The organism is Mycobacterium sp. UM_CSW, assembly GCF_000455205.1.
In the GTDB taxonomy this organism is placed as follows: Bacteria; Actinomycetota; Actinomycetes; order Mycobacteriales; family Mycobacteriaceae; genus Mycobacterium.
In genome coordinates, this window is the sequence record NZ_AUWQ01000005.1 from 1 (window position 1) to 56,741 (window position 56,741).

At 67.7% G+C, this 56,741-nt stretch carries 54 protein-coding genes (1 of these 54 running past the window's edge); 18 read left to right on the plus strand and 36 right to left on the minus strand.

All coding sequences use genetic code 11. From position 1 onward, the window contains the following. Positions 1–17: 17 nt before the first annotated feature. From N415_RS02460 to N415_RS02485, 6 genes are read right to left on the minus strand one after another with little or no spacing between them, the layout of a single operon-like run. Positions 18–671, minus strand: coding sequence for a MarR family transcriptional regulator (locus tag N415_RS02460; RefSeq protein ID WP_068129428.1), 654 nt, complete (start codon positions 669–671; stop codon positions 18–20). Continuing rightward, entirely contained in the window at positions 668–1,090 is a 423-nt protein-coding gene (locus N415_RS02465) for an OB-fold domain-containing protein (protein WP_068176875.1), read from the minus strand. The genes N415_RS02460 and N415_RS02465 overlap by 4 nt, the downstream gene beginning before the upstream one ends. After that, positions 1,087–2,262, minus strand: coding sequence for a thiolase family protein (locus N415_RS02470; RefSeq protein WP_068176879.1), 1,176 nt, complete (start codon positions 2,260–2,262; stop codon positions 1,087–1,089). Before N415_RS02470 ends, N415_RS02465 begins: the two co-directional genes overlap by 4 nt. Further along, complete coding sequence (locus N415_RS02475; RefSeq protein WP_068176882.1) at positions 2,252–2,581, minus strand: hypothetical protein; 330 nt, start codon at positions 2,579–2,581, stop codon at positions 2,252–2,254. The genes N415_RS02470 and N415_RS02475 overlap by 11 nt, the downstream gene beginning before the upstream one ends. 1 nt (position 2,582) lies before the next feature. Then, entirely contained in the window at positions 2,583–4,916 is a 2,334-nt protein-coding gene (locus N415_RS02480) for a CoA transferase (protein ID WP_068176883.1), read from the minus strand. Continuing rightward, entirely contained in the window at positions 4,917–6,272 is a 1,356-nt protein-coding gene (locus tag N415_RS02485) for an amidohydrolase family protein (RefSeq protein ID WP_068176885.1), read from the minus strand. Between the two features lie 281 nt (positions 6,273–6,553). Between N415_RS02485 and N415_RS02490 the strand changes: the two genes are divergently transcribed. Both N415_RS02490 and N415_RS02495 read left to right on the plus strand, forming a co-directional pair. Further along, the gene (locus N415_RS02490) at positions 6,554–7,633 is read left to right on the plus strand and encodes a DUF1214 domain-containing protein (RefSeq protein ID WP_068176887.1); all 1,080 of its coding nucleotides are present in this window, start codon (positions 6,554–6,556) and stop codon (positions 7,631–7,633) included. Continuing rightward, positions 7,630–8,802 carry a sulfotransferase gene (locus N415_RS02495; protein ID WP_068176889.1) on the plus strand — a complete coding sequence of 391 codons (1,173 nt, stop codon included), beginning with the start codon at positions 7,630–7,632 and terminating at the stop codon, positions 8,800–8,802. Before N415_RS02490 ends, N415_RS02495 begins: the two co-directional genes overlap by 4 nt. Positions 8,803–8,887: 85 nt before the next feature. Here the strand turns inward: N415_RS02495 and N415_RS02500 are convergent, their stop codons facing one another. From N415_RS02500 to N415_RS02510, 3 genes are read right to left on the minus strand one after another with little or no spacing between them, the layout of a single operon-like run. Continuing rightward, complete coding sequence (locus tag N415_RS02500; RefSeq protein WP_068176892.1) at positions 8,888–9,295, minus strand: OB-fold domain-containing protein; 408 nt, start codon at positions 9,293–9,295, stop codon at positions 8,888–8,890. Between the two features lie 2 nt (positions 9,296–9,297). Beyond that, positions 9,298–10,506: a thiolase family protein gene (locus tag N415_RS02505; RefSeq protein WP_068176895.1), complete on the minus strand. Its 1,209-nt coding sequence runs from the start codon at positions 10,504–10,506 to the stop codon at positions 9,298–9,300. Between the two features lie 9 nt (positions 10,507–10,515). Further along, positions 10,516–12,741 (minus strand): acyl-CoA dehydrogenase, encoded by a 2,226-nt coding sequence (locus N415_RS02510; protein WP_068176897.1) that lies wholly within the window; start codon positions 12,739–12,741, stop codon positions 10,516–10,518. 168 nt (positions 12,742–12,909) lie between these two features. Here N415_RS02510 and N415_RS02515 point away from each other — a divergent pair, with 168 nt between their 5' ends. Further along, positions 12,910–13,494, plus strand: coding sequence for a TetR/AcrR family transcriptional regulator (locus tag N415_RS02515; RefSeq protein ID WP_068176899.1), 585 nt, complete (start codon positions 12,910–12,912; stop codon positions 13,492–13,494). Here N415_RS02515 and N415_RS02520 read toward each other — a convergent pair. Then, positions 13,432–15,324 carry a pyruvate kinase gene (locus N415_RS02520; protein WP_239645425.1) on the minus strand — a complete coding sequence of 631 codons (1,893 nt, stop codon included), beginning with the start codon at positions 15,322–15,324 and terminating at the stop codon, positions 13,432–13,434. The two genes, N415_RS02515 and N415_RS02520, sit on opposite strands and share 63 nt — an antisense overlap. Before the next feature lie 180 nt (positions 15,325–15,504). Between N415_RS02520 and N415_RS02525 the strand changes: the two genes are divergently transcribed. Then, positions 15,505–16,584, plus strand: coding sequence for a DUF190 domain-containing protein (locus tag N415_RS02525; protein ID WP_068176903.1), 1,080 nt, complete (start codon positions 15,505–15,507; stop codon positions 16,582–16,584). A gap of 9 nt (positions 16,585–16,593) precedes the next feature. On the opposite strand, the gene N415_RS02530 is transcribed toward N415_RS02525, so the two are convergent. From N415_RS02530 to N415_RS02555, 6 genes are all read right to left on the minus strand, one after another. Beyond that, entirely contained in the window at positions 16,594–17,487 is an 894-nt protein-coding gene (locus N415_RS02530) for a fructose bisphosphate aldolase (protein ID WP_068176905.1), read from the minus strand. Between the two features lie 73 nt (positions 17,488–17,560). Next, positions 17,561–18,559: an ATP-binding cassette domain-containing protein gene (locus tag N415_RS02535; RefSeq protein ID WP_068176907.1), complete on the minus strand. Its 999-nt coding sequence runs from the start codon at positions 18,557–18,559 to the stop codon at positions 17,561–17,563. 3 nt (positions 18,560–18,562) lie between these two features. Further along, positions 18,563–19,612 carry an ABC transporter permease gene (locus N415_RS02540; RefSeq protein WP_068176910.1) on the minus strand — a complete coding sequence of 350 codons (1,050 nt, stop codon included), beginning with the start codon at positions 19,610–19,612 and terminating at the stop codon, positions 18,563–18,565. Between the two features lie 18 nt (positions 19,613–19,630). Then, positions 19,631–19,921: an isochorismatase family protein gene (locus tag N415_RS30415; RefSeq protein WP_343203447.1), complete on the minus strand. Its 291-nt coding sequence runs from the start codon at positions 19,919–19,921 to the stop codon at positions 19,631–19,633. Beyond that, complete coding sequence (locus tag N415_RS32160) at positions 19,873–20,466, minus strand: cytochrome b/b6 domain-containing protein (protein WP_068176914.1); 594 nt, start codon at positions 20,464–20,466, stop codon at positions 19,873–19,875. The genes N415_RS30415 and N415_RS32160 overlap by 49 nt, the downstream gene beginning before the upstream one ends. After that, the gene (locus tag N415_RS02555; RefSeq protein WP_343203448.1) at positions 20,463–21,593 is read right to left on the minus strand and encodes a catalase family peroxidase; all 1,131 of its coding nucleotides are present in this window, start codon (positions 21,591–21,593) and stop codon (positions 20,463–20,465) included. The genes N415_RS32160 and N415_RS02555 overlap by 4 nt, the downstream gene beginning before the upstream one ends. A 391-nt stretch (positions 21,594–21,984) precedes the next feature. Here N415_RS02555 and N415_RS02560 point away from each other — a divergent pair, with 391 nt between their 5' ends. Next, entirely contained in the window at positions 21,985–22,383 is a 399-nt protein-coding gene (locus N415_RS02560) for an STAS domain-containing protein (RefSeq protein WP_068176916.1), read from the plus strand. Between the two features lie 4 nt (positions 22,384–22,387). Here the strand turns inward: N415_RS02560 and N415_RS02565 are convergent, their stop codons facing one another. Both N415_RS02565 and N415_RS02570 read right to left on the minus strand, forming a co-directional pair. Continuing rightward, positions 22,388–23,473 (minus strand): phosphotransferase family protein, encoded by a 1,086-nt coding sequence (locus N415_RS02565; protein ID WP_068176918.1) that lies wholly within the window; start codon positions 23,471–23,473, stop codon positions 22,388–22,390. Continuing rightward, a complete protein-coding gene (locus N415_RS02570) occupies positions 23,470–24,606 on the minus strand; it encodes a hypothetical protein (RefSeq protein ID WP_193376390.1) in 1,137 nt (378 codons plus the stop codon). The genes N415_RS02565 and N415_RS02570 overlap by 4 nt, the downstream gene beginning before the upstream one ends. Positions 24,607–24,730: 124 nt before the next feature. Between N415_RS02570 and N415_RS02575 the strand changes: the two genes are divergently transcribed. From N415_RS02575 to N415_RS02595, 5 genes are all read left to right on the plus strand, one after another. Continuing rightward, entirely contained in the window at positions 24,731–25,351 is a 621-nt protein-coding gene (locus N415_RS02575; RefSeq protein WP_068176922.1) for a TetR/AcrR family transcriptional regulator, read from the plus strand. A gap of 111 nt (positions 25,352–25,462) precedes the next feature. Beyond that, positions 25,463–26,599: a phosphotransferase gene (locus tag N415_RS02580; RefSeq protein ID WP_193376386.1), complete on the plus strand. Its 1,137-nt coding sequence runs from the start codon at positions 25,463–25,465 to the stop codon at positions 26,597–26,599. A 97-nt stretch (positions 26,600–26,696) separates the two neighbouring features. After that, complete coding sequence (locus tag N415_RS02585; protein WP_068176925.1) at positions 26,697–28,457, plus strand: amidohydrolase family protein; 1,761 nt, start codon at positions 26,697–26,699, stop codon at positions 28,455–28,457. Positions 28,458–28,467: 10 nt separating this feature from the next. Next, positions 28,468–29,826: an aromatic ring-hydroxylating dioxygenase subunit alpha gene (locus N415_RS02590; protein WP_068177026.1), complete on the plus strand. Its 1,359-nt coding sequence runs from the start codon at positions 28,468–28,470 to the stop codon at positions 29,824–29,826. Between the two features lie 41 nt (positions 29,827–29,867). Next, positions 29,868–30,248, plus strand: a complete 381-nt coding sequence (locus N415_RS02595) for a hypothetical protein (protein WP_239645426.1) — start codon at positions 29,868–29,870, stop codon at positions 30,246–30,248. An 84-nt stretch (positions 30,249–30,332) separates the two neighbouring features. On the opposite strand, the gene N415_RS02600 is transcribed toward N415_RS02595, so the two are convergent. Both N415_RS02600 and N415_RS02605 read right to left on the minus strand, forming a co-directional pair. Then, positions 30,333–30,998, minus strand: coding sequence for a response regulator transcription factor (locus N415_RS02600; protein WP_068177032.1), 666 nt, complete (start codon positions 30,996–30,998; stop codon positions 30,333–30,335). Continuing rightward, positions 30,995–32,203 (minus strand): histidine kinase, encoded by a 1,209-nt coding sequence (locus N415_RS02605; RefSeq protein WP_068176928.1) that lies wholly within the window; start codon positions 32,201–32,203, stop codon positions 30,995–30,997. Before N415_RS02605 ends, N415_RS02600 begins: the two co-directional genes overlap by 4 nt. A 133-nt stretch (positions 32,204–32,336) precedes the next feature. Here N415_RS02605 and N415_RS02610 point away from each other — a divergent pair, with 133 nt between their 5' ends. Next, entirely contained in the window at positions 32,337–32,714 is a 378-nt protein-coding gene (locus tag N415_RS02610) for a hypothetical protein (protein ID WP_068176930.1), read from the plus strand. Beyond that, positions 32,707–35,559 (plus strand): RND family transporter, encoded by a 2,853-nt coding sequence (locus tag N415_RS02615; protein WP_068176932.1) that lies wholly within the window; start codon positions 32,707–32,709, stop codon positions 35,557–35,559. The genes N415_RS02610 and N415_RS02615 overlap by 8 nt, the downstream gene beginning before the upstream one ends. A gap of 3 nt (positions 35,560–35,562) precedes the next feature. Here the strand turns inward: N415_RS02615 and N415_RS02620 are convergent, their stop codons facing one another. The 4 genes from N415_RS02620 to N415_RS02635 form a co-directional block, all read right to left on the minus strand. Next, positions 35,563–36,009, minus strand: a complete 447-nt coding sequence (locus N415_RS02620) for a nitroreductase/quinone reductase family protein (protein ID WP_068176934.1) — start codon at positions 36,007–36,009, stop codon at positions 35,563–35,565. Between the two features lie 93 nt (positions 36,010–36,102). Beyond that, the gene (locus tag N415_RS02625) at positions 36,103–36,501 is read right to left on the minus strand and encodes a VOC family protein (protein WP_068177034.1); all 399 of its coding nucleotides are present in this window, start codon (positions 36,499–36,501) and stop codon (positions 36,103–36,105) included. 4 nt (positions 36,502–36,505) lie between these two features. Further along, on the minus strand, positions 36,506–37,837 hold the full coding sequence (locus N415_RS02630; protein WP_068176936.1) for a HAMP domain-containing sensor histidine kinase: 1,332 nt from the start codon (positions 37,835–37,837) through the stop codon (positions 36,506–36,508). Between the two features lie 190 nt (positions 37,838–38,027). Continuing rightward, on the minus strand, positions 38,028–39,623 hold the full coding sequence (locus N415_RS02635) for a SulP family inorganic anion transporter (protein ID WP_081665033.1): 1,596 nt from the start codon (positions 39,621–39,623) through the stop codon (positions 38,028–38,030). A gap of 304 nt (positions 39,624–39,927) precedes the next feature. Here N415_RS02635 and N415_RS02640 point away from each other — a divergent pair, with 304 nt between their 5' ends. Both N415_RS02640 and N415_RS02645 read left to right on the plus strand, forming a co-directional pair. Further along, positions 39,928–40,545: a TetR/AcrR family transcriptional regulator gene (locus N415_RS02640; protein ID WP_068176938.1), complete on the plus strand. Its 618-nt coding sequence runs from the start codon at positions 39,928–39,930 to the stop codon at positions 40,543–40,545. 30 nt (positions 40,546–40,575) lie between these two features. After that, complete coding sequence (locus N415_RS02645) at positions 40,576–41,787, plus strand: acyl-CoA dehydrogenase family protein (RefSeq protein ID WP_068111755.1); 1,212 nt, start codon at positions 40,576–40,578, stop codon at positions 41,785–41,787. Between the two features lie 10 nt (positions 41,788–41,797). Here N415_RS02645 and N415_RS02650 read toward each other — a convergent pair whose 3' ends face one another. From N415_RS02650 to N415_RS02665, 4 genes are all read right to left on the minus strand, one after another. After that, the gene (locus N415_RS02650) at positions 41,798–42,919 is read right to left on the minus strand and encodes an LLM class flavin-dependent oxidoreductase (protein WP_068176941.1); all 1,122 of its coding nucleotides are present in this window, start codon (positions 42,917–42,919) and stop codon (positions 41,798–41,800) included. A gap of 5 nt (positions 42,920–42,924) precedes the next feature. Then, complete coding sequence (locus tag N415_RS02655) at positions 42,925–44,319, minus strand: NtaA/DmoA family FMN-dependent monooxygenase (RefSeq protein WP_068176944.1); 1,395 nt, start codon at positions 44,317–44,319, stop codon at positions 42,925–42,927. A 27-nt stretch (positions 44,320–44,346) separates the two neighbouring features. After that, the gene (locus N415_RS02660) at positions 44,347–45,552 is read right to left on the minus strand and encodes an LLM class flavin-dependent oxidoreductase (protein ID WP_193376387.1); all 1,206 of its coding nucleotides are present in this window, start codon (positions 45,550–45,552) and stop codon (positions 44,347–44,349) included. 451 nt (positions 45,553–46,003) lie between these two features. Continuing rightward, complete coding sequence (locus N415_RS02665; RefSeq protein ID WP_068176947.1) at positions 46,004–47,083, minus strand: LLM class flavin-dependent oxidoreductase; 1,080 nt, start codon at positions 47,081–47,083, stop codon at positions 46,004–46,006. Between the two features lie 117 nt (positions 47,084–47,200). Here N415_RS02665 and N415_RS02670 point away from each other — a divergent pair, with 117 nt between their 5' ends. Further along, a complete protein-coding gene (locus N415_RS02670; RefSeq protein ID WP_068176949.1) occupies positions 47,201–48,418 on the plus strand; it encodes a GNAT family N-acetyltransferase in 1,218 nt (405 codons plus the stop codon). Positions 48,419–48,420: 2 nt separating this feature from the next. Continuing rightward, positions 48,421–49,368, plus strand: coding sequence for an FAD-binding oxidoreductase (locus N415_RS02675; RefSeq protein WP_068176952.1), 948 nt, complete (start codon positions 48,421–48,423; stop codon positions 49,366–49,368). Here the strand turns inward: N415_RS02675 and N415_RS02680 are convergent. From N415_RS02680 to N415_RS02695, 4 genes are all read right to left on the minus strand, one after another. Then, a complete protein-coding gene (locus tag N415_RS02680) occupies positions 49,365–50,096 on the minus strand; it encodes an ABC transporter permease (RefSeq protein WP_068177039.1) in 732 nt (243 codons plus the stop codon). The genes N415_RS02675 and N415_RS02680 overlap by 4 nt on opposite strands. Positions 50,097–50,113: 17 nt before the next feature. Further along, positions 50,114–51,079 carry an aliphatic sulfonate ABC transporter substrate-binding protein gene (locus N415_RS02685; protein WP_068176954.1) on the minus strand — a complete coding sequence of 322 codons (966 nt, stop codon included), beginning with the start codon at positions 51,077–51,079 and terminating at the stop codon, positions 50,114–50,116. After that, positions 51,076–51,858 carry an ABC transporter ATP-binding protein gene (locus tag N415_RS02690; RefSeq protein ID WP_193376391.1) on the minus strand — a complete coding sequence of 261 codons (783 nt, stop codon included), beginning with the start codon at positions 51,856–51,858 and terminating at the stop codon, positions 51,076–51,078. Before N415_RS02690 ends, N415_RS02685 begins: the two co-directional genes overlap by 4 nt. A gap of 109 nt (positions 51,859–51,967) precedes the next feature. Then, positions 51,968–52,249 (minus strand): hypothetical protein, encoded by a 282-nt coding sequence (locus N415_RS02695; RefSeq protein ID WP_068176958.1) that lies wholly within the window; start codon positions 52,247–52,249, stop codon positions 51,968–51,970. Positions 52,250–52,416: 167 nt separating this feature from the next. Between N415_RS02695 and N415_RS02700 the strand changes: the two genes are divergently transcribed. Further along, the gene (locus N415_RS02700) at positions 52,417–53,634 is read left to right on the plus strand and encodes an MFS transporter (protein WP_081665034.1); all 1,218 of its coding nucleotides are present in this window, start codon (positions 52,417–52,419) and stop codon (positions 53,632–53,634) included. 17 nt (positions 53,635–53,651) lie between these two features. Here N415_RS02700 and N415_RS02705 read toward each other — a convergent pair whose 3' ends face one another. The 3 genes from N415_RS02705 to N415_RS02715 form a co-directional block, all read right to left on the minus strand. After that, positions 53,652–54,281, minus strand: a complete 630-nt coding sequence (locus tag N415_RS02705; protein WP_204366807.1) for a hypothetical protein — start codon at positions 54,279–54,281, stop codon at positions 53,652–53,654. A gap of 159 nt (positions 54,282–54,440) precedes the next feature. Then, a complete protein-coding gene (locus tag N415_RS02710) occupies positions 54,441–55,478 on the minus strand; it encodes an LLM class F420-dependent oxidoreductase (protein WP_068176964.1) in 1,038 nt (345 codons plus the stop codon). 11 nt (positions 55,479–55,489) lie between these two features. Next, positions 55,490–55,921 carry a nuclear transport factor 2 family protein gene (locus tag N415_RS02715; RefSeq protein ID WP_068176966.1) on the minus strand — a complete coding sequence of 144 codons (432 nt, stop codon included), beginning with the start codon at positions 55,919–55,921 and terminating at the stop codon, positions 55,490–55,492. 119 nt (positions 55,922–56,040) lie between these two features. Between N415_RS02715 and N415_RS02720 the strand changes: the two genes are divergently transcribed. Beyond that, a complete protein-coding gene (locus tag N415_RS02720; protein ID WP_068176967.1) occupies positions 56,041–56,607 on the plus strand; it encodes a PadR family transcriptional regulator in 567 nt (188 codons plus the stop codon). Here the strand turns inward: N415_RS02720 and N415_RS02725 are convergent. Then, positions 56,604–56,741, minus strand: the end of a protein-coding gene (locus tag N415_RS02725; protein ID WP_239645427.1) for an ornithine decarboxylase. It continues 2,874 nt past the right edge of the window; 138 of the gene's 3,012 nt are visible here — the last part of the coding sequence; its start codon lies beyond the right edge, outside the window; it ends in the stop codon at positions 56,604–56,606. The genes N415_RS02720 and N415_RS02725 overlap by 4 nt on opposite strands.

Genomic DNA, 56,741 nt, shown 5'->3' on the forward strand with positions numbered 1-56,741 from the left:
GGGTCGCCACCATCGGTCTAGCGCGGGTCCCTGGGTGCCCGACGGCGGATCTGCCCCTTCGCCCGTCGCACCCGTTTCACCGGATCTCGGCTTGTGCCGCCGGCGATCTCGTCGCGCAGCTGCGCGATGTTGGAGATCTCCGCATACAAACCGCGAATCGCATAGTCGAGCACCGCGAACGAGCAACGCTGGTCCGGGTCATCGGCCAGACCGAGGTCGCGAGAGCGCTGCCGCGACCACAGCGCCTCGTCCAGCCGGGCGCGGGTCGCCTCGAGATGGCGGTCCAGCGTGTCGACCAGGTGTTCCGGATTTTCGCCGCGCGCAAGCCAGGTCTTGAGGATGACGGGGTGTTTGATGACCACCCGATCCTCGGCCGGAAAGTGCTGGACCCACCGGCGCAGCGCGTCCAGGCCCGAATCGGTGGTCTCGTACAACGTGATCGCGCGCTTGCCGGATTGGGCGCCGATCTCGCTGACCATGCCCCGCTCCAGCAAGCGGTTCAGCTCGCGCCGCACGTGGCTCACCGACGGCGACCAGTAGAAGTGGCCGACCGAAAGTTCGGCACGCATCTTGATCTCGCCGGCGGTGAGTTGCTCGTCGTTGGCGGCCAACACGCCCAGCACCAGGTAGGCCGTCACCGGAAGGCCGTTGCTGGTGCGGGCGGGACTCATTGCAATCCAGTGAAATACGGCAGGGTGACGTCGGCGCCGACGGCGTGGAATTGCACCCGGACGCGCATGCCGATCGCCAGGTCGCCCGGGTCCACCCCGACGACGTTGGTCAGCATCTGGTAGCCCTCGTCCAGCGTGACGATCGCCGGCGCATAGGGCGGCTCGAATTCCGCGGTGACCGGGCGATGCACCACCGTCCAGCTGTAGATCTCGCCGAGCCCGCCGCTGCACTCCCACCGCAGTTCGGCCGAAAGGCACTGGCGGCAATGCTCGGTCGGCGGAAAGTTCGACAGGCCGCACGCTTCGCAGCGTTGGTAACGCAACTCCCCCGCCCCGCAGCCCTGCCAGAAGGGGACGCTGAGTTCGCTGCCGGCGTGGGGCACCGGCCCGGTCTGTGGCCGCAACGGTTCGGATGTCATAACGCTTCGTCTCCCAAGATCAGCACTGTGGTGAACAGCGCTCCCGCACCCCCGTTGCTGCAGAACGCGATGTGCGCGTCGGGCACCTGGAGGTCACCGGCCTGGCCGCGCAGCTGCTGAACGGCCCGGACGGCCCGCTGCATCATCTGCGGATTGGAGCCGGCGTGGCTGAAGGACATGGTCCCCCCGTCGGTGGTGACCGGATGGCTGCCGTCGATCGCGATGTGGCCATCTGCGACGAACGGTCCGCCCTCGCCGTCGCCGCAGAAGCCGAAAGCCTCTAGCTGGCGGATGATTTCGAAGGAGAACGGATCGTAGAGCTCCAGCACATCGACGTCGTCGGGACGCAGGCCGGCGTGGGCGAAGGCCCGCTCGGCCGCGCGCCTGCCCACGACGCCATTGACGTAGTGGCCGTGATCGCCGCGCCGGCCGGCGAGGTCCCACGCGGGCGGGTGCTGATACGACGGGCCATGAAAGTCCGCGCCGCTGCCCAACGCGTAGATCGGTTGGCCGGCGACGTCCACCTGGTCGATGTTGGCCACGACGAGTGCGCAGCCGCCCTCGGAGGTGGTGGCGCAATCGAGGAGATGAAACGGGTCGGCGATCGGCCGCGACGCGGTGATGTCTTCCGGCGCGAACGGACCCCGTTGGTAGTAAACGGCTTCGGGGTTTCGCGACCCGTTGTTGCGAATGGTCGCCGCGACCATCGACAGTTGTTCGCGGGTGGTGCCGTAGACGTGCATGTGGCGCCGGGCGATCAGCGCGAACTCGGCGGTGGTGAACATCCCCCAGGGCGCGACGAATTCGTTCTCGGGCCGGGTCCACGGAGCAGTGGCCTGATGGTCGCGGTATTCACCGGCTTGCGCGGCGACCAAGACGACGACGTCGGCCATGCCGTGCTCGATCGCGGCCGCCGCCTCGGTGATCATGCCTACCCCGAACGCCAGTCCCTGCCAGGCCGGCCCGAGGCGCAGGTCGTAGATCAACGCGGTGGACAGCGGGCCCGCGCTGATCCCGTCGACGTCCTCGAGGCTCAGGCCGGCGTCGGCGAGCGCTCCGTGAATGGCCTTGAGCGCCAGGCTTCGTGACGTTTCGCCGTCCAGTCGGCGGCCCTGCCGGGTGTTGTGCACTCCGGCGATCGCCGCGGTCCGCTTCGACGGGCTAGTTTTCATCCGCGACAACTCCCAGGTAGGTTCCGACGACGTCGTATTGTTGCCCGTCGCGTTCGATGGTGCCGATCGTCGTGGTCCGCGCGCCGCGGGGTGCGGCACCGGTTTCGACCACGTCGATCCGCACGTCGATCGGCCGTGCCGATTGCGGATCGGTGATCTCGACGACCATCCCCACCGCCCGTTCGCTCTCGTCCCACTCGACACCGGTGATCCGATGGCGGGCGGTCAACTCCATCACCACGGAGTCCTGGCGCACCAGGAACCGGACGGGGGCGCAGGGCTCGCCGGCGCGCGGCGGGACGCACAGCGTGACCGCCACGTCAGAGGCCCGCCGGGCGTGCGCTGGTGGCCCCCAAGGCGCGCAGCTCTACCAGATCCCGTTGGCTGCGGCCGAGAATTCCCGTCAGCACCTCGTCGGTGTGCTGGCCATACAGCGGGGGCACCCGCCGAAGCCAGCGTCGTGGCTTCCCGACGAAGGCGAAGGGCATGCCGGTGCACAGGAACGAACCCGCGACGGGGTGGTCGATCTCTTCCCAGAAGCCTCGGGCGAGCAGTTGCGGGTCGCTCAGCAGCTCCGCGGCCGGCGTGACGCGCGCCGCCGCCAGCCCGCCGGCGCGCAGCGCCGTCACCGCGTCGGTCGCCGAACGCCGGGCGGTCCAGCCGGAAATGAGCTTGTCGATTTCGTCGGCCCCTTCGCGCCAGGCGGCGCTGTCGGGGCCGAGGTCGGGTCGCTCGATGAGCGCCGCCAACGACGCGCGAGCGGCGTCTCCCAGGGCGGCGAGCGCGACCCATTCGTCGTCGCCACGGCACGGGTACACGCCCTGGGGTGTCGCGCCCGGGCCCCTGTTTCCGTTGCGGCGCAACTCGATCCCGTTGCGCGAGTACTCGACCACCACCTCGGCCGCCACGTTCAGCGCAGCCTCGACCATCGTCGACTCGACATGCATCCCGGTCCCGTCCCGGTCGCGAACCACGAGCGCCGCAATCGCCGCGAACGCGGCATGCAGCCCCGCCATCGGGTCGCATACCCCACGCGGGATCACCGGCGGGCCGTCGGCGTGTCCGGTCACCCACGCCATTCCGGTCGCCTGCTCCATCGTCTGGGCGAAGCCCACGCGATCGCGCCACGGGCCGTCGAGGCCAAACGCGGGCATCCGCACCATGATCGCGCGCGGATTGGCCGCGGTCACCGCATCCCAGTCCAGGCCGAAATTCTCCATCACCCGCGGTGAGAAGTTCTCGATCACCAGATCGCTCGCGGCGATGAGCTCCAAGGCGATGGCGCGCCCTGCGTCGACGCTGAGTTCGGCGCTGATGCCGCGCTTGTTGTTGTTGCTGCACAAGAACACCGGGCCCCACTCCCACCACTGGTCCCAGTCGGGTGGGCGGCCGGCGGAGAGCCTCATGCCGTCGGGCCGGCGGACGCCCTCGAGCTTGATCACGTCGGCGCCGAGGCAGCCCAGGAATTGGGTGGCGACCGGTCCCGCCCAGAACGCGGTGAAGTCGGTTATCCGTATGTCGGACAACGGGAGTGCGTCCGCGTCAGCGGCTGGCGGCCGGTGGGGCCGCGGCGGCCAGTGGACGCCGCCGTTGTCCGCGCCCAGCAGCGGGGGCCGTCCGGGCGGCGTGGTCGCCATCGCGTCGCTCCGATACGGCACCCGTGGCTGCACGCCGCCGGGTCCCGATTCGACGAAGACGCCGCGTTCGACGAAGTGGTCGACCTTCGGGAGTGTGGCCGGGGTGCCGATGGGAGCCACCGGGATGCGGAAGGCCACTGCGAGGTCGATGATCTCTTGCGTGGTACGGGTTTCCGTCCACTGCGTGACCATGCTGAGGAATTCGTCGCGGCGCTCGACCCGTCCGACGAACGACGCGAGCTCGGCGTCGTCGAGCAGGTCGGCACGATCGATCATCACCAGAAAGTCCTGGAACTGTTGCGCGGTGATGGTGCAGAAGCCGACCATGCCGTCGGCCGTGGGAACGATCGACGGTAGTTCCAGGCTGCGTTGCTGCTGAAGGGAATCCGCGCCCAGCACGCTGGCCGACATGGCGGACAGCCCGCCCATCGCGATCGCCATCGCCTCGTAGGTCGAGACGTCGATGACCTCTCCGCCTCCGCCCCGGGCGGCGCGGCGGGCCGTCGCGGCGGCGACGGGCGCGGCGAACGAGCCGGCCAGCCACTCACCGAGCCGCCCACCCGCCTGTACTGGTTCGTCGCCCGGCCAGCCGCGGCCGTCGATCGAGCCGCACAGGGCCTGCAGGATGAACTCGTTGGCCACCACCTGTTCTTCGACGTAGGGCCCGGTGGTGCCGAACGGCGTCACCGCCACGATCACCGCCGACGGTCCGGTGTGCGCGGTGATGTCGTCGAGGGTCCAGCCGTCGGTCAGGTCGGTGAGCACGATGTCGGCGCCGGCCAGCAGCGCCGCCGCCCGCCCACGGTCGTTCACCGACTTCTTGCCGGCGGCCAGGTAGCCGAACAGTGCGCCGGCGGGTCCGCCGGCCGACCAGCTCCGCATCGAATCGCCCTGCGGTGATTCAATTTTCACGACGTCGGCGCCGGCATCGACGAACATCTTGCCGCAGTAGGACACCGCGATGCCGTTGGATAACTCCAGCACCCGCCAGTCGGCGAACGGTGCCCGGGCGGCCACTCAGTTGCCCAGGGTGGTGGCGCGCCCGGCGATGCCCGTTATCTCGACCGTCGGCGGCGGCTGCCCCTGCGCCAGGGCCTGCAGACCAGCCTGCGTCATCCGGGTCCACGCGTCGCGGTCGCGCTGGCCGGCCGGGCGGCCGACGTGTGTGACGACGTCGACGTCGCTGGCCTGCGAGCGCAGGTAGCCGGCGCGGGCGTGCTCCTTGGGGATGTACCGGAAGGGGTCGAACGAGTATGCGGCCATGGCATTTTGGTGCGTGATCTTGTCGATGACCGAGTCGTCCAGGTGCCCCATGGTCTCGATGACGTCCTCCGGTGCGAACGGCCAGTTGCTGTCGGAATGCGGGAAGTCGGACTCCCAGCACAGCATGTCCTCGTTGAACCAATCCATGTTGCGCACGCCGACCTTGTCGCTGATGAAGCAGGTGTAGAAGTGGCGCTTGAACACATCGCTGGGTCCGGCATAGCCGGGTGGAAATTTCGCCAGCGTCCAGCCCGAGTGGCGGTTGTAGACGTGCTCGGCGCGCCAGAGGAAGTAGGGAATCCAGCCGACATCACCCTCGGTCAGCGAGAACTTCAGCTGCGGGAAGTCGGCCCAGAATTCGGCCCAGATCAGCTCGGTGAAGGTGAACATGCTCATCATCGACGACGCCGTCATCTGCACGCTGGGCGGCGCGTCCGTCGACACCTGCGGAGAGCGAGACGCCGAGCCCACATGGGTGCACAGCACCGTCTTGTTCTCGCAGACGGCCTCGAACAGCGGATACCAGTATTTGGTGTGAATGCTGGGCATTTGCAAGGCTTCCGGGTTCTCCGAGAATGTCACCGCGTGGCAGCCCTTGTCGGCCAGCCGCTTGACCTCCTTGGCGGCCTCGGCGACGTCGAAGAGTGGCAGGATGCCGCAGGGGATGAACCGGCCCGGGTAGGCCGCACACCACTCGTCGACGTGCCAGTCGTTGTACGCCTTGATCATCACCAGGTTCACGTCACGGTCGGGACCCTGGTTGAGCACCTGGCCCGAGAAGCCGGTGAAATTGGGGAAGTTCAGGCCCGCCAGCTGCCCGCCGGCGTTCATGTCGCGGACCCGCTCGTCGACGTTGAAGCAGCCCGGCCGCATCTCGTCGTAGCGCGAGGCGTCGATGTTGTACATCTCGCGGGGCTTTCCGGCGACGGCGTTCAGGCCCATGTTGCGTCCGCGAACCTCGCCGTAGTACCACTGCTGGACGCCGTCGGGTTCGAGGACCACCCGGGGGGCCAGGTCCCTATATTTCGCGGGGACGTGCGCGTCGAACATGTCGGCCGGCTCGGCGATGTGGTCGTCCACGCTGATCAGGATCAGGTCGTCCTTGTTCATGCCGCACTCCTCTGCCGATATAGCGACTAGTAGACAATGATTCCTGTCACAGAGTCAACGGCGCCGTGTGTCATGGCCGAGCGGCAAATACGTGCTGGCACCGCCATTATTCAACCGCTTCAATCGCCCGCCCACCATGGAGTCCCAGTCAATAGTGAGGGACTATTAGTCCAGCACTGCGGGTGAGCCCGGACGGGGGCCGCGCGTCCCACGTGGGTCGCCCTCCCGATATTCGGGCGAATCGGCGCCCGGAGGCTGACGCATCGTCTATGCATGTGGCTATGGCTGAAACCCAGGCTCCGAAGGCGCGCGCCGCGTGGCAGTTCTTCCAGCAGATGCTGGCCGACGTCACCAAGATCGTGACCGAGGACGCCGAATCTGAACGGGAGCTCCTCGAGGGGCTGCGCGTCATCGCCCGCGTCTCGTCGCTGTGTTCGCAACTGTCCGTCGAGGCCGACCCCGACCGGCCCGCGTTCTTCGATATGTGTTCTCCGACAAGGATGGTCGGCGGCCCCAACCCCGACGGCAACTACTACCTGGCGATGATCCGCGGTGATCGGAGCTACCGGATCACCGGCACCCGAGGCACCAGCGCCTATCTCGGGTTTCAGATCCTGGCCGGCACTGGCCTGACCCCCCGCCGGATGGCGAACTACGTCAGCGACACCGGCTTGACGCTAAGCGGCGACGAGTTCGCGCTGGTGCTGTCTTCGGAAGAACCCGCCGATCTCGCCGGCGCGCAATGGGTGAAGATTCCCGAGGACGCGTCCTCGGTTGTCGTCCGCGAGTACATCGGCGATCCCGCCTCCGAGACGTTGGCCACCATGCGCATCGACGCCCTGGACCCCGACCCCGTCGCGCCGTTGACCGACGACGAACTCGCCGACCAGTTCACGGCGATGGCGTGGTCGCTGATGAAGCTGGTCACGCTGCACCGCACCATCAAGCCCGAGCTCCTGGAGACGCCCAACACCCTGCTGACCGCCGAGGCCGCCGATCTGGGTGCCGCCGACACCACGCCGGACAACCTGTACATGATGGGGACATTCCGGCTCGATCCCGGGCAGGCGCTGGTTCTCGACATCGAGCCGCCCGACACGCGCTACTGGAACGTGACGCTGGAAAGCCTCTGGCACGAGTGCCTGGAGCCGCGCCGCCGGCACAGCTCGGTGACAAGTCGCGCGGTGCGGCCCGACGCGGACGGGCGGGTGCGGATCGCCATCTCGGCGGAGGACTTCGGCATCGGCCACTGGCTCGACACCGGCGGCCGGCACCGCGGGTTCGTGGTGGTGCGCTGGCTGGACAACCCCAGCCCGCCGGACGTCTCGGTGTCGGTCCACGAGGGAAAGGTCCGGGCATGACGCTGCAGGAGCGATTCGCCCCGGAGCGGCTGATCGCCGCCGCCTGCGAGGAGGCCGGGAGTGACGACTTCGGCGACGACGGGTGGCAGGCCGGGCTGCAGCGGCTGACCGATGGGCTGGTCAACGAGGCGCGTTTGTCGGCGATCGGGGTAGAGATCGCCTACCTCGACGTCATGCGTGCCCTGAAGAACCGGCTCGGCGTAATCGACTGGCGCAAGCAACATCCGGAGGTCGCCGACAAGCCGATCACGGCGCCGATCTTCATCGTGGGCCAGCCGCGCAGCGGCACCACGATCCTCTATGACCTGCTCGCCCAGGACCCCGACCTGCGGGCGCCGCTGACGTGGGAGGTGGATGCGCCCTGTCCGGTCCCGCAGCCCGAGACCTATCACGACGATCCGCGGATCGCGCAGACGCAGGCCAGCATCGAACTCTCCGAGCAGATCATCCCGGGGTTCTTGGCATTTCACCCGATGGGCGCGCTCGTCGGGCAGGAGTGCGTCCGCATCACGGCCAGCGAGTTCACCAGCATGATCTTCTCGGTGCAATACCGGCTGCCGAGCTACTACCGCTGGCTGCTGTACGAGGCCGACCACACCGGCGCCTACCGCTTCCACCGAATCTTCCTGCAGCACCTGCAGTCCGGCGTTCCCGGTCAGTGGCTCCTGAAATCGCCGGCGCACCTGTGGCACCTCGACACCCTGCTCGCCGAATATCCGGACGCGCTGATCGTGCAGACCCACCGCGATCCGCTCAACGTCATCTCGTCGATCGCCGCGCTGACCCACCACCTGCGGCGGATGGGCAGCGACGAATCCGACATCGCCGAGTGCGCGGCCCAGTCCTACGAAGAAGTGGTCGTCGGCCTCGAGCGCGGGATGGCTTTGCGCGACAGCGGCGCGGTGCCGCCCGGCCGCGTGGTGGACGTCCTGTTCACCGATTTCATGAACGACCCGTGGACCACGATCAAGGACATCTACCAAAAGCTGGGCCGCGAGCTGAAACCCGAGGCCGCACAGCGGATGCGCGACTTCCTGGCTGCCCACCCCGGCGACGGCGGGGGCAGCCGATACACGTGGTCGGACACCGCCCTGGACGCCGCCGAGGTCCGCGACCGGGTGAGCGCCTATCAGGACCGCTACGGGGTACCGACCGAGCGGCTGAAGTAATTGGCGCCTAACGTGCCGGCCGAGGTCCCGGCTGGCCGGGCGTTCGAATCCTTTCGCCCGGCTGGGCGGGCGCTCGAAGCGAGGCTTACGCGGGTTCGTACCGCAGCATGGTGACGTCGTGCTCGGGATAGTCACAGAACACCGGGCGCACCCGCATCCCGACCCTCAGCTCCGCCGGGTCGACGTGCACCATCTCGGTGGAAAACCTTGGCCCCTCGTCCCATTCGACAATGGCCAGCAGCTGGGGAACCGCGTCGGCGAAGTGCGGACCGACGGGGCGGCGCGCCACCGTGAACGAGTACAGCGTTCCCATCCCGGATATCTCGCGCCATTCCAGGTCGTCGGCCAGGGTATGCGGGGCACGCACCCGCGGATAGAACACGTAGCTTTGCGACGACGGCGAATACTGGACGACGATGCGGTGCTCGGCCAGCGCATCCCAAAATGGCGCGGTGGTCGGCGTTTTGACGGGCATCGGCCGCTCGAGGGTCATCGTCAGTCTCCCTGCAGGATGAGCGCCGTCTGCTCGGACAGGATTCCACCGTTGCCGGAGACGAAGGCGCGGTTGCAGTCGGCGACCTGAGCCGCGCCGGCGCGCCCCATGATCTGGCGGGTGGCGTCACATACGTGGTGCATGCCGCCCGCCAATCCGGCCTGGCCGAAACCGAGTTGGCCGCCGGCGGTGTTGAGCGGGAAGTCGCCGCGGAAGGTCAGGTCGTGGTTGGCGACGAACTCCATGCCCTTGCCCTTCTCGCAGAACCCCGCGTCCTCCAACGACAGCAGCACGGTGATGGTGTAGCAGTCGTAGATCGACACCATGTCCATGTCATGGCGGGTCAGATCGGTCATCGCGAAGGCGGTGTCCGCGGCCTCCGCGATCGGGGTGTGCAGCAGATCCTTTGCGTAGGTCGGGGTTTTGAACGGCACGTGCTCGCCGAATCCCTTGATCCACACCGGACGATTGCGAGACCGCCGCGCCAGGTCGGCGTTCGCAACGACGACGGCGGCGCCGCCGACGCAGGGCATCACGATCTCGAGCATGTGCAACGGGTCGGCGATCACCGGGCTGGCGATGACGTCCTCCACGGTGAGCGGCTTGTCCTTCCAGATCGCGCCCTCGGTGTAGTTGGCGTTGACCCGCTGGTCGACGACGATCTTGGCCATCGCCCGCTCGTCGTAGCCGTAGACGGCCGCGTAGCGCTGGGCGACCTGGCCGTACGGGCCGTTCTGGCCGAGGTTGCCGTATGGGATCTCGAATTCCGCCTGCGGGGAGCCATATTGGTTGCTCGATGAGCCGAAGTACAGGGCGTCGCCGTAGGTTTTGGGCTTCTTCTTGGACATGGGAGTGATGTAGCGGGCGGGCAGCGCGCACAGGACCGCCTCGCAGATGCCGAGTTCGACGGCGGCGGCCGCCCGCCACACCATCGCCGCGGCGCTGGCCCCGCCGAGGTCAACGTGCTCGGCGAATCTCGCCCCGACACCGAGGTATTCGGCGATCGTCGAGGGTACGAAGATCTCCGACTCGGCCAGGTGCGAGGCCACGATGCCGTCGACGACCTCGAACGGCAGTCCGGCGTCGCCCAGCGCGGCGGCACCGAGCTCGGCCCATTGCTCGATGGCGAAAGGCGCGGGTGACGCCTTGCTCATGCGCTCAGGCGGCAGCTCGACGTACCCGGCGATCGCGGCTTCTCCACGTAATCCCATGCGGTGTCCTTATTTCCGGGGCAAACCGAGAATCATCTGCGCGATGATGTTCAGCTGGATCTCCCTCGTCCCGCCGCCGATCAGCTCGGCCGGCAGGTGCAGATAGGGTTCCACGACCGCGGCGTCGGGGTCATCGACCATCGCCACCTGCCCGGTCAGCTGCAGCGTGGCCTCGAAGGTGCGGCGCAGCAACACGTTCATCGCCACCTTGGCGATGCTCGAAGCCGGACCGGACGCCTGCCCGTCGAGTAGCCGGATGGTTTCCCGCACGCCGAGCGCCCGGATGGCGTTGGTGTAGGCGTCGAGTTCGCCAAGCTCACGCAGGGCATCGTCACGATCCGGCCCGGGTTGTACGGCGAGGCGGCGGAGCGCGACGGCCCGATCGAACTTGACGTATCCGCTGATGGCCGAACGCTCTTCGGCCATCGTGGCGATCGCCAGGCTCCAGCCTTCGGTGGGGCCGCCCAGCAACATCTCGTCGGGAACGAAGACGTCGTTGAAGAACACCTCGTTGAAGTGCGCCTGCCCGGTCGCCGTCTTGATGGGCTGGATTTCGATTCCGGGCGACCGCATGTCGATGATGAAGTAGCCGATGCCGCGATGCTTGCTGGCTTCGGGGTCGGTGCGCGCCAGCAGCGCGCCCAGGTCGGCGTACTGCGCCAACGAGGTCCAGATCTTGTGGCCGTTGATCCGCCAGCCGCCGTCGACCTTGGTGGCCCGGGTGGCCAGCGACGCCAGGTCGGAGCCCGCACCCGGCTCGCTGAACAGCTGGCACCAATGGATCTCGCCGCGCTGGGTCGCCGGGATCAGCTTCTCCTGCAGCTCTTTTGGTGCGGCGGTCAGCACCGAGGGCAGGATCCACTCGGCGATGTTCAGCGATGGCCGGACCAAGGCGGGCCGCTTGGCGAACTCCTCGTCGATGATGAGCTGTTTGAGCGGGCCCGCGTCGACGCCCCATGGCGCGGGCCAGTGCGGCGCCATCAGCCCGGCGTCCGCGAGCAGCGTGCGCTGCGGCCCGGAGGCCTGGTCCGGGTAGTCGCCGTGCGGCGCGGGCGTGTCATTGCGCAACTGCATTGCCGCGTCGAGGGTTTCGGCGACCCAGGCACGAAACTCGGATTCGGCGTCGCCGAGGTTGACGGACATGTCGCGGGTCCCGGTGCAGGTGAGCTCGCCCAGCCGCCGCGCCCAGCGGTTCGCCGGTCCGATCGATCCCGCCAGGCTGATGGCCCGGCGCCAGTACAGGTGCATGTCATGTTCCCAGGTGAAGCCGATGGCGCCGAGCATGGTCAGCGCGTCGAGCACCAGGTCCGGAATCGGCGAGACGGCGATCGTCGCCGCCCCGCCCGCGGCGAGGCGGTGCTGGTCGAGTGGTTCGTCCACGGCGCGGACCGCGTCCCAGGCCGCGGCGGTCGCCAACTCCGTGTTGACGAGCAGCATCGCCGCGCTGTGCTGCAGGGCCTGAAAGGTACCGATCACCTTGCCGAACTGCTCGCGGATTCGCAGGTGCGAGGTGACCGCGTCGACACACCACTGCGCGATGCCGGCCATCACGCTGGCTACCAATCCGACGGCGACGCACTCGGCGCGGTCGGCGTCGAGCCCCCCGAGCACGGCGGACTCGGCGGCGACGTATTCGCTCAACCGCAAGATCCCCACATCGGTCACCAGGTCGGTGCCGCGCACGGATTCGGCTGCCGCCGTGGGCTGTGTGGTGTCAACCGCCACCCAGATGTCGTCGTCTTCCCCGGTCCGAGCGCACACCAGGACGACCCGCGCCGAACAGACGCCCGCCGTCACGTCCGACGCGCCGTTGACCACCCAGCCTTGGCCGTCGCGACGCGCGTGGAAGTCACCGCCACCGGGAAGGACGACCGCCGCAGGCAAGCCGGACGCGAGGTCGCGCACCAGTGACTCCGCGGTCAGGTTCGGATCGGCAAGCAGCGCAACGGCTCCCGCGGTCACGGTTGGCAGGAGCGGGCCGGGCAGCAACGCCTTGCCGGCCGATTCCAGCACACACGCCGCGTCGATGAGCCGTCCGCCCTGGCCCCCGAGGCGCTCGGGCAGGTGCACCGCGTGAAAGCCGTTGGCAACCAACGCGTCCCACCACTCCGGAAGGCATCCTGCGGCCAAGTCGTCGAAGCTCTCGCGGGTCGCGGCGATCGGGGCGTGCCGGCCGGCGAACTGGGCGACGGCGTCGCTGAGGTCCTGTTGTTCCGGGGTCAGTCCCAGCGTCATGACCGCGACCCCGCGCGGCTGAGGCGACACGCCATCGAAGACCGCTGCCCCTTCCTTACAAGACGAACCGTCTCGTCTTGTGGCAGACTACGGGGCGGGTCAAGATATGTAAAGCGGACCAGATCCGGCGGACGACCGGCGACACCTGGGGAGATGAGGATCACTTAGATGCCAACCGATCTCACCCAGAGCTACCCGAGGCGCCGCAGCGAGAAATCGCGCACGGCCATCGTGACGGCGACCCGAGAACTGCTTCTCGAGCGCGGATTCGACGGCCTGACCATCGAGGCGGTGGCCGCCCGGGCCGGTGTGGGAAAGCAGACCATCTATCGCTGGTGGCCCAGCCGTCCGGTGCTGGTCGCCGACGTCATGCTCGAGGACGCGGACAAGATCCTGGCGTCGGTGGACCACACCGACGACCTGGCGGCCGACCTCGTCGGGTGGGTTCGCAAACTTGCCGCAACGCTGACCGCACCGCGGGGCTCGGCGATGCTGCGCATCCTGACCGTCGCCTGCATGGAGCACCCGGAAACCGCCGCCAAACTGCGGGCCGGGTTCAGTTTGCCGCTGCATGAAAGCGTCCGCAGCCGGCTTCTCGCGGACGGTATCGACGAGGCAACGGCCGAGTCAGCGGCCGACGCCATCGTCGGCGGCGTGGTGTACCCGATTCTCTCTGACGCACAGTCATATTCACGACGCCGAGCCGAGCGCACCACCCGGATCATCGTCGAGGCGCTCGGGGCCCGCCGCTGACCAAGAGTGCAGCGGACGCAGCAACGAGTTCTTCTTGTAGTAGTGCTCCGCCATTCTGCGCATGATGTTGTCGAGCACGGTCACCGCCTCGGGCAGGTAGGGACCCTTGTTAAGCATCACGCATTCGGCCCGTTCGCTCATCGCCGCATCGCTGATCTCGGCGCGCGACGGCAGGCCCGTCTTGGCGAGCTGCTCGAGCACCTGCGTCGCCCAGATCACCGGCAGGTGCGCCGCCTCGCACAACCACAGAATCTCCTCCTGCAGCTCGGCCATCCGCTCGTAACCGCATTCGACCGCCAGATCGCCGCGGGCGATCATCACCCCGACCCGCGGCCGGCGCATCGCGGTGAGCAGCAGCTGCGGCAGGTGTTCGAAGGCGCGCCGGGTTTCGACCTTGAGCACGATGCCCAGCTCGTCGGCGCCGAGCCGATCGAGCTCGTCCAGCAGCCGCTCGACATCCGCCGGGCTCCGAACGAACGACATGTCCACCAAGTCCGCCAGTTCGACGGCGACGGCGAGGTCGGCGACGTCGCGGTCGGTGATCGCCGAAATCGGCAGCTCGGTGTCCGGCATGTTGATGCCCTTTGCGGCCTTCAGGCGAGCCTCACCCTCTTCGGGATGGTCGATGCGCACGGTGATGACGTCGGAATCGACGGACACCACCCGCCCGCCGATCCTGCCGTCGTCGAAATGGATCGCATCCCCGGAGCGGGCATGATCGAACGCCTCGGGCAGCGTGCAACCGATCCGCGCAACGGGTTGATCGCCGTCCACCGGGGCCGGCGAACAGTCGCGGGTCAGCCGCAGCAGGTCTCCGGCGCGCAGCACCAGGCTCTGCTCCTTCGCCGGGAGCGGACCCACTTCGGCCGGCTTTCTGCCGTCTCCGGCGTGCAGGGCCGTGCCGGTCACCAGGTAGGTGGTCTGCTGGGCGGTCAGCACGAATCCACCTGAAGCGTCGACGGTCTCGAGTCCCAGCCGCCGCCTGGACCCCCGTGCGTCCCGCAATACCAGTACGTCGCCGCCGTTGCGGTTGGTCAGCCACCGTCGCGGGACGGTGATGACCGCCTTGCCGGGCTGGGGCGGGTCCGTCGGCTCCTCGATCGACGTCAGCCAGGCGCGTGCCGGCGCGACGACCTCACCGAGGGCGTTTCGGGGTGGGCGCAGTTTGATGACGCGGGGACCCGGCTCCAGCGGCCCGGTCCGCAGCTTCGGCCCCGCGAGATCCATTGCCACCAGGCAGGTTTCGCCGGCGCGGGCGGCCGCATCCCGGACGTGGTGCGCCATCGCGCGCCACGCCGGCGCGTCGTCGTGCGCGCAGTTGATCCGGGCGATGTTCATGCCACGTCGCACCAGCCCGCGAACCAGGTCGGCGTCGGTGGCGGCCTCCGACGGCAGCGTGACCATGATCCGGGTCGCGCGATGCGGCGGGCGCGGGCCCAGCAGGTCCACCGTATGTTGGCGCAGTATCTCGGCTCCCCGCTCGATGGGTACCACCGAGGGCGGCGGCGGCTCCCACGTGCCTCCCACGATGGCGGCGATGGCCGCGCGAACCGCCGCAAGGGTGGCGTGAACATGTGATTCGCTGCGGCCCAGCGACGAAAGCCCGAATTCCGCCAGGTCCGTCTGCAGCTCCCGCAAGTCATATTGCCGAATGGCCCAGTAGTGGACCAGGTTTCGCGCGCTCGACCGATGCTCGGGCGCCACGGTGGTCAGCCAGTCCGCCCACGCGCGCTCGGCCTCGGACAGCCTGGTCAACAAGCCGTCGATCCGGTCGAGCAAACCTGCCAGTCTCCGCAGGTCACCTCCCCCGGCGATGCGCTCAGGAAGCACGACGACTCCTTCGTGGTTTTGCGGCCACATGGTGTTAACGTCCGCGTAACGGTAACGATCCGAAACATCAAGGCACACACCAAATTAGCGGCCGCTGCGGCGCCACAGCAGAGGAATTGGTCCCAAATCCGGGTGGCGCGGATCCAATGGGTAAGATCCCGCACGGCGACAGGAGCGGGCATGGACGAGGACTGTCTGAAGCTCAGTGCCTATCTGGCGGAGCGCCGGCGGACCGGCGAGGGCTTCGTCTCCGACGTGCTGCTCAACCTCTACCAACAGCATCGGATCGCCAGCAGCGTCGTGCTGCGCGGCATCGGCGGATTCGGGACGGGTCGGCACCTGCGAACCGACGAGTCGCTGACGCTATCCGAGGACCCGCCCGTGGTGATCGTCGCCGTGGACACCCGTAAATCGATCGAGGCCCTGATCGATCCGGTGCTCGCGATCAAACAGCGCGGCCTGGTCACGCTGGAGCGCGCGCGGCTGCTGCGCCAGGACGTCAGGTTGCCGGAGCTACCCGACGACTTGCGCGAGGCCGTCAAGCTGACGATCTACCTCGGCCGCAAGGAGCGCGCCCAGGGAGTACCGGCCTACGTCGCGGTCTGCGATCTCATGCACCGGCGCCACATCGCCGGCGCCTCAGTCTTCCTGGGTGTCGACGGCCTCATCCACGGACAACGGCACCGCGCCCACTTTTTCGGTCGCAACGCCGATGTACCGATGATGGTCGTCGCGGTCGGGTCCGGCGATCGGATCGCTCGGGTGCTGCCGGAGCTCGGCGACCTGCTCCGCCAGCCAATGTTCACGCTGGAACGGGTCCGCGTGTGCAAGCGCGACGGCGAATTGCTGGAACGGCCGCATGCCCTGCCGGGGGTTGACGAACACGGCCTGCCCCTGTGGCAGAAGCTGATGGTCTATACCTCCGAATCGGCGCTGCATGACGGGGTGCCGATTCACCGCGCCATCGTCCAGCGGCTTCGTCAGCGCGAATCGCCGGACGGCGCGACGGTGGTCCGGGGCATCTGGGGTTACCACGGGGACCATCGGCCCCACGGGGACAAGCTGCTCGCGTTGAGGCGTCGCGTGCCGGCGGTCACGATCGTCGTCGACACTCCGGCCAACATCGCGGAATGCTTTGACGTCGTCGACGAACTCACGCAGCACGAGGGGCTGGTCACCAGCGAGATGGTGCCCGCGCTGGTGTCGGACGACGGCGAACCCGGCCAGGGCGGGCCGCCCTTGGCCAACCACCGCTACTAGAGCCGGGCGTCAGCCCGCGACGGACGCGTCGTAGATCGACTGGATCGACCTGTCCAGGGTGGCGTTGAACTGCTCGTCGGACTGGTCGACCGCAAGCCCCTCGGTCAGCGCGCGGCTGAAGCTGGCGATCAGCCCGGTGTTCTTCGCCAGCAGCTCGTTGGCCTCCTCGCGCGAGTAGCCACCGGACAGCGCGACCACCCGCATCACCTTGGGGTGCTCGATCAGCGGACGGTAGAAGTTGACCTCGGTGGGCAAGCTCAGCTTGATCATCACGCGCTGACCGGCCGGCACGGTTTCGAGTTGCTTGGTGATCTCGTCCCGCAGGATGGCCTCGGCCTCGGCCTTGTCCGGGATCGAGATGGTGACCTCGGGCTCGAGGATGGGAACCAGGCCGTGCGACAGCACCTGGTGGCCGACCTCGAACTGCTGGGCGACGATCGCCGCGATGCCCGCCGCGTTGGCCCCGCCGATCACCGACCGTTCCTTAGTGCCGAAGACGCCCTTGCTCACGGCCCGCTCGAGCAGCTCGTCCAGTCCCGGCATCGGCTTCATCAGCTGGACGTCGTCGGACGCCTCCGCCAGGCCCTTGTCGATCTTCAGGATGGGCACCACGCCCTTGGTCTCCCAGAGGTACGTGGTCGACGGCACCCCCTCGATGTCCCGGTCCATGGTCTGTTCGAACAGGATCGCCGCCAGCACCCGGTCGCCGTTGAACGCCGGGGAGGTGATGATCCGCGAACGCATCTGGTGGATGAGGTCGAACATCTCCGCGTCGGAGGAATACGCGTCCTCTTGAATCCCGTATAGACGCAGCGCCTTGGGTGTCGAGCCGCCGCTCTGGTCGAGCGCTGCAATGAACCCCTTGCCCGACGTCATCCGGTCGGCCTGCTGCTGGTTCGGCATGGAACTTCCCCACTCCCTCGTGGCACTGTCGGGTGCCGATCATATTCGTCCGATCGGGGCGCGAGCGGGCAGGTCATCCGTCGGTGCTTGCCAGCTCGCGTTGCCCGACCACCCCGCTGATACCCGCCGCGCCGAGCCGCTCACGGAACGCCTGCGCTGTGTAGCCGACCGCCGTCGCGTCGGTTCGGGCGCGCACCGTCGCCGAACGCGGCATGTGGAACAGCACGCCCATTTCGCCGAAGTAGTCCCCGGGCCCGGCGACCTTGACCAGCTCCTCGCCGCCGTCGGCCAGTTCGCGCACGATGTCGAACTCGCCCTCCGACACGACGTAGATCAAATCGCCCATCGTGCACTGCTCGAACAGCACCTCGCCGGCCTTCAGCTGGACGGCTTCGGGGGGCCGGTTCGTCGACGCGTGCGCGGGCGCCAGCTCGACGACGTGGTCGGCCAGCGGCAGTATCCGGCTGTCGTGGGTCGCGACCACCACCACGCGCTCGCCCTCGGCGAGCGAGCGGATTAGCCGCAGTACCTCCTCCACCTGGATGAAGTCGAGGTGCGCGGTCGGCTCGTCCGCGAGGATCAGCGGCGGCTCCAGCGCGATCGCGCGAGCCACCGCGACCCGTTGCTGCTGCCCGCCGCTGAGGTCCCCGGGGCGGTGCTTCATCCGCTCTGAGAGGTTGACGCGGTTCAGCAGTTCCTCGGCGCGGCGGCGCGAGGCCGCGCGCGACCATCCGGCGGCGCGCAGCGGAACCATCACGTTCTCCAGCGCAGTGAGGCTGGGGACCAGGTTGAAGGCCTGGAACACGATGCCTACGGTGTCGCGCCGATACTTCGCCAGCTCGCGGCCGTCGAGCGCCGTGACGTCGATGTCACCGAACTTGATTGCCCCGCTCTTCGGCCGCAAGATCCCGCCGAGGCAGGACAGCAACGTCGTCTTTCCGCAGCCGCTGGGACCGAGCAGGATCACCAGCGACCCGGCCGCCACGTCGAGGTGCATGCCGTTAATGGGGCGAAGTGCGTAACCCCCGCTGGAGTACTCGACGACGAGGTCTTGAATGCGTAGCTGGTCCACGGTTCAGGGACCTCCGAACGCAAGTGCCGGATCGACCCCGACAGCACGTCTTAGTCCAGCGCCGCTGGCCAGCAAACCGACCATAATCGCGATCACCGGTAGCGCCAGGTAGGCCGACATGGGAATCACGACATTCATCGGGAACAACGGTGCCAGCAGCTGCGCAAGGATGACTCCCAGCAGCGCCGCCAGCACCGCGACGACGACCGCCTGCAGCGCAAGACCGGCCAGAATCGACCGCGTCGGCACACCGATCGCCTTGAACACCGCAAAGTCGCGCAGGCGCTCCAGCGCGGACAGGTAGATCAGTGATCCGACGATCAGCACCGCCAGGATCCACAGCAAGAAGGCCACGATCGTGATCGCACCAGCAGGGTCCTTCACCGGGCGTAACAGGTCGCTGACACCGCCTGCTCGATCGACGGCTTGGTAGCCGTTCGGGAGCTGTCGGGGTGTGCCGACGATTCCTATCGACGTGATCAGCGGCTGACCGTTGTAGGCCAGTTGCTGCAGGCCCTCGGTCGTCAGGAAGATATTGGGCTTCTTCGCTTGTGTAGTGGAATTGGGCACAATGCCGACGAGGCGCAATGTGCGCGCACCGACCTGCAGATCGTCGCCGATGTGCTTGCCCAGCGTGCTCGACACCGCCATCTCATCCGGCGTCGCCGGTGGCCGACCCTCCGAGACGCGCGGCATGCCGGGTCCATGCTCCGGCGCGCCGAAGACCGTAACGTTGTGCGTTGCCGTGCCCTCCCTGATAGTCGACGCCGCAGTCACCAGTGGGGCCGCAGCCGCGACACCCGGCACACCGGCCACCCGGGTCAGATCCACTTGGTCGAATGGTGTTGCCCCCAGGAACGGTCCGGCCGCGCCGGCCTTGATGACGAAGGCGTCGACACCCATCGAATCGACGGTTCGCTGGGCCTCGACGCGGAAGCCGTTCGCCAGCCCGGTCAGCACCAACGTCATCGCGAAGACCAACCCCGTGCTGATGATCGCGATGACGAGGCGCCGCCGTCGCCATTGCATATCGCGCAACGCCGCGATCAGCATGCTCAGACGCTACCGCCGTTACTTCAGCGCGTCGACAACATCGTCCGCGGTGACCTCGTAACCCAGTTCGGCGCCGTATCGGACCATGGCCTCCAGGCAGGTGTGCGCGATGAGTCCCATCACCATGAGTCGACGGATGCCGTGCCTCCTGAGCAAAACATCCAGGTCGGTGTTGTCGAAACCGCTGGAACACCAACGCTCTTGGGCGACGATGTCGCCCGGTTGCGGCTCGAACCCGCGATGGAGCCTCGGCACAGCCGCTATGCCGTGGTTTCGTCCTGTCGCGGGGCGCGCCGTTTGGTGGGCCACACCGCCATGCGATCGAGCAGCCCGTCGCGCAGCACCAGTGTGTGAAACAGCACGGCGCAGACGTGGGCGGTGAACGTCAGGAAGAGCAGGAAGGCGAACACGTTGTGGGCCTGCCGGAGCACCGCGTACAGATCGAGGTTGTGCGGCGCGATCCCCGGTAGCCGCAGCGGCCCCGCCATAGTGACCGGGAATCGTGCGGCCGACAGCATCGCCCACCCGATCAGCGGCTGGATGAGCAGCAGCGCGTAAAGCAGGTATTCCGACCACGACGCGATGCGGCGTTCGGCCTTGCTCATCGTCGCCAGGAATGGGGGGAGCCGGTGGGTGAGCCGGTTCACCAGGCGCACCACGGCGAAGACGAGGATCAACACCCCCAGCGGGCGATGGATGGCCAGCAGCAACGGGTAGTAGGTCAGCGAAGCGATCATGGTCACGCCGATCACCAGCTGGACGATGACCATCGGCGCCATCAGCCAGTGCAGAATTCGGGAGGGGACGGCGAAACGTGCTGGGGCGCTGGTAGTTTCGCTTGCGGTTTCGGTCATGACAGCACCTTGCTCACGTTGACCTCGCTGGGCGATTTGGGCTCCTCGGCGCGACGGGTGAATGAGCGTGCGTAGACGGCCGACCTCGCCGGCGGCAGCGGGTCGTCCGATGCGGTGATGCCGTCCGGCAGGACCAGCGGGTCGAAGTTGATATCGCGCGCGTTGCCGGCTTCCTCCGTCTGCACCGCCGTGATGGTGATGGTGCCGGCGTCGATAGTCCGCCGCGACGGCGGCCACGGCTTGGTCGCGTCGTGGGTCGGATCGCCCGGCTCGCCGACCGTGAGCACCAGCCGCCAGCTCAGCGGCCGTTGCGACGCCGCGCGGATGAGGTCGTCGAAAAGGTAGTCCTTGCCGTGCGGCGGCTGCGGGCCCCCGCCGTGGCCGGCGTCCACTGGCACCACCGACCAGCGCACCGGAACGGTGGCGCCGGCGGTGTTGGTGAACCAGAAGGCGTTCAGCCCGTAAAACGTGCTGTCCGCGAACCCGGCGGTGGGCGGGGACTGCTTGATGATCTTCATCGCCGCGACGGTTTCGGGATGCCGATCGAGGAACGCGGCCAGCTTTTGCGGGTCGGGCTTGCCCGTCTCGGGCAGCGGCTTGGAGGCGAGCAACCGCTCGTAAAACCCCTCCGGGGTGCTGTCCGTGAAGACGGGGAAGTTGATCATCGCGGTGCGCCATTGCTGGCCGCCGGCCTCGAACAGCAGCCCGAGGCCGCGGACGGTGTCGGGCTTGTCCGCCTGGTCCGGCAGGCCGCCGCCCAGCGAGAACCGGCCGACGACCGGCACGGTTCCGGGCCGGAAGACCGCGGCCCGGCAGATGGCCGCGCCGGCCCCGTTGCTCGCAAAAGACCCCGTTGCGCTGAGTCCTTTGGCATGGTTTCGCCGAAACCCGTCGTGGCGGCCGAAGACGTGCTCGAAGCGATCGGCGAACCGGGGTGGGGTGAGTGTGTCCGGCCGCAGCCAGCCGCCGGCATAGGCAAAGCCGCCGACGTCCACCGCCGCGAAGCCCGCGACGGCGCCCAGTCCGAGCAGCGCAGCCCGCCGATTCAGTGCGACGCGACGGGAGTGTTCGGGTTTGGTCGTGTCAACGTCGTCTTCCGGGACGCCATCCTGATCACCGGCCCCCATCCCACCGTCCTTTCCCGCTTTTCCGGGCCAAGCCGCGCAGCCTGGGAACGACACTCGGTGGAAGCAATTCATCCACCTGAGGCTGCCGTGCGCAACACCTGCGGCGGTCCTCACGCACACTGCGACCACGTCGCGGCGCCGGAATTCGTTCAGCGGTCGCCTAATGACAACCGACGTTGTAAGCACCCGCCCGGGGCTGGAGCCGCCCTGCCGATCTCCCGTGGCTTAGGATCGAATGATCACGTGCGGCTGCGCTCCGCCTAGCGGCGCAGGATCGATGGAGTATTTGTCCTCTACATGGGCGTGTTACGCGGGTTGAGTCGACAGCCCCGGCTTGGCGGTAGCTGTTGATTTCTCTGTCCCCGCACCGGACGAATGTGAGTGATGAACCATGATCGAACAATCCGGCGACTCGGCCGATCCGATCGCCTTCGAGGTAGGAAAACGGCAGGTAGACCAGACGGTCGTACTCACCGTCTCGGGCGAAGTGGACATGCTCAGTGCGCCGCAACTCGCCGAGGCGATACACACCGAGCTGGCCACCGGACCGGCGGGACTCGTCGTAGACCTGTCCAAAGTGGATTTCCTGGCCTCGGCCGGGATGACCGTCCTGGTGTCCGCGCAGGCGGACGTCGCGCCGCCCACTCGGTTCGCGGTCGTCGCGAATGGCCCGGCCACCAGCCGGCCGATCAAGCTCATGGGTTTGGACAACGTGTTGTCGCTGTACAGCACGCTCGACAGCGCGCTGTGCCGTGTCTCCGAGGGTTCGACCTCGGAAGAGCTCGCCTGACGCGCTAAGTGGCGGGCGCCAGGACCTGCTGAATGCGTTCGTCGCGCGGCAGCACGGGACCGTCGTCGAGCGCTTCGTCGACGCCTAGCTCGGTCAGGCCGGCTTTGGTCATGAGCGAGGTGCCGTAGGCGGCGAGAGCGAGCTTTTGGTCGTCGCTGTGGCCATCCTCGATGAGCATCGCGCCGATCAGGCAGATGACGGCCATCTTGTAAGCGTTGAACGCGCGATACCACGCGCGGTTGCAGACCGTAATCCCGCTGACCGACTCGTAGTGCGCCAGTAGGGCGTCGATGCCCAGCGCCGCCGGGTGGGTGTTGATACCGACGGGCTGCATCCACAACATCTCGAGCCAACCGATGTCGGTCAATGGATCGCCCACGGTCGTCATCTCCCAGTCGAACACCGCGCTGACCTCGCCGCCGCGAAAGGCGAAGTTGCCCGGTTTGGCATCGCCGTGCACCAACGTGACCTTCGGGCATGGCCGGGGCCTGCCGGCGCGCAGCGCCTCGTGGAGCCGTTCCAGGGCGGGCAGCCGGTCGCGCTTGACCCGGTTCATCTCGGCAACCCAGTGGTCGAGTTCGCGGTCGAGATGACCGCGACCGTCGTCCAGCGCGTCGAGCCCGGTCCGTGCCAGGTCGACGGTGTGGATCGCCGCGAGTTGTTCGACCAGGCTCTGACACATCCCCACCACGGTCGAGTCCGCGACGCCGGCCGGCGCCTCCATCTCGTAGACCTGACCGGCGGCCCGTTCCATCACGAAGAAGGGGCGGCCGAGCACGTCGCCGGTTTCTTCGAGCCACAGCGCCCGCGGAACACGGACCGCCGAGTCCGCCAGGGCGCGCAGGATCGCGAACTGGCGCGCGAGATCGTAGGGCTCCAGCAGCGCGGGTGGTTTGGGCCGCAGCCGCAGCACCGCATCTTGGCGGGTGTCCCGGTCGCCGTGCCGGGTGACAACGCTCAGCATCATCATCTCGGCGGAATGTCCGAAGTCCACCCGGTCCAGCCCCTCGGCACGGACGTCGTCAGCGTCGGGTACCTGCGTGCGCAGCCAGGCCGTCAGGCGCTCTTCGGAGTTGGCGTCCACCGTCATTGGCGGACCGGATCGTCTTCTCCGGCCAGCCGGTCGACGGGTGTCTTGTCCTGGGTGAACGCCGACATGTCCATGGCCGTCCAGTTCGGATAGCGTTGGTAGCCCTGCCCGCCGAGCAGCAATTCGAAGACGCCCCAACCGATGTCGCCATCGATCTCGAACCGCATCAACTGGTCGAGCGCCATCGATTTGCCCTCGGTTTCCGCGAGCTGCTCGGGATCGGTGCTGTCCCACTGGAAATGGATGAAGTACGCTCCGTTGCCCAGGTCCTCGTATTGGCAATGCGCCATCGGAAGGCCGTAGTAGGCGTTGACTTCCTGGCGGGCGGCGTCGGCGAAGACGCGGTAGGCCTTGCCATCTTCGTCGGTGAAGACCAGTGTCGCGCGGGCGGGCCGCTTGCTGTCGCCGTCGAATTCCACCTCGTGCTCGATCTCGACGAATCGCTTCGACAGGGTGCCGTCGGCGTGAGTGATCCCGCCGTCGACGTAATTGACTGTGCCGTCCGAGGATTCAATGACCCACGCCTCGATGGCACGGTCGTCGAATCCGGCGTCGAGCCACAGCCAGAAGTCGATCTTGTCCGAGACGCGCACGCCGAACGTGCGGTCGCGCCCGCCGTGGAACCCGTCCACGCTGATGCGCTCGCCGTCGATCGTGACCCAGCCGCTCCATCGTCCGGGTTCCTTCATGTGATACATGTCGGCCAGCAGCTGGCCGTCCTCACCGTGCACCTTCATCGGCAGCAGCTCCCACATCGGGGCGGTGGGCTCGTAGTAGAGCTCCCACTCGATGCCGGACTTGTTGGGCGCGACGTCGAGCCTCCACTTCTTCAGTGGCTCGACGCAGGTCCAGCTCATCGGGCCGGCGCGCAGGTCGGCGCGGTCGGCGCCGGTCACGGGCCGGCCCGCCAGAAGGTCCCAGTGCCGGCCGTCGGCGAGGCTGACCTTGACATATCCCAGCGCGGTTCCGGTGTTGGGGTTGTTGCCGTAGCCGCTGGCCAACAGCATGGTGCCGTCGGGCGACGCGGCGAAGAAGTAGCACCGGTCCGACCACGTCGGATCGGGATCGTGCACCCGGTCGAAGGTCGTCGGGAGCTGGTGGGTGAACGACTCGTCGGCGGCGGAGTAGCCCATCATCGCCCTCTCAGTCCGGTTAATGACCTGGGCGACAAGAAGATCCGGTGCATCGCGAACGCGCCGCGGTTGCCCGTGGCATCAGATACCGAAGTAGCACAACGCATCCCGTACCATCGGCGAGATGGAACCGAGCCGGTGGTGGGGCGCCGACCGCGCGATCCTCGACGACGAGGAGGCCCGCAGGCGGATCCTCGACGCCGCGGGGCGCTGCATCGTCCGCCGGGGGAACTCTCAGTTCCGAATGGGTGAGGTGGCCGACGAGGCCGGGGTGTCGCGGTCGACGGTGTACCGGTACTTCCCCGGCCGCGACGATGTGTTGCTCGGCCTGATGCTGATGCGGGTCGACAAAGCGCTTGGTGATCTGGTGCGCTCGCTGCCCGCGCCGGACGACCCGGTTCGGTCGGTGCCCGAGATGGTGTTGGCGCGGGTCGAGTCGGTGGCCAGCAATCCACTGAACGAGGCGATGTTCGCCGCGGAGAGCACCGCGGTGGCCGCGGCCCTGGAGAAGGGCTCGGAACCCTTCGTGGAGCTGCTGCTGCGGCACTACGAACCCCTGCTGAATCGGTGGAAGCGGGCGGGGCGCCTCTACGACGACCTCGACTTTCGCTCGATTGTCCAGTGGTTGCACACCACCACGTTGTTTCTGCTGGGGCCGTCGTGGCGGTATCGCCCGGCCGCGGACAAGCGCCAGTTCGTCGAGCAGTTCGTGGTGCGGGCCCTGGTGCCACAAATCAGACAATAATCACGTATTGTCTGATGTCCAGACGTTCGGGTATTTTTGTCTGACGGGACCCCGCGTCGGTTGAGTGACCCCTCCCGCCGGCACGGGGCTCCCGAACCAGAACGGATGCATATGAAAAGCCTTGCGCAACAAGCTTTTTCCCTCGCGGGCTTGGCCGCTCACCTGGGCCAGGGGGTCCGCCGGGTGGCCGCCGACGCCGTGGTGGGGGCCCGGCTGGGGTTGCCCCGGACGGTCGCTGACATCGACGCCCGGGTCCTGTCCAAGCTGATGGGAACCAGCGTTCGGTCGGTCCGCGTGCTCGACCGGGACGCCGGGACCTCGTCAAGGGCCCGGCTCGTGCTGACCGGCAAGAACGTCCCCGAGTCGGTGTTCGTCAAGGTCGCCGCCGAAACCACCGCCACCCGCCTGATGGGCGAGCTCGGCCGCCTCGGACACACCGAGGTGCGCTTCTACAACGAACTGGCGCCGCAACTGCACGGCGTGCCGTATGCCTACGGCGCGGCGTTCGACACCTGGACGGGCCGTTACCTGCTGGTTCTGGAAGACCTGCCCGCCGGATCGTGCGAATTCCCCGACACCCTGCACCCGCTGTCCCCCGACCAGGCCAGCCTCATCGTCGAATTGCTGGCCGATCTGCACGCCACCTTCTGGGACCGCCTCCCGCGCGACCGCCGCGGCCCGCTGGGCTGGCTGTACACCCCGTCTGACGACGTCACGTCGTTGTTGACCGGTTCGCTGATGCACGCCTCGATCAAACGGCTCGCAGGACGCAGCGAAATCCCCGTCGAGAACGGCGCTTTCATCGCCGACAACTACCGCGCCGTCGCCGCGCTGATCGACACGGGACCGCACACCGTCATGCACGGCGACGCCCACCCCGGCAACATGTATTTCGACGGCGGCAAGGCGGGGCTGCTGGACTGGCAGGCGGTGCGGCGCGGACACCCCTCCCGCGAGCTGGCGTACACGCTGATCACCAGCTTGACCCCGGAGGACCGCATGGCGAACCAACGGGAGCTGCTCGACGACTACCGACGCGCCCTCGCGGCGGCCGGCGGACCGGACCTCGACCGCGACGAGCTGTTGCGGCGCTACCGGCAGGGCGCGCTGTACGCGTATGTGGCCCCGCTGATCACCGCGGGGATGGGCGGAATGCAGGTCGAAGGCATCGCGATGGAGGGCCTGCGGCGCGGCGTGGCAGCGCTGGACGACCTGGAAACCATTGCGGCACTGAAGAGTTGTCTCTAGCCCCAACTTCGCAGGATTCATTGACTGAAGGTGCCGGGAGGAATATCGTCTGTACTTACGCTACGCGGCGTAGCGTAATGCGGCGGAGAGGCCCCTCATGTTCGATCTCAAGATCACCGGTGGCACTGTCGTCGACGGCACCGGCGCCGACCGCTATCGGGCCGACGTCGGCATCAAGGACGGCGTGATCGTCGACGTCGTCCGCCGCGGTGCCGACGACCCCCCGATGACCGGTGAGGCCGCCGAAACCATCGACGCGACAGGGCATCTGGTGGCCCCCGGGTTCGTCGACATCCACACCCACTACGACGGTCAGGTGAGCTGGGACGGCCTGCTCGAGCCGTCCAGCGGCCACGGCGTCACGACGATCGTGACCGGCAACTGCGGGGTCGGCTTCGCCCCCGTGCGGCCCGGCAGCGAGCAATGGCTGATCGAGTTGATGGAGGGCGTCGAGGACATCCCCGGCACCGCGCTCACCGAGGGCATCACCTGGGGCTGGGAAACCTACCCCGAGTACCTCGACGCCATCGGCAAGCAGAAGTTCGCGATCGACGTGGGCAGCCAGGTCGCCCACGGCGCCATCCGCGCCTACGCGATGGGCGAGCGGGGCGCCCGCAACGAGCCGGCCACGCCCGACGACATCGCGGCCATGTCGCGGCTGGTCACCGAGGCCGTCGAGGCCGGCGCGCTCGGATTCTCGACGTCGCGCACGATGGGCCACCGCGCGATGGACGGCGAGCCGGTGCCCGGCACCTTCGCCGCCGAGGAGGAACTGTTCGGCCTGGGCCGCGCCATGGCCGCCGGCGGTCAGGCCGTGTTCGAGCTGGCCCCGCAGGGGGCCGCCGGCGAGGACATCATCGGCCCGAAGAAGGAATTGGACTGGATGCGCCGGCTGAGCGCCGAAATCGACCGCCCGGTGTCGTTCGCCCTCATTCAGGTGGACGCCGACCCGAAGCTGTGGCGCGAGATGCTCGACCTCTCCGCAGATGCGCACGCGGCGGGCGCACGGCTGCACCCGCAGATCGCGGCGCGCCCGTTCGGCATGATGATCGGCTTCCAAGGGCATCACGGCTTCAGCCATCGCCCGACGTATCGTCGGCTCGCGGCCGAATGCAGCCGCGCCGAGCTCGCGCAGCGCCTCGCCGATCCCGCGGTGAAGGCGGCGATCCTTTCCGAGGACGACCTGCCGGTGGACCCGACGCTGCTGTTCGACGGGATGTTCGCCTTGGTGCAGCACTCGCTGCACCGCCTCTACGCGCTGGGCAACCCACCCGACTACGAGCCGACGCCCGACCGCACCGTCGCCGCGATCGCCAAGGAACGCGGCGAGGATCCGCTGGCCACCCTCTACGACCTCATGCTCGAGGCGAACGCGACCAACATGTTGATGCTGCCGCTGTTCAACTATGCCGACGGCAACTGCGACGCGATCCGGGAGATGATGCTGCACCCGGCCGGCGTGCTGGGACTCTCCGACGGCGGTGCGCACTGCGGAATGATCTGTGACGCTTCCTATCCCACATTCCTGCTGACGCACTGGGCCCGGGACCGCCGGCGGGGCGAGAAGCTGCCGCTCGAGTACGTGATCCGCAAGCAGTCCCGCGACACCGCGCACCTGTTCGGCCTCACCGACCGCGGCACCATCGAGGCCGGCAAGAAGGCCGACATCAACGTGATCGACATGGACGCCCTGCGACTGCACCCGGCGGCGATGGCCTTCGACTTGCCGGCCGGCGGCCATCGGATCCTGCAGGGCGCAAGCGGCTATGCCGCCACGATCGTCAGCGGGACCGTGACCCGCCGCAACGATGTCGACACCGGGGCGCGCCCCGGCCGCCTGGTGCGCGGAGCGCGTTAGGGCTCCGCGCATGAACGCGTCAGTGGGCAACCCCGCTCGAACCCGCCCCCATGCCCAAGAGGACGCGATCGGCACCCCGCCCGCCTGCCCGACCCTGGTGCCGGCCGAGCGCTACTACTCGCCGGCGTTCGCCCAACTCGAGGTCGAACGGATGTGGCCGAAGGTGTGGCAGCTCGCGTGCATGGTCGACCACGTCGCCGAGCCGGGCGACTACTTCGAGTACCGCTGCGGCCCCTACGGGGTGCTGATCGTGCGCGGTCAGGACGGCGTCTTGCGCGCGTTTCAGAACGCCTGCCGCCATCGCGGCAACTCGCTGTGCACCGGCTCGGGTTCCGGGCTGCGCGAGCTCAAGTGCGGGTATCACGGGTGGACCTGGGACCTCGCCGGCACGCTGAAGCGGGTGCCCGACCGCAAGGGCTTCGGCTCGCTGCGGATGTCCGACTTCCCGCTGATACCCGCCCGGGTCGACACCTGGGAGGGGCTGGTCTTCGTCAACCTCGATGTCGGCGCGATGCCGCTGCTCGAGTACCTCGAGGCGGTGCCCGACGACATCGCCTGGTGCCACCTGAGCGACTTCCGCTGCTACGCGACGCTGACCATCGACGTCGACGCCAACTGGAAGACGATCGCCGATGGCTACAGCGAGACCTACCACATCCAGACGCTGCATCCCGAGCTGCTGCGCTGCGTCGACGACGTCCATGCGCCCCAACAGATCTGGGGCCACACCGGCAAGTCGGACCAGCCCTACGGCGTGCAGAGCCCGCGCTTCGAGGGCGCGCTGAGCGACGAAGAGGTCTGGGACGCGTACGTCTACACGCAGGGCGCGCTGATGGGCGCGGCCGAAGGCACGCCCTTCCCCGCCGACGAACGCCAGCCAGGGCAGACCGTCCAGGACTTGATCGCGGCGCGCACCCGCGCCTTCGCGGCCAGCCGCGGGGTGGACCTCGACTGGGCCGACACCGACCGGGTCACCCGGCTGCACCAGTACAACGTGTTCCCCAACATGACGTTTCTCGCCAACGCCGATCACTTGACGCTGATGTGCTCGAGGCCCGGCGCCGACCCCGATCACGGCGAAATGGTCATCTTCTTGATGACCCGGATGGCGCCGGGGGCACCGCGGTGCAAGCCAGCGGACATGCGAAGCACCGCCGGGGAGGCCGAACCGGGCTTGGTGCTGACCCAGGACATCCGGCTGCTCGCGGGATTACAGCGCGGCCTGCACCAACCCGGGTTCACCCACCTGGCGCTCTCCAGCGAGGAACGGCGCGTCATCAACATGCATCGCAACCTCGAGCGCTACCTGGACCTGCCCGAGTCCGAGCGGATAAGCGGCGGTGAAAAGGTGCCGTCGGAATTCGATTAGACCTCCCGAAATCGGGTAGGCGCGCATTAGACTCCCGGCTTGTGACGAGTCCGTCCGATGCCTGGGGCTACGAACGGCGGCAACTCTTGCATCAGGTACAGATGCGATGTCAGGCACTCGGCCGCAGGCGGGCGCGGCGGCTGTGTCACCATTTCGAGCGCGTCGGGGTCCACACCGCCCCCGAACGGCTACGCCAGATGGTGGCTGGGGTGCCCGTTGCCGACGATGAAGTGACGGATGTGAATTTCGCGTTGATCGCGATGCAACTCAATCGCGAGGCCCGCGGCGCGCGGGTCAAGCGTCTCAAGCGCCAGGGCACCCGCTCGCTGCTGTTCATGGGCCTGGTCCTGGTAGTACTCAACTTCCTCTTCTGTATCGCCTACGTCTTGCTGAACCTGGCCCAGCAGGCCACCCCGCTGTGAATTCGGGCTATTAGGTCGCCGTCACTGCTCGACCGTGCGGCTGGCCGCACGTTCGCAGGCGCGGTCGCCGCACCTCTTGACTTTTCAACGCGGGGCGACGATCCCGTTGTCGTAGGCGTAGACGATGGCCGCGGCGCGATCCCGCAGGTCGAGTTTCCCGAAGATCCGGCCGATGTGACTTTTGACGGTGACACCCGAGATGCACAGTTCGTCGGCGATTTCGCTGTTGGACAGTCCCTTCCCGATCAGCGTCAGCACGTCCAACTCGCGCGTGGTGAGTTGGGCGATCTCGTTGCCCCGCCGTTCGCAGGCGTCGGGGGCGGCGGCCTTGCGGTAGGTGGTTAGGACGCGCGAGGTGACCGCGGGATCCAGGTAGCTGTCTCCCCGGGCCACCGTCCGCACGGCGCGGATCAACTCCTCGGCCGACGAGTCCTTGAGCACGAATCCGGCGGCCCCGGCCCGCAGCGCCCCGGACAGCAGGTCGTCCTCATTGAATGTGGTCAACGCGAGCACCGGCGGGCCGCCGGCCAGCCTTCGTGTCGCCTCGATCCCGTCGACCCGCCGCATCCGCAGGTCCATCACGACGACGTCGGGCCGGTGCGCGGCCACGGCGGCGGGCACCTCGTCCCCGTCGGCGCATTCGGCGACCACGTTGAATCCGTCCTTGCGGCGCAGGATCCGGCGCAACCCGGACCGCACCAAGTCCTGGTCATCGACCAGCAGCACCGCGATCTCGGCCTCGTCGATCACAACTTGCACCACGGCGGCCGCCGGCCCGTGTCGCCCGCTTCGAGCGGGATCTCGGCACGCACCGACCACCCGTCGCTCGTCGGGCCGACGTCGATCGCGCCGCCCAGCAGTTCGACGCGCTGGCGCATGCCGCTCACCCCGCGCCCTTCCACGCACGGGGCCGCGGCCACCGCGGCCGGCAGCCGATTGTCGATGACGAGGCTTGCTGAGACCGCTGAAACGCTCAGCGCCACCGTTGATTTCGAATCGGGGGCATGTTTGGCGATGTTGGTCAGCGATTCCTGGGCGATGCGATACAGCGCGTGGCCGACGGCCGCCGAGACGCGCGGGGTGGGGCCCTCGACGCGCAGTGTGACGGCCAGACCGGCGCGCTCGTAATCCCCGACGAGGAGCCGGATGTCGTCGATGCCGGGCTCGGGCGCGATCTTCATTGGCGAATCGTTGAGCAGCCCGACGGTCCGGCGGATGTCGGCCATCGCCTGCCGGCCCAGCCGCTCGGCCTGTTCGAGCGCCTCCACCGCGTCATCGACGTCGCGATCCTGCTGCAGCGCCCGCCGCGCACCGGTCACGTGCAACAGCGTGATGGACAGCGAGTGGGCGATGACGTCGTGCACTTCTCGGGCGATGCGCCGACGCTCGTCGGCGGCGGCGTGCTCGGCCAGCGCCTCCTGCGCACGGATCTGCTCGGCCAGCAGCAGCCGTTGGCTGCGCATGATGTAGCCGAGCAGCCAGCCCGCCGCAACGAAACCGAGGTATAGGGCGACCGCGTCCAGGCGGTGAAGCGCGGCCGCCGCAAGCAGCAGCCCGGCCGCCGACGCGGCTGCCAGCAAGCCGCCCGCAATGGAGCTCAATGTCGCGACGGATAGGACCATGAGCACCAGCAGCGCCGGGGCGAAATCGGCATGAACGGGTGTCGGCGTGCCGAACAGCATGATGGCGGTAGCCGTCGACCAGGTTGCCCACATCAGCAACGGGCTGAGCTTCATGTTGAAGAAAAAGAACAGCAGCGTCGGTGAGACCGACACCGCGAGCGCCGCCAGCACCACGGGCAGGCCGGCGGTTGGGCGTTGCAGGATCGCGATCACCCAGGCGCCCACCTCGGTGACGTCGACAGCGACAAACGACGTCCAAGTGATACCCACGGGGATCAGCTCGCTGCGCCGGCGAAGCTGTTCCCGCAGGTAATCCGCCACGACACGCAACATCGTCCAATCCTAAGAGAGCTTCGCTCCTCGTCACATCATGCCGAGGTCGGCACCCGTCTCCGCCCGTGGTAGGAGGCAAAAACCGAACCTCGGCACGACGCGCGGCAGAGGTCCGCCTTCCTACCGTCGAGTCATGACATGGACACTGCTGCACGACCGGATGGCCTTCATGGCCAACGTGATCAAGGCCGCCGAGACCGATCCCGAGGCGGCCCTCGCGCTGGCCGACGGTTCGTCCGAGGTGTCGCGGCTGTTCGGCGACGAGGAGGGCCTACTGCTTTCGCTGCGGCAGCGCTGGATGACGATGCTCGTCGCCAAGCTGGATCAGGCGGCGCACGACGGCGTTGCGGCCGAACGAGTGCGGGCCGACCTCGCGGCCGCCGAGCCCGGGCTGCACGCCCTGCTGGAGATCGCCTCCAGGCGCTCGCTGCGGGTGCGTTCCCTGTCCGGGGACGAGCGACGGGTGATGGAGTTGCTGGGCGGACCCAGCGATCGGCAGACCGTTGCTTGACGGAACGGGAATCGTCTCGCGCCTTACCGGCCGATACGCGATCCTGATCGTCGGCCTGTGGATCCTGGCGGCGGCCGGCGCCAATCTGGCCGTGCCGCAATTGGAACGGGTCGTGGACACACACGCCCGCACGTTCATGCCTGCTGACGCGCCGAGTTCCGTCGCCGCGTCCCGCGCCGCCGGGCTGTTCGGCCAAAAGCCAAGCAACAACTTCGTTTACGTCGTGCTGGAAAGTGATCAGCGCCTCACGCCGCGCGACCGCCAGTTCTATGACGCGCTGACCGCAGCCCTGTCCGCCGATCGTGGCCACGTCAACGCGTTGACCGACTTGTGGTCACAGCCCGCCACGGCGGCGGGCGCCCAGAGTTCCGACGGGCGGGCCGTCAGCCTGATGGTGCGGCTCGCCGGAATGCTCGGCACGTCCGCGGCCCGCGATTCGGTGAATGCCGTGCGCGGCGACGTGGCCAAGCTGTCACCACCGCCGGCCCTGCGCGTCCTCGTTACCGGTCCCGGCGCCACCATCGTCGACGAATTCTCCGCCATCGACCGGCAGATGCTCATGATCACCGCCGCCACGGTCGGTGTCATCCTGCTGTTGCTGCTGTTGGTATACCGATCACCGATCGCCGCGGCGATCCCCCTGACCTCGGTCGGCATCGCGCTGGCCTTGGCCCGTTCCCTCGCTGCGGCGTTTGGCCAGGCCAATGTCGTTGAGGTGTCGCTGTTCTCGGCGGCGCTCATGGCGGCGATGACGTTGGGCGCCGGCACCGACTACGCGATCTTCCTCATCGGCCGCTACCACGAAGGCCGGCGCCGCGCTATCGCGCCGCCGCAGGCGCTGGCCGAGGCCTACCGGGCCGTCGCGCCGGTGGTCATCGGATCGGCGCTGACGGTGTCGGTTGCGCTCGGATGCCTCGGGTTCGCCAGGGTCGGAATGTTCCGCAGCGCCGGGATACCATGCGCGATAGGAGTTTTGGTCACCATGGCCGCCGCGCTGACGCTGACGCCCGCGCTCATGGGCCTGGCCCTGCGCGGTGGGTTTCTCGAGCCGCGGCCCTCGACGACGTCGCGGCGCTGGCGGCGCGTGGGAGCAGCGGTGACCCGCTGGCCCGGCCCCATCCTGATCACCGCGGGCGGCTTGACCCTGCTGGCGGCGCTGCCGCTGGCGGGCACGCGGATCGGGTGGAACGAACCGGCCGCCACCCCCGCCGGCGCCGAATCCAGCCGCGGCTACGCGGCCAGCGACCGGCACTTTGCGTCGAATTCGCTACTGCCCGAAGTCGTCACCATTCAGGCCGACCACGACCTGCGCAACCCGGCGGGGCTGATCGCGGTCGAACGGATCACACGCCAGATCATGGCGATCCCGGGTGTGCGCATGGTGCAGTCCGCGAGCCGCCCCGACGGCAGGGTGCCCGACGAGGCGACGTTGACGTATCAGACCGGAGTGCTCGGCCGTCAGCTCGGGGACACGATCGACTCACTGACCCAACGGCTGAACCGGGTCTCCGAACTCGACAGCGCTCTGGCGCAGACACAAATCGCGGTGGACAGGCTGGGGGGTGGATTGCGCGGCGGCAGCGCGGGTTTGGCCGACATGTCCGCGGCCGCGGACGACATGCGTAGCGGCATGGACGGCGTCCAACGTTCCGTCACCACAGTATCGGGTTACCTCGACCCGCTGCGGGATTTCGTCGCTCGCACCCCGGGCTGCGATGCCAACCCGATCTGCTCGACGGTGGACCGTGCGCTCCAGCCCGTCGACAACCTGGTGCAGACTTCGACGCGGCTCGGCGACGGCGCGGCCAAGCTGACCAGCGGGTCAAGCGCCGCCGCGACGGCCATCTCGAGCTTGCCGCAGACCGTGAATTCGATGAAAGACGCTCTAGGACAAGCGCGCTCGGCCACTCACGAATTGCTGAGCCTGAGCGAGACGATCGGGCCGCAGCTGCACCAGTTGACCGATTACCTGACCGAGATCGCCACCCAATTTCAGGGCAGCGCCGCGTCCGGTTTCTACCTGCCGCAACGCGCGCTGACCGACCCGCGGTACATCGAGGTCCTGCACCAACTGATCTCGGCCGATGGCCGCTCCACCTACCTGCTGGTCTACGGCGAGGGGAATGAATGGGGCGCCGAGGGCGCGGCGCGGGCGGATCGGGTGCGCACGGCGATCAAGGAGGCCACCAAGGAAGGAACGCTGGCGCCGACGGGCGTCGACCTGGCCGGCGTCGGCCCCGTGACCTCCGATCTGCAGCACTTTGTCGCGCGTGACAGCGCATTGCTCGTGGGTGCGGCGCTGGTCCTCATCTTCCTGATCGTCACGGCGATGCTGCGCAGTCCGGTGGCCGGGCTGGTCGTCGTCGGCACCGTCGTCGCCTCCTACGCGTCGGCGCTGGGCATCAGCGCGCTCATTTGGCAGCGCCTGCTTCATCACGAGTTGCACTGGGCGGTCGCGCCCATCGCCTTCATCGCATTGATCGCCGTCGGCGCGGACTACAACCTGCTGCTGGCGTTGCGGATCAAGCAGGAGGCAACCGCGGGAATCAGAACGGGCATCATCCGCGCGTTCGGTGGCACCGGCGGGGTAGTCACGACCGCGGGCATCGTCTTCGGGCTCACCATGCTCGCGTTGCTGGGCAGCAGCGTGCTCAGCATTGCGCAGATCGGCACGACCATCGCGATCGGGTTGATGATGGACACGCTGGTCGTGCGGGCGCTCGTCGTGCCGTCCATTGTCGCGTTGCTGGGTAGGTGGTTCTTCTGGCCGCGGGCCGTCCCGCCGCGGGGTCCGGCGCCGATGAAAGCGCCCGAGCGCCAACTGGTTTCGGCGGCAAGCAGCTAGCCTTTAGGATGCCGGCGCGGCGTCGAGCCGGAACACCGCACATCGGCCGGCGAGGGCCTCGAACTCATCGGCGGTGCCGTGCTCCACCAGCCCGGAGCGCTTATAGAACCCCACGCCCCGCGGCACCTTTTCGGGAAAAGCGCGCAGCACGGGGCGGGCCTGCTCCACGGAGAGCTCGGCAAACGCCACACGCTCAGCTTTGCGGCCGCGCTTGATGGTTCCGGTGCTTGCGGCGCGCGCGTTGCGCACCCAATCGGCCTGCGAATGTCCGACGAGGTAGCGGCTGTCATGACGCGTGAACGGCGTGACAGGCGTGCTGCGCAGCTGTCCAGATTTGCGGCCCGGCACGGTAAGAACCCGGACTGGTCCGGCGACGATGCCGAGTTTCTGCATCTCCATCATCACCTTGTTCATCGCCTTGAGCCAGGCTGGTGGTTTGGGATCAGTCATCTCGTCCCCCGGTCACTCGTCGGCGAATCGGCGTGGCGGCGCTTCCCCAGTGATATCAACCTGCCTGATTCATGTCAAGGGCCCTGATACCCATTAGTCGCGGTCGTGGTGGCACACGGCCTCGAGACGCAGACCGAAGGGGTCGTACCAGAAGGTGGCGTAATAGTGCCCGGAGTACTGCGGGAAATGCTGCGGGGGATGGATGACGGTGCCGCCGATCCGAAGGACATGGTCGTGTACGGCGTGCACCGAGGACCGGCGCCGCACCATGAACGCCAGGTGCTGCAGACCGGTCCGCTCTGCGGAGTACTCGCCCGGTTGGCCCGACGGGTAGAAGAACAGGTACGTGCCGGGCTTGTTGTTCGCGGGTTTGTAGGCGAATTCGTCGACGACATCAAGGAAGGGCTCGAATCCGACCAAGGGCATCAGCGCGTCGTAGTACCGCTTCGCGGCCCGGAGGTCCGGCACGTTGACACCGAGGTGGCCGAGCATCGCGTCAGCTGGCCGGCCCGCGCCCGTCACCGGCCAGCCGGAGCAGCAGACGCGTGCCGCCCAACGGACTGGAGTGCAGGGATGCTGTCCCGCCGTGTAGTTCGGCCTGCTGGGCGACGAGGGCCAGTCCGAGACCCGACCCGGAACGGGAAGCGGTAGACCCGCGCGAGAAGCGTTCGAAGACCGCGGCGCGCTCGGACTCGGGCACCCCGGTGCCGTTGTCGTCGACGGCGATCTCCACACCCTCGCCGGAACTGGTTACGTAGAGCCGGATTTCGGTGGCGCTACCGTGTTTGACGGCGTTGGCGATCGCGTTGTCGATCACCAGCCGCAGCCCCGTGGGCAACCCCACCATCAGCACCGTGGGCGACGGCACCAGCGACACCTGCACGTCGGGGTAGATCCGAAGGGCGTCGTGCGCGGCACGATCCAGAAGCTCCGTGATGTCGAACGGAACAAAGTCGTCGACCGTGGTCAGTTCGCCCTGCGCGAGCCGTTCCAGCGCCGTCAGCGTCGCTTCGATCCGACTCTGGGTGCGGATGACGTCACCGATCACCTCTTGGCGTTGTTCCCGCGGTATTTCCAACGTGGACAACACTTCCAGGTTGGTGCGCATGGCGGTCAGCGGGGTGCGCAGCTCGTGCGACGCGACGGCGGCAAAATCGCGGGCCGACTCCAGCGCCGCCTTCGTGCGCTGTTGCTCGTTGCCGATGCGAGCGAGCATGCCTTCGACGGCTTCGGCGATCTCCACGGCCTCGCGCACGCCCCGAACCTGGACTTCGTCCGGGCTGGATTGGGCGTTGATGGCGCGGGCCTGCTGCGCCAGCAACAGGAACGGATTGACCATGATCAACGAGATCACCCAGCCGACAAGGATCGTGCCGCCGATCACGCTGCCGCAGATGAGCAACACCCGCAGGTGCAGTTCGTTGATCCGGTGCTGCGCTTCGGCCAGCGGGGCGGCGAGCGCGATCGAGGCGGGGCCCGCGCTGAAGGTGCGGACGCGGTACTGCACGCCGTTGATGGTGGTGTTGGCGTATCCATTCGGAAGCTTCGGCAAAACGATATTGCCCGGAACGGACACCGTGACATCCCCGATGCGCGCGGTGCGCACCAAGTTGCCGTCCGGCGTCGGCCGATCGGGATTGGCCAGCTGGCCGCTGTTGATCAGCGTGTTGATGTCTCCCAAACTGCTCACCGAGTCCAGCCGGCGGTCGAGCTGGCTGTATTGATCGTTGGTGACGCCGATCCACACCCACGCGCCCAGAAGGACGACCAGCGTGATCACCGACAGCGCGGCGACGATGAGGATGGTGCGCAGCGAGAGCACCTTCATCGGCAACCGCAGACGATGAGGCGGAGGCCTATCGGTCGCCATCACTCACACCGTCCGCGGCAGCGGCCGAACTTCTCGTGACATCTTGCCTTCCGTCTTGGCCCTGGCTTGACCAACGAGCTCAGGATATAGGCGCGATGTTTGAGGTTAGCGGTTCACACGCGCGGCGCTACGAGCGCCGCCGCAGCGGTCAGCTCCCTTCGGCCGATCCCGTCTTCGGATGGACCAGGGTCAGCTGGGCACCGCCGCGCTCGACGTTAGCGGCCTCACCGTCGGACGGACCGGACCCGTCCGGCTCACTCATGCCATGGATACGCACCGTGCCGCCGGTATGCCGATGGTGGCGCAGCCAGTCGCTAATCGCCTGGTGCGCGGCGTGATCGAGGTAGTTGGCCGCGACGTTGACGGTCACCTTCGCGCCCGCCGGGACGGACGCCAGCACCCGGGTCAGCCGGGGCAGGGCGAGAAAGGTGCATGCGCCTCCGACGTCGATCGTCCATTCGTCACCCACGCGCGCGGCCTCGACCCTGGCCCGTATCACCCGCCAGCCGGTCAGCGCCACCGCGACCGCAAGGCCGATCATGACGCCGTGCAGCAGATTGAGGAAGACCACCGCGAGCGCGGTGACGATATACACGGCGAGATCTCCGGTGCGGCGCGCGGTCTCGATATGGGCCGGCTTGAGTAGCTGAATTCCAATGACGATCAGCAGGCCGGCTAGCGCCGCGCTTGGAATCTGCTCGACCAGTTCCGCGAACGGGAGAGTGAACAGCAGGATCCAGACGCCGTGCATGACCGTCGAGGCACGGGATTTTGCGCCCGCGTTGACATTAGCCGCGCTGCGCACAATGACACCGCTGATCGGCAGGCCACCGATCACGCCCGACACCATGTTCGCGGCGCCCTGTCCGATCAGCTCGCGATCGAAGTCGGTCCGCGTTCCGTTGTGCATTCTGTCGATCGACACTGCGGTCAGCAGGCTCTGAACGCTGGTGACAAGCGCGACCGTCAGTACACCCACCGCGACGGCGCCCCAACCGCCGTCGGGCAGTTCCGGCAGCTGCAGCGCGTCCAAAACGGATCCCTCGAGCTCGATCCGCGGCACGTCGAACGGAAAGACCAGTGAAATAACCGTGACGGTGACGATGGCGACGAGCGCGCCGGGTATGCGGGCGACTTTGGCGGGCGCCCACCGCCATCCGATCAGAATCAAAACCACCAGCACGCCCAGGATCACGCCGGGTCGGTGCGCGCCGAGCACCTGGTCCGGTAGGCCGATAACGTTTTGCCAGGCAGTACTTTTCGATTTGCCGCCCAACAACACATGAACCTGTTGAAGCGCGATGGTGATTCCGATTCCCGCCAGCATCGCGTGCACGACGACCGGTGAAATCGCCAGCGCTGACCGCGCGACGCGGCTCATGCCCATCAAAACCTGCAGGACACCGGCGGCGACCGTGATCAAACATGTCACCCCCCAACCGAAGTGGGACACCAGGTCGGCGACGATGACAGTGAGCCCGGCCGCGGGACCACTCACCTGTAGTGGCGATCCTCCGATCAACCCGGCGACGATCCCACCGACGATCGCGGCGATCAGGCCTGCGAGCACTGGAGCGTTGGATGCGATGGCGATCCCGAGCGACAAGGGCAGAGCCACCAGGAACACAACCAGCGACGCCGGTAGATCGCTGCGAATCACGGAGCGCAGCCGGTCGTTTCGTTCGCGTCGTGAAGCTTGGTCGCGGCCGGCGCCTCGCTCCGGTAATTCTTCGACTTGCTGCATTGCTCGCCTTCTCGTTGGTTGTTGCCTTGTGCGTCGCAATATTCGGCGCCGACGCCTGCGTAACACGTTGGGGCCTAGCGGTTTACCCGACTAGCGGTGTCGTCATTCGGATGCGAAGTCCTGCCCCCTGCCGTGAAAGGTAATTGGGGTGTTGGGAGCCGGGCAACCCGACGGGCCCGGCGCTTATCGAATGCAAATGTTCCCGCGGGCCCATTTCGTCGCCGGCGAATGCCCGCTGGCGCGCGATGTGAACTTCGCAACACAGATATGGCCACAGCATTGGTGAGTGAGTACTCTCTCACCTATGCAACCTTCGGGGCGTGACCGACTGCTGGGCGAAGCGCTGCGGCTTTTCGCCGACAAGGGTTACGCCGCCACGTCGGTGGCCGATATCCAGCGGGCGTCCGGCCTGGCGCCGGGGTCGGGCGCGCTCTATAAGCACTTCGGCTCCAAGCGAGAGCTGCTGGAGGCCGCCGTCGCGCACCGGATCGACAGCATCGTGGCCGCCCGGGAGCAGTACGACGCCGGAGAGCCCGGCAGCGTCGAGCAGGCGGTGCGAACGGCGGGCCAGTTGATCTGGGGCAACCTCAAGGAGAGCGAGGACTTGCTCAAGGTCATGCTGCGCGAACCCGACGAGCTCGGCGATCTCGGCGAGAAGACCTGGCAGGTCATCACCGACAACGCCTACCAGCGGTTCGCCGACGAACTGGCCGCGTTGAATCGATCGGGCCGCAACGAGATACCCGATCCCGCGGCGACCGCGGCCGTGGCGATCGGGTCGTTGTCCTACGCCGCGACGTTGCAGTCGCTGACCGGGCGCCTGCCCGGCAATATCGCCGAGGACCGCTACATCGAGGCGTGGGTGAACCAGACGCTCAGCGTCCTCAAGCAATATCGCAAGCCGGAAAAGCCGGAAAGCTGAAATCCACCAACCTATTTCAGGAGCCAACCCGTGACATTCTCACTGCAATTGAGCGACGACGTGATCGAGGTGCGCGATTGGGTGCACAAATTTGCGGCCGAAGTGATCCGCCCCGCCGCATCGGAATGGGACGAGCGGGAGGAAACCCCGTGGCCCGTAATCCAGGAGGCCGCGAAGGTCGGTCTGTACTCCCCCGATTTCTTCGCCCAGCAGGCGGCCGAGCCGAGCGGGTTGGGATTTCTGACCACGTTCGAGGAGATGTTTTGGGGTGACGCCGGCATCGCGCTGTCCATCCTGGGCACCGGTCTGGCCGCGGCGGCGTTGGCGGGCAACGGAACCCCGGAACAGCTGGGCCGCTGGCTTCCCGAGATGTTCGGTACGCCCGGCGAACCCAAACTCGGCGCGTTCTGCTCCTCGGAGCCCGACGCGGGCTCGGACGTCGGCGCCATCCGCACCCGCGCACGCTACGACGAGGCGGCCGGCGAATGGGTGCTCAACGGCACCAAGACGTGGGCGACCAACGGCGGCATCGCCAATGTTCACATCGTGGTGGCCTCCGTCTATCCCGAGCTCGGCACCCGCGGCCAGGCCACGTTCGTCATCCCGCCGGACACCCACGGCCTGTCGCAGGGGCAGAAATTCAAAAAACACGGGATCCGCGCCTCGCATACCGCCGAAGTAGTGCTGGACAACGTCCGGCTGCCCGAGGACGCGATTCTGGGCGGACGGGAGAAGTTCGAGGAGCGCATCGCCCGAGTCAAGTCCGGCGCCTCGTCGCGCGGGCAGGCCGCGATGAAGACCTTCGAGCGCACCAGGCCCACGGTCGGCGCGATGGCCGTCGGGGTGGCCCGGGCCGCCTATGAATACGCCCTCGAATATGCTTGCCAGCGCGAGCAATTCGGCCGCAAGATCGGCGAATTCCAGGCGATCGCGTTCAAGCTGGCAGACATGAAGAGCCGCATCGACGCGGCGCGGATGCTGGTGTGGCGGGCCGGCTGGATGGCCCGCAACAACCAGAGCTTCGACTCGGCGGAGGGCTCGATGGCCAAGCTGGTGGCCAGCGAGACCGCGGTCTACGTCACCGACGAGGCCATCCAGATTCTGGGCGGCAACGGCTACACCCGCGACTACCCGGTGGAGCGAATGCACCGCGACGCGAAGATCTTCACCATCTTCGAGGGAACGAGCGAGATTCAGCGCCTGGTCATTTCGCGAGCGGTGACCGGCTTGCAGATTCGTTAAGCCGGCCACCTCATCGCCGGGCCCACTCCTCAGCGAGCAGCCGATAGGACCGAACCCGGTCCTGGTGATCGTGAGTGATCGTCGTGATGATCAGCTCGTCTGCCTCGGTCGCATCGCGTAATCGCTCGAGCTGATCGGCGACCTGCACCGCGGAGCCGACGAACTGGGTCTCGACGCGGTCCGCGACTAGTTCACGGTCGGCCGCGGTCCAGGTGTGCCGGCGCGCTTCGTCGGGGGTGGGAAACGGGATCGCGCCCTCGCCGGTGCGAATGCTGCGCACCCAGGGCCCGTAACCCGCGGCGAGGTTGCGTGCGGTGGCCTCGTCGTCGGCGACGACGACGTCGGCCGACACCGAGACGTACGGCCGGTCGAGCTCGGGCGAGGGCCTGAAATCAGCCCGATAGGCATCGGTGGCCTCCAGGACCGCCGCCGGCGCTACGTGGTAGTTGGCGGCGAACCGCAGGCCCCGGTCGCCGGCGACCGCCGCGCTCTCCCCGCCGCTGCTGCCGAGGATCCAGATCTGCAGGTCGGCGCCTTCCCCCGGCACGACATGCGCCTCTTCGCCCTCGGCGGATCGATAGGCACCGGCGATCAGGGCGAGAATGTCGTCCACCTGCTCGGTGTAATTCTGCGGTTCGGCACCCGGCTGCGACAGCAAAGCATTGTGCAACGCGAGGCGCGGCGAGCTCAGTAGCGGCGTCGGATCGAATCTGGCAGGGATGCGCAATCCATTCGATGCGTGCCCATTGACCACCGGCCGCGGCGCCGGGGCGACCCGTGCCGGCACCCGCGGCTTGCCACCGGAACGCCCCAGGCCCAAATCGAATCGGCCCGGATGCGCCGCATCCAGCAAGCCGAATTCCTCCACTGCGGACAAGGCGGTGCGATGCCCCATCTGGACCGCGCCCGAACCGAGCCGGATCGTCGACGTGTGCGCGGCGGTCAGGGCGAGCAGCACCGCGGGAGAGGTGCCCGCGACGCCGGGGTTGAGGTGGTGTTCGGCGAACCAGTAGCGCGCGTAGCCCATGCCTTCGGCGTGCCGCGCGAGGTCGATGCTGTTGCGCAGGGCCTGCGCGGCGGTCGAGCCTGACGAGATCGGAACGAGGTCGAGGACCGTTAGTGGGGTAGTCATGAGCCCTACGAAGCCACCCCCCTGGAGGCGTCCGGGTCGGCCGATCGCCCGGGCACCGGCAGCGGCGGCAAGCCGAGGTGCTCGCGCAGGGTGGTGCCCGCGTAGTCGGCGCGGAACACGCCGCGTTCCTGCAGCAGCGGCACGACCTGATCGACGAAGGGATCGAGCCCCCCGGGCGTGATATGCGGGACCAGGATGAACCCGTCGCTGGCGTCGGCCTGCACGAAGTCGTTGATGGTAGCGGCGACGGTCTGCGGTGACCCGATGAAGGACTGGCGCCCGGTCACCTCGACGATCAATTCGCGACTGGTCAGCTTTTCCGCCTCGGCTTTAGCCCGCCAGTCATTGGCGATCGCGATCGGGTCCCGAAACATGCGGACGCTGGCCCTCCCGCGCGAAACGGTGTTTTCCCCCACGATGGGGTCGATGGCGGGCAACGGGCCGTCCGGATCGTGGTCCGACAGGTCTCGGTTCCAGAGCTGTTCGAGGAATTTGATCGCCGTCTGAGGGGAAACCTGCGCCAGCCGCACCTCGTGGGCGATGTCGGCGGCCTCGGCGTCGGTGTCACCGATGACGAACGTTGCGGCGGGCAGGATGAGCAACTCGTCGCGACGTCGCCCGTATCGGGCGAGGCGTCCCTTGACGTCGGCGTAGAACGCTTGCCCGGCTCCTAGCGTGCTGTGTCGGGAGAAGATCGCGTCGGCGGCCGAAGCGGCGAACTCGCGACCCTCGTCGGAATCGCCGGCCTGGAAGATCACCGGCCGGCCTTGCGGGCTTCTCGGGACGTTGAATCGACCGTGGATGTCGAAATGTGCGTCTCGGTGGGCGAATGCGCCCGCGTGTGGGTCGGACAGAAAGACGCCGGTTTTCTTGTCCGCCACGATTTCGTCGCCGCGCCACGAGTCGAAGAGCTCCAGCGTCGTCTGCAGGAACGTCTTTGCCCGCTCGTAGCGCTGATCCTCGGCCAGGAATCCGCCCCGGCGGAAGTTCTCGCCGGTAAACGCATCCCAGGAGGTGACGACATTCCACGCGGCGCGCCCGCCGGAGAGATGGTCCAGCGAGGCGAACTGCCGGGCCACTTCGTAGGGCTCGTTGAAGGTGGAGTTGATCGTGCCGGTCAGTCCAAGGCGGTCGGTCACCGCCGCGAGCGCGGCCAACACGGTGAAGGTGTCGGGACGGCCCACCACGTCCAGGTCGTAGATCTGTCCGTTCTGTTCGCGCAACCGCAGGCCTTCGGCCAGGAACAGGAAATCGAACTTGCCTCGCTCGGCCGCCTGAGCAAACCGCGCGAACGAGCTGAATTCGATGTGGCTTCCCGCCGCCGGGTCACTCCACACCGTCGTGTTGTTGACGCCGGGAAAGTGGGCCGCCAAGTGAATCTGTTTTGCCGGAGCGCTCATCGGGAGATCCTCAATATCGGGCTTGTTTCAGGCGACCGCGTAGCGGTTGGTGGGACGGCGCAATCCGAGCAGTCCGCGAAGCGTGTCCGCCTCGTAGGCGGCACGGAACAGCCGGCGACGGCGCAATTCGGGCACCAGGCCCTGGGTGATCTGCACGAGGTCGTGGGGCAAAGCGGCCGGCCGTAACCGGAATCCCGACAGCCCTGCGGCATGCCACTCCTGCAGCACGTCGGCCAGCTGTTTCGGGGTCCCGACGAAAACGTGTGCGTCGCTGCGGTATTCGGCTCCGGTCAGTTCATCAAGTCGGCGTCGCCTGGCCTGAGCGGCCTGCGGGGTGCGATCGAGGAACACCACCACGTCACCGAATATGTGCAGCGCGTCGCCGCTCGGGCCCGCGGCGCTTCGCAACGCCCTGATCTCGCCGACGATATCGCTCGCCTGCGCGGCGTCGCGCGGTGTGACGAACCCGACGTCCGCGCTGCCCGCGATCAACTGGTACGACACACGGTTGTGTCCCAGTGCGGCGACGATCGGCTGCCCCTGCGGCGGGCGCGGGGTGATCGACGGTCCCTTGACGGAGAACCACCGGCCTTCGAAGTCGATGTAGTGCAGCTTCTGACGGTCGATGAACCGTCCGGTCGCGACGTCACGGATCTCGGCGTCGTCCTCCCAGCTGTCCCACAGGCGACGCAGCACCTCGACGTAATCCGCGGCCTCGGCGAAATGCTCGCGGATCTGCTCCTGAACGGCGGGATCATCGATCACGTCGAGGGACAGGCGAGGCAGCGTGCGGCGCCCGAAGTGCGCCGCCGCGTCGTTGCGAGCGGAGATCTGGACCCGGACCCCAGCCCGGCCGGTGCTCACGTAGTCGAGCGTGGCGATCGACTTCGACACATGGAATGGTTCGGTGTGAGTGATCGTCGCCGTCGGCACGAACCCAATGCCTTTGCTGCGCGGGGCGATTCGGGCGGCGACGAGGACCGCGTCCAAGCGACCGCTGACGCGGTCGACGCGATTGTCAGGCTCGAAGGGATCGTCCGACTGGACGGTCATCGCGTCCTCGATAGTGACGAAGTCCAGCGATCCGCTCTCGGCTTCGGCGACCAGGTCGGCCCAGTAGGCGGGGTCAAACAGTTCGTGCGGTCGCGCTTCGGCCTCCCGCCATGCGGCCGGATGCCAGCCGGCACCATCCAACGCCACCGCCAGGTGCACGAGGCTCGACGAATCGGGCATCACCAGACCAGCCTTCCTAACGAATACAACCACTGTGCCGCGGTGCGCCCGGAGACGCGGACCGCGACGGCGGTTTTGGCCGGGCCCAGCCACCGAGGGGAATAACTACTCGATGATCAGGTTGGCGTCGCACGGCGGGCGGCGCCGTCACCCCCGTTGAGCAGGAAAACATGCCGGCGTCGGGGTGGCCGGTTTGCCGGCCGGGGGTTCACCTCTCGCGCACCGCTCGCCCGCCGTGACTTCGCTTGTTGCGCTTGTGATCCCATCAGTTTGCTTTCCGCGCCCATCGGCGGTTCGGACGCCCAGCGGCAGCGGCCGGAAGCGCGCTGACGGCCCCAGCGCGGCGCGTGCTTAGGCGGCAAATACGCGCTCTCGCGCTGCATGGCCGGGGCGCTGGCGCTCTTGGAATCACACGGATTACAACCCCGTCACGACGCCCAGCAGGGATCCGCTACTTCGGCAGCAGGGGCAGCACGCCCTCGGCGAACCAGTACGCCTCTTCGAGGTGTGGGTAGCCCGACAGGATGAACTCCTCGAAGCCCAGCGAATGGTATTCCAGGATTAGGTCCGCGACCTCCCGGTGGCTGCCGACCAGCGCCGTGCCGGCGCCGCCGCGGACCAGACCGACTCCGGCCCACAGATTCGGGTAGACCTCGAGCTTGTCCACCTGGCCGCCGTGCAGGGCCGTCATCCGTCGCTGTCCCTCGGATTCCGATTTGGCATGCAGCGATGTGGCTTTGGCGATCTCCTCGTCGGTCAGATCGGCAAGCATCTCGTTCGCGACGGCCCAGGCCGCCGCCGAGGTGTCGCGGCTGATGGTGTGCAATCGAATGCCGAACCGAACCTTGCGGCCAACCGCGGCGGCCTGCTCGCGCATGCGCTCGATCTTGGCGGCGGCGTCGTCCGGGGGCTCGCCCCAGGTGAGGTACACGTCGGCATACTCGGCAGCGATCGGCAGCGCCGCCGCCGACGATCCACCAAAGTAAATCTCCGGCAAGGGATTCGGCGGCGCCGACACCCTGGCGTCGGCGACTCTGTAGTACTTGCCGGTGAAATCTACCGACTCCTGCGTCCACACTGAGGTGACGATCTGTAGGAACTCGGCGGTGCGAGCGTAGCGCTCGTCGTGGCCGAGCCAGTCGCCGAAACGGCGTTGTTCGGCATCGTCGCCGCCGCTGACGACGTTGAGCAGCACCCGTCCACCGGAAAATCGTTGCAGCGTAGCGGTCTGCTGCGCGGCCAGGGTGGGAGGCACCAGCCCGGGGCGGAATGCGACCAGAAACTTGAGCTTCTCGGTCTCGGCCAGCAACGCTGCCGAGGTCAGCCACGCGTCTTCGCACCAAGTCCCGGTCGGTGTCAGCACTCCCTCAAAACCCAGCCGGTCCGCGGCGCGAGCCACTTCCGCCAGATAGCGGCGGCTCGGTGGGCGATATCCGTTCGGAATGGCGCGGTTCGACGATGCGTGTGATCCGCCGACAATCGAACGGCTGTCACCGGTGGTGGGCAAGAACCAGAAGAATCGAGGAGTCATCTGCCGTCGACGCTAGGTTCCTGCCGAGCGGAGGGCAAGCTGGGTTGTGGCCCCACCCAACGGGTGCCCGAGGGAGGTGCGGGCACTGCCCCCGACGGCACGAGACATGATGGCGGCATGAGCACCGACATTCGCGTCCTCGAGGGCGAGGACGACCTCGTCGCTGCGGCCAACGTGTTCCGCGCCGCCATGGTCGGGTTCCCGCCGCTGACGAACCTGGCGCCCGGCCAGATCACCGAGCTGGTGGAACCCGGCCGCACGATCGGCGCTTTCGTGTCGGGGCAACTCGTCGGCACCGCCGACGCGGTGACGAGCGGACTTACGCTTCCCGGCGGCGCGATCGTGGGCCATGCCGCCGTGACCCATATCGGGGTGCTGCCGTCGTTCACCCGAAAAGGCATCGCCACCGACCTGATACATCATCAGCTGCGCGACATCGCCGCGCGGGGCGAAGCGGTCGCGACGCTGCGCGCCTCGGAGGCGACCATCTACGAGCGGTACGGCTATGGCGTGGCGAGTTCGTCGCAGACGGTCGAGGTTCAGACCGCACGGGCCGCGCTGCGCCCAGGGGTGCCAGCCGGCGGTCCGGTGCGGCTGGTGGAGGTGGGCGAATCCTGGGACCTCCTGCCCCGGATCTACGCCGAGAATCGTCCGTCCCGCCCGGGAACCATCGACCGCCCGGCGGTTTGGTGGCGCAGCCTGCGGATGCGCGCCGAATCCTCGCCTGGCGCTTCGTATGTCGCGGTGCACGGCGAACCGGGATCGGAGTCCGGATTCGCTCGCTACCGCCCCGTCGACACCGATGCCTGGTTCGTCAGCGACCAGCGCACCATCGCGGTCGAGGACTTCTTCGCGCCCACGATGCATGCCTACGTCGGGTTGCTGCGTTTCCTGCTCGGGCTCGATCTCATCGATCGCGTCGTGTTCTGGATGCTGCCGGCCGATGCTCCGCTGCCCTGGCTGCTCGTAGATCGGCGAGCCGCGCGGGTTACCGCGGTGCACGACGAGACGTGGCTGCGCGTCGTCGACGCGCGAAAGGCGTTGGCGGCGCGCGGATATGTCGGGGATGGAGAGGTCACCATGGCGGTAGACGACCCCCTGTTGCCGGAGAATTCGGCCAGCTTCACCATCACCGCCGCGGGCGCGAAGCCGACGGACCGACCGGCCCAGTTGCACACCGGGGTCGAAGCACTCGGCGCCGCGCTGCTCGGTGGCGCGACGTGGCGCGCCCTGGCCACCGCCGGACTGGCCCGCGCCGATGACCCGCAAGCGCTCGCCGTCGCCGATCGGCTGTTCGCGGTGCCCGACGCCCCGCACGCAGGGTTTTACTTCTAGCGATGATCGTCATCGTCGGCGCGGGCATCTGTGGACTGGCGGCCGCCTACGAGCTGTCCCGGCGCGGGGAACAGCCGGTCGTGTTCGAGCGCGGTGCGCCGTTCGCGGAACAATCCGCGGGACTGGCGCGCATCTTCCGCATCGCGCATCGGCGCCCCGTGCTATGCAGGCTCGCCATGCGGGCCTGCGACGGCTGGCAGCGCTGGGAGACCGAGTTCGGCGCCGGACGCCTGCTCGGCACGGAGGGCTTCATCGCCGCCGACGCCGGCCCGGACATTGCGGCCGCAATGGACGATGCCGGCGCCGCTTACTTTCGACTTGACCGATCCGAAATCACGGCGCGGATACCGTTTTTGGCCGCGCCGTGGGAAACCGGAGTGTTCGATCCGCAGGGCGGGAGCCTGCGCATCCGCCGCGCGCGCGACGCCCTGGCGCGCCGCGCCGCCATCGAGCGCGGCCAGGTCGTGTCGGTCGACGACGACGGCGCGACGACGCTCGCGGACGGCACCGTCGTGCACGCGGACCGCGTGCTCATCTGCGCGGGTGTCGAGACGCCGGCCCTGTTCGGTCCGCTGGGCATCGAATTCGCCCCGCACACGCGCTTCACCTACGAGGGCGCCGAAGCGGTTGGCGCCGCATGCCTTTCCGCGCCCGAGGGATACGGGTTGCCGCTGGGCAGCACGGGGCGCTGGGCGTTCGGGCAGGAGGTGCCCGACGCCGCGACCGTGCGCGCGCTGTTTCCGTCCCTGTCACCGGTGGGCCGGGTGGACTGCGTCACGGCTCGCGCCGAGTGGCTGGACTCGGGTGGCGATGGCTGGACGGTGGCCCGGCGGGGTCGCGTCGTCGCCTTCGTCGGCAGCAACCTGATGAAGTTCGGGCCGCTGCTCGGCGAATTGCTGGCCCACGCCGTGTTGAACGACGAGCCGCCGAGCGAGCTCCTCCTGGGCTAAGTGCGCCGCCTCACCATTCGGCGCTCGAGCGTGCCCAGCGCGGCGTCACTGAGTTTGCCCAACCCGGCGAGCAGGACGATCGCCAGCAGCATCACATCCGTGCGCCCGGTGTTCTGGCTGTCGATGAGCAGGAAGCCGAGCCCCTTCGACGAAGCGATCAGCTCCGCCGCCACCAGAAACAGCCACGCATTCGCCAGGCCCAATCGCAGACCGTTGACCAGCCCGGGCGCGGCCGCCGGCAGCATGACGGTCGCCAACAACGCGGCACCGTGCCGACCGTAGGCGCGGCCCACCTCCAGAAGCTGCGGGTCGACGTGCGTCAGTGCCGACGCCGTCGTCGTGTAGATGGGAAAGAACGCACCGATGGCGACGAGCAACACCTTCGGCGTCTCGTCGATCCCAAACCACAAGAGCAGCAACGGCACCCAGGCCAACGAGGGCACCGTGCGAAGCGCCGCCACCGTCGGCGCCAGCAGGCTGCGCGCGGCACCCGACAGACCGATCAGGGAACCGAGCGCGAGCGCGGCCGCCGCGCCCGCCAGGTAGCCGAGCACCACCCGTAACAGGCTGGCTTGCAGGTGGGTCCACAGTTCACCGTGGCGGAGCAGCCCGCCGAGGGCGGCCACCACATCGCCGGGGGGCGGCAACTGACTGGCCGAGAAAAGTCCCGCGGCAGTGACCAGTTGCCATGTCGCCAGCAGCAGCAGCGGAACGACGAGTCCCGCCACCGGTGCGGCGCGCAACCTCAGGATGCGTGTTGGGCGTACTTCGGGTCGATGATCGTGTTCAAGGCGCCGCGCCCGGCTTCGTCGGATTTGATGTCCGAGTCCGCCACGGCGATCGGCAAGATGTTGGTCAGGACCGCGCGCTGGGGATCGCCCGGCGCGGGCTGGATGTCCAATGCCGTTCGCTGCAACTCCTCCTGGGCCACGCTCTGTGTCACCTTCGCCTGCGAGGCCAGCAACGCCGCCAACTCCTCGGGATGTGCTTTCGCCCATTTCCGGGCCTCCTCATAGCTATTGACCACGGATTGGACGAGATCCGGATGCGCGGTGATGAAGTCCTCGCGGGCGTTCAACACGCCGTAGGAATTGAAATCCGGGTTGCGGTAAAGCAACCGCGAGCCTTGTTGCTGGACGGTCTGGGCCATGAACGGGTCCAGTCCTGACCAGGCATCCACGTCGCCGCGCTCCAGGGCGGTCTTACCGTCGGCATGCTGCAGGTTGATGATCTCCACGTCGGCAGGCGAAAGCCCGGCCGTCGCAAGCGATTGCAACAGGAAGAAGTACGGATCGGTCCCCTTGGTAACCGCGATCTTCTTGCCCTTCAGGTCGGCCACCGAGTTGATCGGGGAGTTCTTCGGGACAACCAGGGCCGTCCATTCCGGCTTGCTGTACACGTCGATGATCTTGATCGGTGTGCCGTTGGCCCGCGCGACCAATGCGGCCGAACCTGCGGTCGACCCGAAGTCCAGCGCTTGCGAACGGAGCCCCTCGTTGGCCTTGTTGCTGCCGGCCGAAAGAACCCAGGTGACGTTGTAACCCCGGCCCTCGAGCAGGTGCTGGTCCCGCACCACCAGACTCAAAGGGTTGTAATAGGCGTAATCGAGTCGGATGTCCTTCGAAGCCGTCGGACCCGCTTTCGAACCGCAGGCGGACACGGCCGCGGCCACCGCGAAAACCGAAATTGCCGCCAGATAACGGGCTTTCATCGTGCTATTGCCTCCTCATCGCCGGCAGCGCCGTGCCGGCGCACGCCGAGTTCGTCCAACAACCGATCACGCAGCCCGACGATGCGCGGGTCGCCACGGTCGCGCGGTTTGGGAATGGTGATGTCGAACGTCGCGGCAATGGTCGCGACGCCCCCGGCTTCGGCGCGGTCATCGGCGCGCAGGATCAGCACGCGGTCGGCCAGGATCACTGCCTCGTCGACGTCGTGTGTCACCAGAAGCGTGGTGGTGCCCGCCTCCTGCTGCACAGTGTCGAGCAGGTCCTGCATCCGCAGCCGAGTCAATGCGTCGAGAGCCGCCAACGGCTCGTCGAGGAGCAGCACGCTGGGCCGCCGGGCCAGGGCGCGCGCGAGCCCTGCGCGTTGGGCCATACCGCCGGACACCTGCCGCGGATAGTGGTTGCCGAATTCACGCAGCCCGACCACATCGAGCCAATGCTGCACCACGGCTGGCCCTTTCGACCGCGTGGTGCCGCGAGGCAGGCCGAAGGCCACATTGTCCGCCAGGTTTCGCCATGGCAGCAGTCGAGGTTCCTGAAAGACCATGGCGCAGCGCGGATCGATCCCGCGAACCGGAATGCCGTCGATCTCGATCCGCCCGTCCGTCGGACGGTCCAGCCCGGCGATGAGCCGCAACAGCGTCGACTTGCCGCTTCCGGACGATCCGAGCAACGCGACCACCTCGCCCGGCTCGATCTCGAGGTCGACGTCGTCCAGCACGGCGTGCTTGCCGAACGTTCGGTTGACACCGCGCAAGGACACAAGCGCCGGCGCGGGGTTGCTCGACGTCACCCGCGCAGCCTAGGAATCGGCGTCGGCGGTCACCAGGTTTGGATCGGTCGTGATTTGAACCCGGCGGCGGTCAGCCCGGTCAGCCGTGCGGAGCCTCGGAGATCTTCGTGTCCGGCTTGCCCAACGTTTGGCAGTACGTCAACGCGGACAGCCGGGTCGCCGTGATCTCCGCGTTGGTCGGATCGGACCCGTTCTTGTCCTTGAGCATCTTGCTGACCTCATCGCTCTGCTTCTTTTCGTCCTGCCCGGTGAAGTCCTTGCATTTCGTGTCGCCGCCGGTGTTGACGATCTGGGAGGCCGAGCACGCGCCGGACAGCAGCGCGGCCAGCGCGATCGTGGCCGCGGCGGTTTGCTTGATCATTTGCCCTCCTAGGTCCGGTTTGAGCTGTCTGTTCACCAAACCGGCTGATCTCAAACCTCACTCTGGTTTGCGCCGACGGACGTTGTGTTTGCTTGCGCTGACGCGGGAATACCTTCGTAAGTCGCTACGTCTATTCGTGAGTTAGCAAGCCCTGGGAGGACAAAGCAGTGAGCCCGTCGAACGCGTCGGCGTTGGCGACGGCGGACGAGCGCGACGCGGGCCTCGAGTCGGGCGCGAACCGAACCGTGTTCGCGAGCGTGCTGGCCTTGCTGCTGTCGACGGGATGGGTCGCCAACCACTTCGTCGCGTTGATGCCGTCGATCGACGACCGCCAGCACCTCGGCGCGGCCCGGCTCGACGCCATATTCGGGATCTACGCGCTCGGGTTGTTGCCCGGCCTGCTTTTCGGCGGGCGCGCCTCGGATGCGCTCGGGCGCCAGTCCGTGGCGTTGGCAGGCTCGACGACCGCTCTGGTGGGCACGCTGGCCATGCTGTTCTCGCAACAACCCGACGTCTTGCTGGCGGGACGGTTGGTCGTCGGACTCGGGGTGGGTCTCCTGATGAGCTCTTGCACCGCATGGGCGTCCGATCTGAGGGGTCCCGCCGGCGCGGCCACCGCGGGCGCGGTGTTGCTCGCCGGGTTCGCCGTCGGGCCGTTCGCCGCAGGCGCGATCGCGCGGGCCGGCCAGCCGGGCATTCGGGTGTCGTTCGGGCTAGCCGCCGCCCTCGTCGTGGCGGCGATGATTTTCTCGATCCTGGCGGTGCGGAGCTCGGACGAGACGACGACGGCAGCGCGCGCCTGGGAGCCCTCGACCGCGGCGCGACGGGGAACCGCGTGGGCCCTGAGCTGGGCCATGCCGCTCGCGCCGTGGGTGTTCGCCTCGGCGACTTTGGGATTCATCGCCATCCCCAGCCGCCTGCACACCGGGCTCGCGGCCCCGATGGCCGCGGGAACCGCCACGCTGATCGTCAACGGCGTGAGCGGACTCGTCCAAATCCTGGGCCGCGTTCTTCGCTGGGGACCGCACGCCGGCACCGCCGGCGCCGTGCTGGCCGCGCTCGGCTACGCGGCTACCGCGGTGGCCCCGCCGACCATGTCGGTGGCGCTGGGCGTGCCGCTGTTCTTGATCCTGGGGTGCGCGTCGGGCCTATGCCTGCGCGAGGGTTTGATCGACCTGGAAGCCGCGGCACCGCAGCGGCTGCGCGGCGCCCTGGTCGGAGTCTTCTACGTGGTGACCTACGTCGGCTTCGGCCTGCCGCTGATACTCAGCACCGCCGGATCCGCGGTCTCGACGACGATCTTGGCCGTCATGTCGGTGCTGGCGTTGGCGACAGCGGTGACACGCGCGGTGCGGCTGCGACGGGCTGCTCACCGCCAGAGTTGATTTGGCGGTCGGATGCCTTATGCCGCAACGATTTTGGGTCGCTCGCCGACGACGCTCAGCCCCGCCAAGCGCCGCCATGAGCGAATGGCGTGGCGCGTGATCTCCAAGACGCGGGCGGCTCCAGCGTCCGCGTTTGCCAATCGATGCGCTTTGAGGGCGTTGCCGGTCACAGCATCCAGCGTGTAGCAGTCGTCGGTCTCGACGAGTGCCGTCGATTGAGCGGCGGTCCGGACGGCATACCTTTCGGCGGTCACCGGTGCGGTACCGATCGCGCGCGCGGCGCGGGCGGCGCCGTCCCACTCGGCGATCGGCGGCAACTCGCCGGGGACGAGCCGGCGATGCAGTTCTGCGATGTCGGTGATCGCGCCTGCCGCCGCCGCGTTCTCCGCGTAGCGAATGACGCCCCACGGCGGGCTGACCAACAGCTTCGCGACCCATGGGTGCACGACGGTTCCGGTGACGTCGGCGGTGCCAACCGTCAGCCACGCCAAGTCGAGCACCACCATGCTGTCATCAGGCGCGAGATACCCGTCGGGTCCGGCCAGCAGGTCGTTGCACAACTGGACGAAGGAGGCCAGCGGCCGCGCCGAGGTCGCCGGGAAGTCGGTGATCTGCTCGTCGCCGTTGATGTACGAAATCACGTTCATTGCACAGCCTTTGCCCGATCCGGGCCGATGCGATCCTCGGGCGAGCCTCAGCGGGTGGGTGATTCGGTCCAGGTCCATTGCAGCTGCTTTCTACGGTCTGCCGGCGCGATAAACACATGCTATGGCAAGCGCGGCCTTGGCAGGGCGTGACGCCGGCGGTCAGAGCAGCTCGCGCAGCGTCTCGATCAGCTTGATCCGCTCCTGCGGCGTGCCCGCCATGGGCGCAACGTTCAGCGTGGTCACGCCCGCCTCGCGGTAGGCCGCGAGGCGGTCCTTGACGAATTCGCGCGTACCGATCAAGTTGACGTCTCGCACCAGTTCGTCGGGCACCACCTTCGCCGCGCCGTCCTTGTCGCCGGCCAGGTAGAGCTCTTGAATGCGGTCCGCTTGCGGGCCGTAGCCGTACTTGGTGGCCAGGGTGTGATAGAAGTTCTTGCCCTTGGCGCCCATCCCCCCGATGTAGAGCGCCAGGTGCGGTTTGACGAATTCGCGCAGGGGCTCGACGTTTTCGCCGATGGCTAGCACCGGTCCGGCGTACACGTCGAGCGGCCCGAGCGCGGGGTCGCGCTTGGCCTGACCGGCGGCCAGCGCCTCCCCCCACACGTCGCGCGCCTTCTCGGGCAGATAAAAGATCGGCTGCCAGCCCTCGGCGATTTCGGCGGCCAGCTCGACGTTCTTGGGCCCCAGCGCGGCAACCAGGATCGGGATGCGCTCTCGGACAGGGTTGTTGATGAGCTTCAGCGGTTTGCCGAGCCCGCTGCCCTGGCCCGCGGGCAGCGGGATCGTGTAGTGCTTGCCGCTGTGTTGCAGGGTCTCGCGGCGCCACACCTGGCGGCAGATGTCGATGACTTCGCGGGTGCGCGCGATCGGGGCGTCGTAGGGCACGCCGTGGAAGCCCTCGATCACCTGGGGGCCGGAGGCGCCTAAGCCGAGTGTGAACCGGCCGTCGGAGACATAGTCGAGACCCGCGGCGGTCATGGCGGTCAGCGTGGGGGTGCGCGTGTAGAGCTGCAGGATGCCCGACGCCAGCTCAACCCGTTCGGTGCTCGCCGCCAGGTAGCCCAGCGCGCTGACCGCGTCGAACGAATACGCCTCGGGGACAAAGACGATGTCCAACCCGGCGCGTTCCAGGTCGGCCACTTCGGCGGCGACGTCCTTGAACCCGCCGGCGTAGTTGATTCCCAATCCGATCCGCATGATCCCTGCCCCTATGCGGTGGCGAACTGGTTGGCCAGTTCGACGGCCTCTTGCTGAATCCGATCGAACTGCGCGGCCATCGCCTCGGACAGCGCGGTTGCACCCGACAGCGGCCGGACCATCACCATGAAGTCGTCGATCAGCCCGTCGTCGTTGAAGTGCAGGAAGTCGCAACCCGTGATCTTTACACCCGGCGCCCCCGCTATCCCGGTCTCGAATACGAGCGCGTGGTCACGCCCGTTGCCGTCGCCGATTTCGCGGACGTAGTGGAAGTCCTCGAAGACCCGCAGCACACCGCGCAGGATCGCGGCGGTTATCGGCTTGCCGATATAGGGCTTGAACGCCACCGGGCTGGTGAACACCACGGTGTCGGCCAGCATCGCCTGGATGGCCGCCTCGTCGCGCTCCTCGACCGCCTTGCGAAAGGGATGCTTAGCACTCATGCGACACCTCGCATAGTCAATTAGTTGAATAGGCGTGCTCGACGCTAAAGCCTGTCGGTCCGTATGTCGATGTGCGATTAGTCACTTTGTTGATTATTCACATCGTTACACTGTCAGGCGTGTCCCTGCGTGATGCGGTGCTGGCCGCGCTCCTCGACGGCGAAGCCTCCGGGTACGACCTGGCCAAAGGCTTCGACGCTTCGGTCGCGAACTTCTGGATGGCCACCCCTCAGCAGCTGTATCGAGAACTCGAGCGGCTCGCCGAGCAGGGTCTCATCCGGGCGCGGGTCGTGCAGCAGGATCGTCGGCCCAACAAGCGCATGTTCTCGCTGACCGAAGCCGGCTACGAAGCGATCGTGCAGTTCACCGCCCGCGCGCCGAAGCCCTCCGTGATCCGCGACGAGCTCGCGGTCAAAGTCATGGCCGTCGACGCCGGTGACGCGCGGGCGGTGCGCGACTTCATGGTGGAACGAGTGGAACGGGCGAAGGCCAAATTGCAGCGCTACGAACGCACGCGCACCCGAATGCTCGACGGACGCAGCGAAGCGGCATATCTGGCCCAGGCCGAACGGGTGGGTCCCTATCTGACGCTGCTGCGTGGAATCTCGTTCGAAAAGGAGAACATTCGCTGGGGTGAGCGCGCGCTGACGATCATCGAGCATCGGCTACCCGGCTCGCGCGCCTAGGAGCGCTGCTCGGTCTGCACCGCGTCGCCGGGTTGCTGCTCGCCCATCAATTCGTCCACGCCAACCTCGGGGACATCGCCTTCGTCGGCCGTCGGCGGGTCCGCCGCGAGCGCGTCGCCGGGGTGCTGCGAACC

Excerpts from the sequence above, each read along its gene's own strand:
- N415_RS02460 (WP_068129428.1), bottom strand. The coding sequence starts at position 671 with ATGAGTCCCGCCCGCACCAGCAACGGCCTTCCGGTGACGGCCTACCTG.
- N415_RS02465 (WP_068176875.1), bottom strand. The coding sequence starts at position 1,090 with ATGACATCCGAACCGTTGCGGCCACAGACCGGGCCGGTGCCCCACGCC.
- N415_RS02470 (WP_068176879.1), bottom strand. The coding sequence starts at position 2,262 with ATGAAAACTAGCCCGTCGAAGCGGACCGCGGCGATCGCCGGAGTGCAC.
- N415_RS02485 (WP_068176885.1), bottom strand. The coding sequence starts at position 6,272 with ATGAACAAGGACGACCTGATCCTGATCAGCGTGGACGACCACATCGCC.
- N415_RS02490 (WP_068176887.1), top strand. The coding sequence starts at position 6,554 with ATGGCTGAAACCCAGGCTCCGAAGGCGCGCGCCGCGTGGCAGTTCTTC.
- N415_RS02495 (WP_068176889.1), top strand. The coding sequence starts at position 7,630 with ATGACGCTGCAGGAGCGATTCGCCCCGGAGCGGCTGATCGCCGCCGCC.
- N415_RS02500 (WP_068176892.1), bottom strand. The coding sequence starts at position 9,295 with ATGACCCTCGAGCGGCCGATGCCCGTCAAAACGCCGACCACCGCGCCA.
- N415_RS02505 (WP_068176895.1), bottom strand. The coding sequence starts at position 10,506 with ATGGGATTACGTGGAGAAGCCGCGATCGCCGGGTACGTCGAGCTGCCG.
- N415_RS02510 (WP_068176897.1), bottom strand. The coding sequence starts at position 12,741 with ATGACGCTGGGACTGACCCCGGAACAACAGGACCTCAGCGACGCCGTC.
- N415_RS02515 (WP_068176899.1), top strand. The coding sequence starts at position 12,910 with ATGCCAACCGATCTCACCCAGAGCTACCCGAGGCGCCGCAGCGAGAAA.
- N415_RS02525 (WP_068176903.1), top strand. The coding sequence starts at position 15,505 with ATGGACGAGGACTGTCTGAAGCTCAGTGCCTATCTGGCGGAGCGCCGG.
- N415_RS02530 (WP_068176905.1), bottom strand. The coding sequence starts at position 17,487 with ATGCCGAACCAGCAGCAGGCCGACCGGATGACGTCGGGCAAGGGGTTC.
- N415_RS02540 (WP_068176910.1), bottom strand. The coding sequence starts at position 19,612 with ATGCTGATCGCGGCGTTGCGCGATATGCAATGGCGACGGCGGCGCCTC.
- N415_RS32160 (WP_068176914.1), bottom strand. The coding sequence starts at position 20,466 with ATGACCGAAACCGCAAGCGAAACTACCAGCGCCCCAGCACGTTTCGCC.
- N415_RS02555 (WP_343203448.1), bottom strand. The coding sequence starts at position 21,593 with ATGGGGGCCGGTGATCAGGATGGCGTCCCGGAAGACGACGTTGACACG.
- N415_RS02560 (WP_068176916.1), top strand. The coding sequence starts at position 21,985 with ATGATCGAACAATCCGGCGACTCGGCCGATCCGATCGCCTTCGAGGTA.
- N415_RS02565 (WP_068176918.1), bottom strand. The coding sequence starts at position 23,473 with ATGACGGTGGACGCCAACTCCGAAGAGCGCCTGACGGCCTGGCTGCGC.
- N415_RS02570 (WP_193376390.1), bottom strand. The coding sequence starts at position 24,606 with ATGGGCTACTCCGCCGCCGACGAGTCGTTCACCCACCAGCTCCCGACG.
- N415_RS02575 (WP_068176922.1), top strand. The coding sequence starts at position 24,731 with ATGGAACCGAGCCGGTGGTGGGGCGCCGACCGCGCGATCCTCGACGAC.
- N415_RS02580 (WP_193376386.1), top strand. The coding sequence starts at position 25,463 with ATGAAAAGCCTTGCGCAACAAGCTTTTTCCCTCGCGGGCTTGGCCGCT.
- N415_RS02585 (WP_068176925.1), top strand. The coding sequence starts at position 26,697 with ATGTTCGATCTCAAGATCACCGGTGGCACTGTCGTCGACGGCACCGGC.
- N415_RS02590 (WP_068177026.1), top strand. The coding sequence starts at position 28,468 with ATGAACGCGTCAGTGGGCAACCCCGCTCGAACCCGCCCCCATGCCCAA.
- N415_RS02605 (WP_068176928.1), bottom strand. The coding sequence starts at position 32,203 with ATGTTGCGTGTCGTGGCGGATTACCTGCGGGAACAGCTTCGCCGGCGC.
- N415_RS02610 (WP_068176930.1), top strand. The coding sequence starts at position 32,337 with ATGACATGGACACTGCTGCACGACCGGATGGCCTTCATGGCCAACGTG.
- N415_RS02620 (WP_068176934.1), bottom strand. The coding sequence starts at position 36,009 with ATGACTGATCCCAAACCACCAGCCTGGCTCAAGGCGATGAACAAGGTG.
- N415_RS02625 (WP_068177034.1), bottom strand. The coding sequence starts at position 36,501 with ATGCTCGGCCACCTCGGTGTCAACGTGCCGGACCTCCGGGCCGCGAAG.
- N415_RS02630 (WP_068176936.1), bottom strand. The coding sequence starts at position 37,837 with ATGAAGGTGCTCTCGCTGCGCACCATCCTCATCGTCGCCGCGCTGTCG.
- N415_RS02635 (WP_081665033.1), bottom strand. The coding sequence starts at position 39,623 with ATGCAGCAAGTCGAAGAATTACCGGAGCGAGGCGCCGGCCGCGACCAA.
- N415_RS02640 (WP_068176938.1), top strand. The coding sequence starts at position 39,928 with ATGCAACCTTCGGGGCGTGACCGACTGCTGGGCGAAGCGCTGCGGCTT.
- N415_RS02650 (WP_068176941.1), bottom strand. The coding sequence starts at position 42,919 with ATGACTACCCCACTAACGGTCCTCGACCTCGTTCCGATCTCGTCAGGC.
- N415_RS02655 (WP_068176944.1), bottom strand. The coding sequence starts at position 44,319 with ATGAGCGCTCCGGCAAAACAGATTCACTTGGCGGCCCACTTTCCCGGC.
- N415_RS02660 (WP_193376387.1), bottom strand. The coding sequence starts at position 45,552 with ATGCCCGATTCGTCGAGCCTCGTGCACCTGGCGGTGGCGTTGGATGGT.
- N415_RS02665 (WP_068176947.1), bottom strand. The coding sequence starts at position 47,083 with ATGACTCCTCGATTCTTCTGGTTCTTGCCCACCACCGGTGACAGCCGT.
- N415_RS02670 (WP_068176949.1), top strand. The coding sequence starts at position 47,201 with ATGAGCACCGACATTCGCGTCCTCGAGGGCGAGGACGACCTCGTCGCT.
- N415_RS02675 (WP_068176952.1), top strand. The coding sequence starts at position 48,421 with ATGATCGTCATCGTCGGCGCGGGCATCTGTGGACTGGCGGCCGCCTAC.
- N415_RS02685 (WP_068176954.1), bottom strand. The coding sequence starts at position 51,079 with ATGAAAGCCCGTTATCTGGCGGCAATTTCGGTTTTCGCGGTGGCCGCG.
- N415_RS02695 (WP_068176958.1), bottom strand. The coding sequence starts at position 52,249 with ATGATCAAGCAAACCGCCGCGGCCACGATCGCGCTGGCCGCGCTGCTG.
- N415_RS02705 (WP_204366807.1), bottom strand. The coding sequence starts at position 54,281 with ATGAACGTGATTTCGTACATCAACGGCGACGAGCAGATCACCGACTTC.
- N415_RS02710 (WP_068176964.1), bottom strand. The coding sequence starts at position 55,478 with ATGCGGATCGGATTGGGAATCAACTACGCCGGCGGGTTCAAGGACGTC.
- N415_RS02715 (WP_068176966.1), bottom strand. The coding sequence starts at position 55,921 with ATGAGTGCTAAGCATCCCTTTCGCAAGGCGGTCGAGGAGCGCGACGAG.